At 60.1% G+C, this 45,848-nt stretch carries 41 protein-coding genes and 1 riboswitch (1 of these 42 cut by a window edge); of the genes, 21 read left to right on the top strand and 20 right to left on the bottom strand.

What is annotated here, in order from left to right; genetic code table 11:
* Positions 1-219 precede the first annotated feature (219 nt).
* The gene (locus tag AC3WMV_RS19225; RefSeq protein WP_096795744.1) at positions 220-939 is read right to left on the bottom strand and encodes a 16S rRNA (uracil(1498)-N(3))-methyltransferase; all 720 of its coding nucleotides are present in this window, start codon (positions 937-939) and stop codon (positions 220-222) included.
* Between the two features lie 142 nt (positions 940-1,081).
* Positions 1,082-2,488 carry an adenosylmethionine--8-amino-7-oxononanoate transaminase gene (locus tag AC3WMV_RS19220; protein WP_103369198.1) on the bottom strand — a complete coding sequence of 469 codons (1,407 nt, stop codon included), beginning with the start codon at positions 2,486-2,488 and terminating at the stop codon, positions 1,082-1,084.
* 224 nt (positions 2,489-2,712) lie between these two features.
* On the opposite strand from AC3WMV_RS19220, the gene AC3WMV_RS19215 reads away from it, so the two are divergent.
* The 3 genes from AC3WMV_RS19215 (at position 2,713) to AC3WMV_RS19205 (ending at position 6,019) form a co-directional block, all read left to right on the top strand.
* Positions 2,713-4,503 carry a flavin monoamine oxidase family protein gene (locus AC3WMV_RS19215; protein ID WP_103369197.1) on the top strand — a complete coding sequence of 597 codons (1,791 nt, stop codon included), beginning with the start codon at positions 2,713-2,715 and terminating at the stop codon, positions 4,501-4,503.
* Positions 4,504-4,842: 339 nt separating this feature from the next.
* Complete coding sequence (locus AC3WMV_RS19210; protein ID WP_047596555.1) at positions 4,843-5,394, top strand: cytochrome b; 552 nt, start codon at positions 4,843-4,845, stop codon at positions 5,392-5,394.
* A gap of 31 nt (positions 5,395-5,425) precedes the next feature.
* Positions 5,426-6,019, top strand: coding sequence for a YceI family protein (locus AC3WMV_RS19205; protein ID WP_027610605.1), 594 nt, complete (start codon positions 5,426-5,428; stop codon positions 6,017-6,019).
* A 163-nt stretch (positions 6,020-6,182) separates the two neighbouring features.
* Here AC3WMV_RS19205 and rhlE2 read toward each other — a convergent pair whose 3' ends face one another.
* The 4 genes from rhlE2 to ahcY all read right to left on the bottom strand — a co-directional run bounded on the left by rhlE2 (position 6,183) and on the right by ahcY (position 11,642).
* A complete protein-coding gene (gene rhlE2, locus AC3WMV_RS19200; RefSeq protein WP_103369196.1) occupies positions 6,183-8,045 on the bottom strand; it encodes an RNA helicase RhlE2 in 1,863 nt (620 codons plus the stop codon).
* 221 nt (positions 8,046-8,266) lie between these two features.
* Positions 8,267-9,079, bottom strand: a complete 813-nt coding sequence (locus tag AC3WMV_RS19195) for a substrate-binding periplasmic protein (protein ID WP_103369195.1) — start codon at positions 9,077-9,079, stop codon at positions 8,267-8,269.
* A gap of 147 nt (positions 9,080-9,226) precedes the next feature.
* Positions 9,227-10,072: a methylenetetrahydrofolate reductase [NAD(P)H] gene (metF, locus tag AC3WMV_RS19190; protein WP_003229047.1), complete on the bottom strand. Its 846-nt coding sequence runs from the start codon at positions 10,070-10,072 to the stop codon at positions 9,227-9,229.
* Between the two features lie 160 nt (positions 10,073-10,232).
* Positions 10,233-11,642, bottom strand: a complete 1,410-nt coding sequence (ahcY, locus tag AC3WMV_RS19185) for an adenosylhomocysteinase (protein WP_103369194.1) — start codon at positions 11,640-11,642, stop codon at positions 10,233-10,235.
* 23 nt (positions 11,643-11,665) lie between these two features.
* Positions 11,666-11,764, bottom strand: a riboswitch (S-adenosyl-L-homocysteine riboswitch).
* A gap of 196 nt (positions 11,765-11,960) precedes the next feature.
* On the opposite strand from ahcY, the gene AC3WMV_RS19180 reads away from it, so the two are divergent.
* Both AC3WMV_RS19180 and AC3WMV_RS19175 read left to right on the top strand, forming a co-directional pair.
* Complete coding sequence (locus AC3WMV_RS19180; protein ID WP_095137509.1) at positions 11,961-12,368, top strand: acyl-CoA thioesterase; 408 nt, start codon at positions 11,961-11,963, stop codon at positions 12,366-12,368.
* 175 nt (positions 12,369-12,543) lie between these two features.
* The gene (locus tag AC3WMV_RS19175) at positions 12,544-13,440 is read left to right on the top strand and encodes a formate/nitrite transporter family protein (protein WP_103369193.1); all 897 of its coding nucleotides are present in this window, start codon (positions 12,544-12,546) and stop codon (positions 13,438-13,440) included.
* Positions 13,441-13,442: 2 nt separating this feature from the next.
* Here AC3WMV_RS19175 and AC3WMV_RS19170 read toward each other — a convergent pair whose 3' ends face one another.
* Positions 13,443-14,732: a cation:dicarboxylate symporter family transporter gene (locus AC3WMV_RS19170; protein WP_256584962.1), complete on the bottom strand. Its 1,290-nt coding sequence runs from the start codon at positions 14,730-14,732 to the stop codon at positions 13,443-13,445.
* A gap of 39 nt (positions 14,733-14,771) precedes the next feature.
* Complete coding sequence (locus tag AC3WMV_RS19165; RefSeq protein WP_027610613.1) at positions 14,772-15,185, bottom strand: VOC family protein; 414 nt, start codon at positions 15,183-15,185, stop codon at positions 14,772-14,774.
* Between the two features lie 91 nt (positions 15,186-15,276).
* Between AC3WMV_RS19165 and AC3WMV_RS19160 the strand changes: the two genes are divergently transcribed.
* Positions 15,277-16,140: a LysR family transcriptional regulator gene (locus AC3WMV_RS19160; protein WP_103369191.1), complete on the top strand. Its 864-nt coding sequence runs from the start codon at positions 15,277-15,279 to the stop codon at positions 16,138-16,140.
* 30 nt (positions 16,141-16,170) lie between these two features.
* Here the strand turns inward: AC3WMV_RS19160 and AC3WMV_RS19155 are convergent, their stop codons facing one another.
* Positions 16,171-17,433: a cation:proton antiporter gene (locus tag AC3WMV_RS19155; protein ID WP_103369190.1), complete on the bottom strand. Its 1,263-nt coding sequence runs from the start codon at positions 17,431-17,433 to the stop codon at positions 16,171-16,173.
* Positions 17,434-17,588: 155 nt separating this feature from the next.
* Here AC3WMV_RS19155 and AC3WMV_RS19150 point away from each other — a divergent pair, with 155 nt between their 5' ends.
* On the top strand, positions 17,589-18,422 hold the full coding sequence (locus tag AC3WMV_RS19150; RefSeq protein ID WP_103369189.1) for an EamA family transporter: 834 nt from the start codon (positions 17,589-17,591) through the stop codon (positions 18,420-18,422).
* 39 nt (positions 18,423-18,461) lie between these two features.
* Positions 18,462-18,845: an MAPEG family protein gene (locus tag AC3WMV_RS19145; protein WP_027610617.1), complete on the top strand. Its 384-nt coding sequence runs from the start codon at positions 18,462-18,464 to the stop codon at positions 18,843-18,845.
* 140 nt (positions 18,846-18,985) lie between these two features.
* Here AC3WMV_RS19145 and mltA read toward each other — a convergent pair whose 3' ends face one another.
* Complete coding sequence (gene mltA / locus AC3WMV_RS19140) at positions 18,986-20,170, bottom strand: murein transglycosylase A (protein WP_027610618.1); 1,185 nt, start codon at positions 20,168-20,170, stop codon at positions 18,986-18,988.
* A 128-nt stretch (positions 20,171-20,298) separates the two neighbouring features.
* On the opposite strand from mltA, the gene AC3WMV_RS19135 reads away from it, so the two are divergent.
* The gene (locus AC3WMV_RS19135; protein WP_103369188.1) at positions 20,299-20,748 is read left to right on the top strand and encodes a c-type cytochrome; all 450 of its coding nucleotides are present in this window, start codon (positions 20,299-20,301) and stop codon (positions 20,746-20,748) included.
* Between the two features lie 126 nt (positions 20,749-20,874).
* On the opposite strand, the gene AC3WMV_RS19130 is transcribed toward AC3WMV_RS19135, so the two are convergent.
* The 4 genes from AC3WMV_RS19130 to AC3WMV_RS19115 all read right to left on the bottom strand — a co-directional run bounded on the left by AC3WMV_RS19130 (position 20,875) and on the right by AC3WMV_RS19115 (position 25,481).
* Positions 20,875-21,270, bottom strand: coding sequence for a DUF1090 domain-containing protein (locus tag AC3WMV_RS19130; RefSeq protein WP_007961884.1), 396 nt, complete (start codon positions 21,268-21,270; stop codon positions 20,875-20,877).
* A gap of 94 nt (positions 21,271-21,364) precedes the next feature.
* A complete protein-coding gene (ligB, locus tag AC3WMV_RS19125) occupies positions 21,365-23,041 on the bottom strand; it encodes an NAD-dependent DNA ligase LigB (RefSeq protein ID WP_103369187.1) in 1,677 nt (558 codons plus the stop codon).
* Positions 23,042-23,276: 235 nt separating this feature from the next.
* On the bottom strand, positions 23,277-24,467 hold the full coding sequence (gene metK / locus AC3WMV_RS19120; RefSeq protein ID WP_027610621.1) for a methionine adenosyltransferase: 1,191 nt from the start codon (positions 24,465-24,467) through the stop codon (positions 23,277-23,279).
* Between the two features lie 18 nt (positions 24,468-24,485).
* Positions 24,486-25,481 (bottom strand): ArsR/SmtB family transcription factor, encoded by a 996-nt coding sequence (locus AC3WMV_RS19115; RefSeq protein WP_027610622.1) that lies wholly within the window; start codon positions 25,479-25,481, stop codon positions 24,486-24,488.
* A 259-nt stretch (positions 25,482-25,740) separates the two neighbouring features.
* Between AC3WMV_RS19115 and tkt the strand changes: the two genes are divergently transcribed.
* From tkt to AC3WMV_RS19075, 8 genes are all read left to right on the top strand, one after another.
* Positions 25,741-27,738 (top strand): transketolase, encoded by a 1,998-nt coding sequence (gene tkt, locus AC3WMV_RS19110; RefSeq protein WP_103369186.1) that lies wholly within the window; start codon positions 25,741-25,743, stop codon positions 27,736-27,738.
* A 150-nt stretch (positions 27,739-27,888) separates the two neighbouring features.
* Positions 27,889-28,947, top strand: a complete 1,059-nt coding sequence (epd, locus tag AC3WMV_RS19105; RefSeq protein WP_103369185.1) for an erythrose-4-phosphate dehydrogenase — start codon at positions 27,889-27,891, stop codon at positions 28,945-28,947.
* 26 nt (positions 28,948-28,973) lie between these two features.
* Positions 28,974-30,137 carry a phosphoglycerate kinase gene (locus tag AC3WMV_RS19100; RefSeq protein WP_027610625.1) on the top strand — a complete coding sequence of 388 codons (1,164 nt, stop codon included), beginning with the start codon at positions 28,974-28,976 and terminating at the stop codon, positions 30,135-30,137.
* A 33-nt stretch (positions 30,138-30,170) separates the two neighbouring features.
* Complete coding sequence (locus AC3WMV_RS19095; RefSeq protein ID WP_007961876.1) at positions 30,171-30,392, top strand: hypothetical protein; 222 nt, start codon at positions 30,171-30,173, stop codon at positions 30,390-30,392.
* Between the two features lie 57 nt (positions 30,393-30,449).
* Positions 30,450-30,782, top strand: coding sequence for an MliC family protein (locus AC3WMV_RS19090; RefSeq protein WP_103369184.1), 333 nt, complete (start codon positions 30,450-30,452; stop codon positions 30,780-30,782).
* Positions 30,783-31,061: 279 nt separating this feature from the next.
* Complete coding sequence (gene fba / locus AC3WMV_RS19085; RefSeq protein WP_003229012.1) at positions 31,062-32,126, top strand: class II fructose-bisphosphate aldolase; 1,065 nt, start codon at positions 31,062-31,064, stop codon at positions 32,124-32,126.
* A gap of 574 nt (positions 32,127-32,700) precedes the next feature.
* Entirely contained in the window at positions 32,701-33,174 is a 474-nt protein-coding gene (locus AC3WMV_RS19080; protein ID WP_103369183.1) for a hypothetical protein, read from the top strand.
* Positions 33,175-33,493: 319 nt separating this feature from the next.
* Complete coding sequence (locus tag AC3WMV_RS19075) at positions 33,494-33,883, top strand: hypothetical protein (protein WP_103369182.1); 390 nt, start codon at positions 33,494-33,496, stop codon at positions 33,881-33,883.
* Between the two features lie 92 nt (positions 33,884-33,975).
* Here AC3WMV_RS19075 and AC3WMV_RS19070 read toward each other — a convergent pair whose 3' ends face one another.
* On the bottom strand, positions 33,976-34,644 hold the full coding sequence (locus tag AC3WMV_RS19070; protein ID WP_097089026.1) for a polysaccharide lyase family 7 protein: 669 nt from the start codon (positions 34,642-34,644) through the stop codon (positions 33,976-33,978).
* Between the two features lie 333 nt (positions 34,645-34,977).
* Between AC3WMV_RS19070 and AC3WMV_RS19065 the strand changes: the two genes are divergently transcribed.
* The 3 genes from AC3WMV_RS19065 to AC3WMV_RS19055 are packed head-to-tail and all read left to right on the top strand — an operon-like array spanning position 34,978 to position 37,953.
* Positions 34,978-37,101 (top strand): putative bifunctional diguanylate cyclase/phosphodiesterase, encoded by a 2,124-nt coding sequence (locus tag AC3WMV_RS19065; RefSeq protein ID WP_103369181.1) that lies wholly within the window; start codon positions 34,978-34,980, stop codon positions 37,099-37,101.
* A 43-nt stretch (positions 37,102-37,144) separates the two neighbouring features.
* On the top strand, positions 37,145-37,636 hold the full coding sequence (locus AC3WMV_RS19060; RefSeq protein WP_103369180.1) for a M48 metallopeptidase family protein: 492 nt from the start codon (positions 37,145-37,147) through the stop codon (positions 37,634-37,636).
* Positions 37,637-37,656: 20 nt separating this feature from the next.
* Positions 37,657-37,953, top strand: coding sequence for a winged helix-turn-helix domain-containing protein (locus AC3WMV_RS19055; protein WP_003229005.1), 297 nt, complete (start codon positions 37,657-37,659; stop codon positions 37,951-37,953).
* Between the two features lie 123 nt (positions 37,954-38,076).
* On the opposite strand, the gene AC3WMV_RS19050 is transcribed toward AC3WMV_RS19055, so the two are convergent.
* Positions 38,077-38,529: a GNAT family N-acetyltransferase gene (locus tag AC3WMV_RS19050; protein WP_103369179.1), complete on the bottom strand. Its 453-nt coding sequence runs from the start codon at positions 38,527-38,529 to the stop codon at positions 38,077-38,079.
* A gap of 256 nt (positions 38,530-38,785) precedes the next feature.
* Between AC3WMV_RS19050 and AC3WMV_RS19045 the strand changes: the two genes are divergently transcribed.
* Positions 38,786-39,523 carry a substrate-binding periplasmic protein gene (locus AC3WMV_RS19045; RefSeq protein WP_027610632.1) on the top strand — a complete coding sequence of 246 codons (738 nt, stop codon included), beginning with the start codon at positions 38,786-38,788 and terminating at the stop codon, positions 39,521-39,523.
* Between the two features lie 121 nt (positions 39,524-39,644).
* On the opposite strand, the gene yccS is transcribed toward AC3WMV_RS19045, so the two are convergent.
* The 4 genes from yccS to mdtD form a co-directional block, all read right to left on the bottom strand.
* The gene (gene yccS / locus AC3WMV_RS19040) at positions 39,645-41,837 is read right to left on the bottom strand and encodes a YccS family putative transporter (protein ID WP_103369178.1); all 2,193 of its coding nucleotides are present in this window, start codon (positions 41,835-41,837) and stop codon (positions 39,645-39,647) included.
* A gap of 228 nt (positions 41,838-42,065) precedes the next feature.
* Positions 42,066-43,244 carry a BaiN/RdsA family NAD(P)/FAD-dependent oxidoreductase gene (locus tag AC3WMV_RS19035; protein ID WP_027610634.1) on the bottom strand — a complete coding sequence of 393 codons (1,179 nt, stop codon included), beginning with the start codon at positions 43,242-43,244 and terminating at the stop codon, positions 42,066-42,068.
* Between the two features lie 154 nt (positions 43,245-43,398).
* Entirely contained in the window at positions 43,399-44,784 is a 1,386-nt protein-coding gene (dbpA, locus tag AC3WMV_RS19030) for an ATP-dependent RNA helicase DbpA (protein ID WP_007962660.1), read from the bottom strand.
* Positions 44,785-45,066: 282 nt separating this feature from the next.
* On the bottom strand, positions 45,067-45,848 hold the 3' portion of the coding sequence (mdtD, locus tag AC3WMV_RS19025; RefSeq protein WP_409077700.1) for a multidrug transporter subunit MdtD. It continues 688 nt past the right edge of the window; the window shows 782 of its 1,470 coding nt (coding positions 689-1,470); its start codon lies off the right edge, out of view; its stop codon occupies positions 45,067-45,069.

Below are 45,848 nucleotides of genomic sequence, written 5' to 3'. Positions count from 1 at the left end.
TACACTCAGAAGTGAGAGTGCTCTGGCTTTGCCCACGCTTGTGATTCGAGTGGCGCTCGTCCAACTGTTCGGGCTTATGGGCCAGAGTAGAAAGGTGGATGGCAGCTTTGCTCCCACTCGTGCTTCAAGCACCGCGGACTCACAGCTTGCCATCCACCCCTCTCACCTCAGAGTTTATTCCCTTACTCAGACACAAGCGGGCTTGCTCGCGAAGAGGCCCTAGAAGTCACCCCAAAGCTGCTGAGCCACCGCCAGTGCAACCACTGGCGCGGTCTCGGTGCGCAATACTCGCGGCCCAAGCCGAGCTGCATGGAAGCCGTTGCCCTTGGCCTGCTCGACCTCGGCATCCGACAAACCACCCTCCGGCCCGATCAGAAACGCCAGCGTCGCCGGTTTGGCATGGCTGACCAACGGCTCGGCCACCGGGTGCAGCACCAGTTTCAACTCGGCCTGGGTTTGCTTCAGCCAGTCGGCCAACAACACCGGCGGATGAATCACCGGCACCCGCGAGCGCCCGCACTGCTCGCAAGCGCTGATCGCCACCTGACGCCAGTGCAGCAGGCGTTTGTCGGCGCGTTCGTCCTTCAGGCGCACTTCGCAGCGGTCGCTGAAGATCGGGGTGATTTCCGTCACGCCCAGCTCGGTGGCTTTCTGGATCGCCCAATCCATCCGTTCGCCCCGGGACAGGCCCTGGCCGAGGTGGATCTGCAGCGGCGATTCAATCTGCCCGGCTAACTGCTCGTCGATCTGCACGACGACGCGTTTCTTGCCGACTTCCACCAGCGAGCCGCGAAACTCATGGCCGGAACCGTCGAACAACTGCACCGCATCGCCCTCGGCCATGCGCAGCACGCGGCTGATGTAATGCGCCTGGGCTTCCGGCAGTTCGTGTTCGCCGGTGCTCAGGGGGGCGTCGATAAAGAAGCGGGACAGTCTCATTTCGGGTCTCTGGAAAGATGTGGATCAGTTGGATCGGTGTCGACTTCATTCGCGAGCAGGCTCGCTCCCACAGGGAAATGCATTCCAGGGTGGGAGCGAGCCTGCTCGCGAAAGCGGCAGTTCAGGCGCCACAAATTCTCAATCAGCCCGGATCACGGAAACCCGGGTGGAAATCCTTCGGCACCGCCACGCTGACGCTGTCCCGGGTGGCGATGTCGATGCCTTCGCTGGCGACTTCGGCGAGGAAGTCGATCTGCTCCGGGGTAATCACGTACGGCGGCAGGAAATACACTACGCTGCCCAGCGGACGCAGCAGCGCGCCACGCTCCAGCGCATGCTGGAACACCTTCAGGCCTCGTCGCTCCTGCCAAGGGTAGGCCTCTTTGGTGGCTTTATCCTTGACCATTTCGATCGCCAGCACCATGCCGGTCTGCCGCACTTCCGAGACATTCGGGTGATCGACCAGATGCGCAGTGGCCGAGGCCATGCGCCGGGCCAGTGCCTGGTTGTTCTCGATGACGTTGTCCTGCTCGAAGATATCCAGGGTCGCCAGCGCCGCCGCACAGGCCAGCGGGTTGCCGGTGTAGCTGTGCGAGTGGAGGAAGGCTCGCAGGGTCGGGTAGTCGTCGTAGAACGCGCTGTAGACCTCGTCGGTGGTCAGGCACGCTGCCAGCGGCAGATAGCCGCCGGTCAGGGCCTTGGACAGGCAGAGGAAGTCCGGGCGGATGCCGGCCTGCTCACACGCAAACATTGTCCCGGTGCGGCCGAAACCGACGGCGATTTCGTCGTGGATCAGGTGCACGCCGTAGCGGTCGCAGGCCTCGCGCAGCAGCTTGAGGTACACCGGGTGATACATGCGCATGCCGCCGGCGCCCTGAATCAACGGCTCGACGATGACTGCCGCAACGCTGTCATGATGTTCTGCCAAGGTTTGTTCCATGGCGGCGAACAGGTTGCGCGAATGTTCCTCCCAGCTCATGCCTTCGGGGCGCAGGTAGCAATCCGGGCTTGGCACCTTGATGGTGTCCATCAGCAGCGCTTTGTAGGTTTCGGTGAACAGCGGCACGTCGCCGACTGCCATCGCTGCCATGGTTTCGCCGTGGTAGCTGTTGGTCAGGGTGACGAAGCGTTTCTTGTTCGGCTGGCCGCGATTGAGCCAGTAGTGAAAGCTCATTTTCAGCGCGACTTCGATGCAGGACGAACCGTTATCGGCGTAGAACACCCGATTCAGGCCTACCGGTGTCATTTTCACCAGACGCTCGGACAGTTCGATCACCGGTTGATGGCTGAAACCGGCGAGGATCACGTGCTCCAGCTGATCGACCTGATCCTTGATGCGCTGGTTGATGCGCGGGTTGGCGTGGCCGAACACGTTGACCCACCAGGAGCTGACGGCGTCGAGGTAGCGCTTGCCTTCGAAGTCTTCGAGCCAGACGCCTTCGCCGCGTTTGATCGGGATCAGCGGCAGCTGTTCGTGGTCTTTCATCTGGGTGCAGGGATGCCACAGCACCGCGAGGTCGCGTTGCATCCACTGGTTATTCAGGCCCATTTACAGTCTCCTCGAGGCGGCTCGCGTCAGGCGCGGGCAAACAATCGCGCAAGCCTATGCAATGCATCGCGCCGGGACAACCCATTGCGTCGATTGAGCTACTTTGTATGGGCCGATAGACGTCGCTGGCGGCGTTTTGATGGCTGACGTATTCTTCGCGGTTCTTTGGGTCGTCTGACCCGCAAAACTGCTTTTTTCCTACGTGTATTTCCGGAGTTCGCTGAATGTCTGTCGGTTGGCTGCGCGCCTGTGCGCTGGTGATGTTGGGGCTGTTCAGCGTTACGGCGCTGGCCAAGGATAAAACCGCAATCGTGATCGGCGGCGGCCTGTCGGGCCTGACCGCAGCTTACGAGCTGCAAAACAAGGGCTGGCAGGTCACGCTGCTCGAAGCCAAGCCGAGCCTCGGCGGTCGCTCGGGCATGGCCACCAGCGAGTGGATCGGCAACGACAAGACCCAGCCGGTGCTGAACAAGTACGTCTCGACCTTCAAGCTGGGCACCACGCCAGCCCCTGAATTTGTGCGTACACCGGGTTATCTGATCGACGGTGAATATTTCTCCGCTGCCGATCTGGCGACCAAGCAGCCGGCCACCGCCGATGCCCTGAAGCGCTACCAGAAAACCCTCGACGATCTGGCACGCTCGATCGACGACCCGCAGAACCCGGCCGCGACCAATACCCTGCATGCACTGGACCAGATCAACGTCTCGAGCTGGCTCGACAAGCAGAACCTGCCGGCCACCGCGCGTCAGCTGATCAACCAGGACATCCGCACCCACTACGACGAGCCTTCGCGGCTGTCGCTGCTGTATTTTGCCCAGCAGAACCGCGTTTATCGCGGCGTCTCCGACCGTGACCTGCGCGCCTCGCGTCTGGTCGGCGGCAGCCAGGTACTGGCCCAGGCCTTCGTCAAACAGATCAAGACCATCAAGACCAACTCGCCGGTTTCCGCGATCACTCAGGACAAGGACGGCGTGACCGTCAAGGTCGGCAGTGTTGGCTATCAGGCTGACTACGTGGTGCTGGCCGTGCCGCTGCGTGCACTGAACAAGATTGCGCTGACCCCGGCGCTGGACGCTCAGCACCTGGCCGCGATCAAGGGTACCAACTACGGCTGGCGCGACCAGATCATGCTCAAGTTCAAGACGCCGGTGTGGGAAAGCAAGGCGCGCATGTCCGGCGAGATCTACAGCAACGCAGGTCTGGGCATGCTCTGGATCGAACCGGCGCTGAAGGGTGGCGCCAACGTGGTGATCAACCTGTCCGGCGACAATGCCCGCGTGATGCAAGCGTTCGGCGACAAGCAGATGGTCGATCAGGTGCTGATCCGTCTGCACGCGTTTTATCCACAGGCCCGTGGCTCGTTCACCGGTTATGAAATCCGTCGCTACAGCACTGACCCGTCGATGGGCGGCGCCTACCTGGCTTACGGCCCGGGCCAGATCAGCAAGTTCTGGCGCATGTGGGAGCGCCCACTGCAACGCGTAGCGTTTGCCGGCGAGCACACCGACACTCTGTATCCGGGCACTCTGGAAGGCGCGCTGCGCACCGGTCAGCGTGCGGCCAGTCAGGTTGAAGACCTGGCTGCCGGCAAGTCGTTTGAACCGGTCAAAGTGGTTCCGGCCGCAGCAGCGGCAGGCGCGGCAGGCGCGGCGGGTGCCGTGGCGGCGAAGAAGGGCAACTTCTTCAGCAACCTGTTTGGCGGTTCGGATGACGAGAAGAAGCCAGAACCTGTGAAGGCGCCTGAACCGGCTCCAGCGCCAGTGACTCCAGCGCCTGCACCGGCTCCAGCCCCTGCGCCAGCTCCGGTAGAAGCGCCGAAACCCGCCGCTCCGGTGAAAGCCGAGCCGGCGAAGAAAGCGGCGGCCAAGCCTGCAGCGAAGAAGCCTGCAGCGAAAACCGACGCGAAGAAACCTGCAGCGAAGAAGGCTGAGCCGGCGAAGAAGCCAGCGGCGAAACCTGCGGCCAAGCCCGCAGCAGCTCCGGCGGCAACGACCGATACCAAGGCGCAGTAAGCCTTGCGGTGAATGAAAAAAGCGCGGCGTTTATGCCGCGCTTTTTTTTGCCTGTCAGATCGCTTTCGCGAGCAGGCTCGCTCCCACATTTGACCGAGCGCTTTCAGAGAGAATGCGATCACCTGTGGGAGCGAGCCTGCTCGCGAAGGGCTCGCTCAGACAACGCAATTCCATTGTCTGGCAACAACATCCCGCCACACTTTTCCCGCTTAATCTTTCCTTAACAAGCCACTTACAGACTCTTGATCGTATTTCTCGATATTTCAAAGCAAAATTTTCCGCTTTAATTCGATAGATAACTCGATAGTCTTGGTTCGCAGTTCTCACAGGATTTGGGCAATGCAGCTACGTAACTCTGCTTCACGCTATGGTTGGGTCAGCATCTTCATGCACTGGGGCGTGGCGCTGGCGGTCTTCGGACTGTTCGCGCTGGGTCTGTGGATGGTGGGGCTGGATTACTACAGCAGCTGGCGCAAAGACGCGCCGGATCTGCACAAGAGCATCGGTCTGGTGCTGCTGGGTGTGATGGTGTTGCGGGTGTTGTGGCGCTTTATCAGCCCACCGCCACCGACGCTGCAAAGCTACAGCCGCATGACCCGCATCGGCGCCAAATTCGGCCACGGGTTTCTGTACGTCGGGCTGTTCGCTGTGATGCTTGCCGGTTACCTGATTTCCACCGCAGACGGTGTCGGGATCCCGGTGTTTGGCCTGTTTGAAGTTCCTGCACTGGTTTCCGGGCTACCGGATCAGGCAGATACCGCTGGGGTGATTCATCTCTGGCTGGCATGGGCGCTGGTAATTTTTTCCGGTCTCCATGCGTTGGCAGCATTGAAGCACCACTTTATCGATCGTGATGCGACCCTCACTCGAATGCTCGGTCGCAAAGCCTGAAATTCAACCTCGACTCAAAGGAAAAGAAAGTATGTTGAAAAAGACTCTGGCCGCTCTGGCAATCGGTTCGGCCGTACTGTCCGCGAACGTGATGGCTGCTGATTACACCGTCGACAAGGAAGGCCAGCACGCTTTCGTCGACTTCAAGATCAGCCACCTGGGCTACAGCTACATCACCGGTACCTTCAAGGACATCGACGGCAAGTTCAGCTTTGACGCCGCCAAGCCTGAAGACAGCAAAATCGAATTCAACGTGAAAACCGCCAGCGTGTTCACCAACCACGCCGAGCGCGACAAGCACATCTCCAGCAAAGACTTCCTGGACGTGGGCAAATACGCTGACGCCAAGTTCGTCTCCACCAGCGTCAAATCCACCGGCAAGAACGCCGAGGGCAAAGACACTGCCGACGTGACCGGCGACCTGACCCTGCACGGCGTGACCAAGCCAATCGTGGTCAAGGCTGTGTTCCTGGGCGAAGGCAAGGATCCATGGGGCGGCTACCGTGCCGGCTTTGAAGGCACCACCAGCATCAAGCGCTCTGATTTCGGCAAGATGATGGATCTGGGTCCACAGTCCGACAAGGTCGACCTGTACATCTCGTTCGAAGGTGTGAAAGCGAAGTAATTTTCGCCGCCATACAAAAACGCCCCCGGTCGTAAGGCCGGGGGCGTTTTTTATTGCCTGCCACATCCCACAGGGGATATGCAGTGATTCAGGGATATTCGTGACGGCATAAAAAAATGCCCCGGCTCTTTCGAACCGGGGCATTTTTCATTGCCGCGATAACTCAGCGATTGCGGGTCAGCAAGGCTGGTTTTTCACCGCGCGGACGGGTCGGCAGTTGATCGAGCTGCTCAGGCGTCGGGAAGCGGTCTGCCTTGGACTCCTTGTGCATGATCTTCGGCCCGGTGCTGCGCGGGTTCTGCACGGCCGGTTCGGCGCGTTGCTGATCGTCGCGAGCCGGGCGGCGGTTGCGCGAGGACTCGTCACGACGGCCCTGGCCATCACGCGGAGCACCGTTGCGCGGGCCGTTGCGTTTGCCCGGCGGGGTGCCGGTGCTCGAACCGTTGCTGTTACGCGGGCCGTTCTGGCGACCTTGCGACTGACCACCGCGTGGAGCGCCTGCGCCTGCACCTTGTGCCGGAGCACCCGGACGACGGCCACGGCCACCGGCTGGAGCAGCTTTCGGCACGTAGTCGACGCGGTTACCGAAGTTATCGATATCGTCGTCGAGGAACTCGTCCGGTGCACGATCAGCCGCCGCGCGTGGTGGCTGGCTCGGACGCTGTTCGCGGGCCGGGGTGCCTTCACGTGGTTTCTGCTGACGGGCAGGGCGCTCGCCGCGTTCGCCGGCGGGTTTTTCCTTGCCCTTGTCTTTGCCTTTGTCCTTGCGACCGCCGCCACCACCGCCATTCGGACCATCACCACGTGGGCCACGGGAGTTGCGCGGGTTGCGCATGTCCGGACGCTCACGGGCTTCCGGCTTCTCGGCTTCAATAGTGCTCGAATCGAAGCCCATCAGGTCGCCGTCGGCGATTTTCTGCTTGGTCATGCGTTCGATGCTTTTCAGCAGTTTTTCTTCGTCCGGGGCCACCAGCGAGATCGCCTCGCCCGAACGACCGGCACGGCCAGTACGGCCGATACGGTGCACATAGTCTTCATCGACGTTCGGCAGTTCGAAGTTGACCACGTGTGGCAACTGGTCGATGTCCAGACCGCGCGCGGCGATGTCGGTCGCGACCAGGATGCGCACTTCACCGGCCTTGAAATCGGCCAGGGCTTTGGTGCGGGCGTTCTGGCTCTTGTTACCGTGGATCGCCACAGCCGGCAGGCCGTGCTTGTCCAGGTACTCGGCCAGACGGTTGGCGCCGTGTTTGGTGCGGGTGAACACCAGTACCTGTTCCCAGGCGCCGGCGGTGATCAGGTGCGCCAGCAGGGCACGCTTGTGGCTGGCCGGCAGACGGAACACGCGTTGCTCGATGCGCTCGACCGTGGTGTTCGGCGGCGTGACTTCGATGCGTTCCGGGTTGTGCAGCAGCTTGCCGGCAAGATCGGTGATGTCTTTGGAGAACGTTGCCGAGAACAGCAGGTTCTGACGCTTGGCCGGCAGACGCGCGAGGACTTTCTTCACGTCGTGAACGAAGCCCATGTCGAGCATGCGGTCGGCTTCGTCGAGGACGAGGATTTCGACGTGGGACAGATCGACGCTGCCCTGGCCTGCGAGGTCGAGCAGACGACCCGGGCACGCGACGAGCACGTCAACGCCACGGGACATGGCCTGGACCTGCGGATTCATGCCGACGCCGCCGAAGATGCAGGCGCTGACGAATTTCAGGTCACGGGCGTAGATCTTGAAGCTCTCGTGTACCTGGGCCGCGAGTTCGCGGGTCGGGGTCAGGACCAGAACGCGCGGTTGGCGCGGGCCATGACGCTGGGATTTGTCCGGGTGACCGTTGGGGAACAACCGCTCCAGGATCGGAAGGGCGAAACCGCCGGTTTTACCGGTACCTGTCTGTGCCGCAACCATCAGGTCGCGACCTTGCAACACGGCGGGAATGGCCCGCTGTTGCACCGGAGTAGGCTCGGTATAGCCCGCATCTTCGATGGCACGGACTAAAGCCTCGGAGAGACCGAGGGAAGCAAAGGACATGAGTAATCCTGTTTTAGTTAGGGCTTGGCCCAATGGGAGTCTTGCCTGGCGCGAATCGCGTTTAAGAGGACGCGATCCCGTCCGGTCCTGCTGCGGTTCCGAAGGCACGTCAGGAGCGCTCGCGCGGGCTGAAAGCTGCGCTGTAGCGGGTCGAGAGGCCTGTTACGGTTCCGGGCGTCCGGGCGTGAGCCTGGCGGGAACGCCGGAGTATAACAGAGCAATCACTGCGCGCTGCTTTCCTGCTGCTCAACGGTTTTGCGGCTGGCCGAAGCATTGCCCAGCGGCACGGCATCGACCGGGGCGGCGCCATAGCGTGCGCTGAGCTCGGCGTAGGCCGGTTCGCGCTTGAAACGCTTGAGTTCGGCACCGAAACGCGCCACCAGCAAGTCCATCCCGGCATTGCGTCGAACCGCCAGATATTGGCTCTGACGGCTAATGACCACAGGGTTTTCGGTGATTTGATCGCGAATATTCAGCTGATCGAGCAAGTGCTGGCCCACGCGGCGATCGGTGATCAGCAAGTCGATGCGTCCGCGCAGCAGTTTGCCGAAGTTGGCCTCGTGGGTCGGTGCCGGCTCGCGGGTGAACAGTGTCGATTCGCTGAAGTCCGGGCTGTACAGATAGCCCGGCGAAGTGCCGATGGTCAGGCCTTTGAGGTCTTCGAACTGACGGAACGGATGTGGTCGGTCGTTGGCGTAGAACATCACAAACTCGACGTCCGACAGCGGTTCAATGGGATAGAGCAGGGTGGCGTCACGCTCGTCGCTGTGAAAGATGTCCAGCGCGCCGTCAGCCTGGCCGGTTTCGAGCATCGACAAGCAGCGTTTCCACGGCAGGAACTGCCACTCGACTTCGATTCCCAGACGCTTGAATACGATGGCGGTGGTTTCGTAGTCCAGTCCGAGGTTCTTGCCATCCTCTTCGTAGACGTAAGGCGCCCACGGCTCGGTGACAATACGCAGCTTCTCGCCCCGAGCGGCAAAGCTCAGGCAAGCAAAAACCAGCACGGTGAGAAACTGCGCGAAAAAAGGCATGGCTTGAGATTACGACGAGAAACGCGAAAGAGCCAGAAAGTGCCTGCACAAGCTCTAATTCGGGGATTCAAAAGCAAAAAATCGCAGCAACGACACCCCTGTAGGAGCTGCCGAAGGCTGCGATCTTTTTGATCTTTCTTTTAGTGCTTAGCGCGGCAACTTCAAGTTATTCCAGATCGCCAGACTAGGTTCAGCCTGGTTCATGGAATAGAAGTGCAGCCCCGGTGCGCCACCCTGCAGCAGGCGTTCGCACATTTCGCTGACAACTTGCTCGCCGAAGCGCTGAATGCTCTGGCTGTCATCGCCGTAGGCTTCCAGTTGCTTGCGGATCCAGCGCGGGATTTCCGCACCGCAGGCATCGGAGAACCGCGCCAGCTTGCTGTAGTTGGTGATCGGCATGATCCCCGGCACCACTGGAATATCCACGCCCAGCGCCTGCAAACGGTCGACGAAGTAGAAGTAGCTGTCGGCGTTGAAGAAGTACTGGGTGATGGCGCTGTCGGCGCCGGCGCGGGCCTTGCGCACGAAGTTGGCGAGATCGTCTTCGTAATTGCGCGCTTGCGGATGCATCTCCGGGTAAGCGGCAACTTCGATGTGGAAATGATCACCGGTTTCTTCACGAATGAATTCAACCAGTTCGTTGGCGTGACGCAGCTCGCCGCTGGTCATGCCCATGCCGGACGGCAGGTCACCGCGCAGCGCAACGATGCGCTTGATGCCGGCAGCCTTGTACTCGTTCAGCAGGCCGCGCAGGTCGTCCTTGCTGTCGCCGACGCACGACAGGTGCGGTGCGGCCGGTACTTTGACTTCGCTTTCCAGTTGCAGAACGGTGTTGAGGGTGCGATCACGGGTCGAACCACCAGCGCCGTAGGTGCAGGAAAAGAAGTCGGGGTTGTACGTTGCCAGCTGACGGGCAACGTTGAGCAGTTTTTCATGCCCAGCATCGGTCTTGGTCGGGAAGAACTCGAAGCTGTAGCGACGGTCTTGGGACATGGGAAATACCCTTGGAAACACGAAGCCTGTGAGGCTTGCACCGCCCATGTGGGAGCGGGCTTGCTCGCGAAAGCGGCGGGTCAGGCAACATCAATGCTGAATGACAGACCGCTTTCGCGAGCAAGCCCGCTCCCACAGGGAGAGCAGGCCGCCGCGTCAATCAGTAGCGGTAAGCGTGCGGCTTGAACGGGCCTTCGACGGTCACGCCGATGTAGTCAGCCTGTTGCTTGGTCAGTTGCGTGACCACGCCGCCGAAGCCGCGCACCATTTCCAGGGCAACTTCTTCGTCGAGTTTCTTCGGCAGTACTTCAACGGTCAGACGCTCGGCTTTCTCGGCTGGCGACAGGTCGGCGTACTTCTGGCCGAACAGGAAGATCTGCGCCAGTACCTGGTTGGCGAACGAACCGTCCATGATGCGGCTCGGGTGACCAGTGGCGTTGCCCAGGTTCACCAGACGGCCTTCGGCCAGCAGGATCAGGTAGTCGTCGTTCTGTGCGTCGAAAGCGCCCGGGCCGGTACGGTGGATCTTGTGTACCTGTGGCTTCACTTCTTCCCATGCCCAGTTCTTGCGCATGAAAGCGGTGTCGATTTCGTTGTCGAAGTGACCGATGTTGCAGACAACAGCGCGCTTCTTCAGGGCTTTGAGCATGTTCGCGTCGCAAACATTGACGTTACCGGTGGTGGTCACGATCAGGTCGATCTTGCCCAGCAGCGCTTTGTCGATGCTTGCTTCGGTGCCGTCGTTGATCCCGTCGATGAACGGCGAAACCAGTTCGAAACCGTCCATGCAGGCCTGCATGGCGCAGATCGGGTCAACTTCGGAAACCTTGACGATCATGCCTTCCTGACGCAGGGACTGGGCCGAACCCTTACCCACGTCACCGTAACCGATGACCAGCGCTTGCTTGCCGGACAGCAGGTGGTCGGTGCCGCGCTTGATCGCATCGTTCAGGCTGTGACGGCAGCCGTACTTGTTGTCGTTCTTGGACTTGGTCACCGAGTCGTTGACGTTGATCGCCGGGACCTTCAGCTCGCCCTTGGCCAGCATGTCCAGCAGGCGGTGAACGCCGGTGGTGGTTTCTTCGGTCACGCCGTGAACGCGATCCAGTACTTGTGGGTACTTGTCGTGCAGCAGCTGAGTCAGGTCGCCGCCGTCGTCGAGGATCATGTTGGCGTCCCATGGCTGGCCATCTTTCAGGATGGTCTGCTCCAGGCACCACTCGTACTCTTCTTCAGTCTCGCCTTTCCAGGCGAAAACCGGGATGCCGGCGGCAGCGATGGACGCAGCGGCCTGATCCTGAGTCGAGAAAATATTGCAGGACGACCAGCGTACTTCGGCACCCAGGGCAACCAGGGTTTCGATCAGCACGGCAGTCTGAATGGTCATGTGGATGCAGCCGAGGATTTTCGCGCCCTTGAGCGGCTGCTCGGAGGCGTACTTGCGGCGCAGACCCATCAGGGCCGGCATTTCCGACTCGGCGATGATGGTTTCGCGACGGCCCCAGGCAGCCAGGGACATGTCGGCAACTTTGTAATCGTTAAAATCTGCAGGCGTGATAACAGCGCTCATGAAGAGCCTCCATTCGTAATGTATGCGAATGGGCGCCGTTGTGCGTTTAGTGTCCGGCCGTGGCCAGTCAACGCCCCATCCGAGCCTGACAGGTTGATCCTGCTGCAGCGCCCCTCGGACAGGTGGCGGGAAAACGGTAGCAAGTGAAGGTTACCGTTTTAAAACGGGGGCGATTATAGCCGTCTAGACTGATCTTCCAAAGGGTTTCTGTCGGCCAGATGAAGATCGTTAATAGCGACCATAGTAGAAGGCTCATGGAGCCTGACCGCCCGGTCTGCCAAGATGGCGCCATCTTTCGGCAAACGCTCAGGAGTGAACATGAATTTCCACACCCGCAAATGGGTAAAACCCGAAGACCTGAACCCCAACGGCACCCTGTTCGGCGGCAGCCTGCTGCGCTGGATCGACGAAGAAGCGGCGATTTACGCGATCGTCCAGTTGGGCAATCAGCGCGTGGTGACCAAGTACATTTCCGAGATCAATTTCGTCAGCGCCTCGCGCCAGGGCGACATCATCGAATTGGGTATCACCGCCACCGAGTTCGGCCGTACCTCGATCACCCTGACCTGTGAAGTGCGCAACAAGATCACCCGCAAGAGCATCCTCACGGTCGAGAAGATGGTCTTCGTCAACCTCGGCGAAGACGGCCTGCCGGCGCCGCACGGTCGCACCGAGATCAAGTACGTCAAAGACCAGTTCAAGGAAGATGAGCTGGTCAGCAACTAACATCGGCGGCGCGCCCTTCGCGAGCAAGCCCGCTCCCACATGGATTGCGTTGTACCTGTGGGAGCGGGCTTGCTCGCGAATGCGGTTGTTCAGCCAGCGAAGAATCACCTGGCCACTGAACAGCCATGAACCGCCGGGGTCGTAGGTAAACACCACCCCCCACGGTTCCCACGCCATGACCACCCCGACAGACGGCAAGACCCCCAACCTCTCGACCGATGAACAGCACGAAGTCGAGAAAAACCAGCCGCCCCGCGCGGCGGTTCTGCATGAAATCATCCGCACTCAAGGCGATCAGGAACTGGAGCGCAGCATTGCCGCGCTGTGGTGGTCGGCGCTCGCCGCCGGGTTGACCATGGGCCTGTCGCTGATGGGCATGGGCCTGCTCAATTCGCGCCTGCCCGAGGGCGACGAATTCAAGGTCATCGCCAGTTTCGGCTACTGCGCCGGTTTCCTCGCGGTGATTCTCGCCCGCCAGCAGCTGTTCACCGAAAACACCCTGACCGCGGTTCTGCCGGTGATGACCAAACCGACCCTGGCCAATTTCGGTCGGCTGATACGCTTGTGGGGCGTGGTCCTGTTCGGCAATTTGTGCGGGACGATTCTGGTGGCGTACGTGATGCTCGAGCTGCCGATCTTCGACAGCAAGACTGATCACGCCTTCCTTGAAATCGGCCGCAAGGTCATGGAAAACCACGCCAGTCAGATGTTCGCCAAGGGCATCGTTTCCGGCTGGATGATCGCCACCATGGTCTGGATGATCCCGTCCATGGAGAGCGCGAAGATGTGGATCATCATCCTCATCACCTACCTGATGGCGTTGGGCGACTTCACCCACATCGTGGTCGGTTCGGCGGAAGTGTCGTATCTGGTGTTTGCCGGCGAGCTGCCGTGGAGTGATTTCTGGATGGTGTTTGCCGGGCCCACGCTGGCGGGGAATATCATCGGCGGCAGTTTCATCTTCGCCCTGATCAGCCATGCGCAGATCCGCAGCGAAAGCGGGGCGCCCAAGACGGATAAACCAGACTCCGGCAAACCCCGCGAAGATGAATCCGACAGCAAGCCCCGATAGTTTCAGGCCTTGAACGGCGGGCTGACCGGGTCTGTCGTCGGTGCGCTTTCAGGTGCCTTGAGCTGTCCCTCCCACCGCGCTATGACCAGCGGTGCCAGTGCATTGCCCAACACATTGAGCGCGGTGACCGGCATGTCCATCAAGCGGTAGACGCCGGCGATGATTGCTACGCCTTCCACTGGCAAACCGGCGGTGGTCAGGGTCGCTGTGAGGATGATGAACATGAAACCCGGCACTCCCGCCGCGCCCTTTGACGTCAACACCATGATCAGCACCAGCATGGCCTGATCCGCCAGACCCAGATCAATCCCGTACGCCTGGGCGATAAACAGCGTGCCCAGTCCCGCGAACAGCGAGGCGCCATCAAGGTTGAACGAGTACCCCAGTGGAATGACCATGCTGGTGATCGGGCGCGGAGCGCCATACTTCTCCATTTTCTCGATCAGTTGTGGCATCACCGTGGCCGACGCAGCACTGCTGTAAGCCAGTATCAATTCACTGCGTATTTCCCGAATCAGGTGGAAAAAGCGAATGCCGGCCATCCGCGCCACCAGCCCCAGCACGCCCAACGCGAAGAGCAACACCGCGACGTAAGTGATGCCGATCAGCTTCGCCAGCGGCAGTAATGCACTAAGGCCGAAGCTGGCCACGGTGACCCCGATCAGGCCGAAGATGCCGATGGGTGAATAGTGCATGACCAGGTGCGTGACCTTGAACATGGTGTCCGATACCGCCTGAATCACGGCGATCAATGGCGCCTTCTGCGGCTCGGGCAGCATCGACAGGGCACAGCCGAACAGGATCGCGAAAAACAGCACGGAGAGCAGCTTGCCCTGAGACATTGCCAGGACGATGTTGTCCGGCACGATGTTCACCAGGGTTCGGCCCAGGTTCTGTGTGTCCCCCGTATTCGCCAGACCAATGGCCGGTGATTGCAGGGTGCTGCTGAAGTCCGCGCCGGCGCCGGGCTGAAAAACATTGCCGACGATCAGTCCGAAGACGATGGCAATGCTGGTGATGGTAAAGAAATAAACCAGCGTCTTTATCCCGACCCGGCCCAATGCCCTGGTGCTGCCTGCCCCGGCGATGCCGACGACCATGCACGCAAAGACCAACGGTACGACGATCATTTTCATCAGCCTGATGAACAGGTCACCGGCCGGTTGCAGCAGATTGTCGATGAACCAGATCTTGTGTTCGGGAAACTGGTTGAGAAGGATGCCGACGATTATTCCGGCTGCCAGCCCGAGCATGATGCGGGTGACCAGACTGGTGGGTTTCCTGGTAGTCATGATGTGCCCCTTTTGTTGTTGTGTTTGTTGGGGTGAAGCTCAGTGTGCGAAGAGACCGTCGAAGTCCTTGAAACCCTTGACCTCGATCGGATTGCCGCTGGGATCGAGAAAGAACATCGTGCGCTGCTCGCCGGGTTCGCCGGCGAAGCGGATCACCGGAGGGATTTCAAACGTTGTGCCGAGGCGGCTCAAACGATCGGCCAGCTCCAGCCACTCCTCCAGCGGCAGGACGACGCCAATGTGCGGCATCAATACTTTGTGATCGCCAACCTGGCCGGTACGGGTCGTGGTGAAGGGCGTGCCCACATGAAGCGAGAGCTGATTGCCGAAAAAGTCGAAGTCGACCCATGTCTCGGTACTGCGGCCTTCGGTGCAGCCCAACACATCTCGATAAAAAGTCCGCGCCTGTTCCAGGTCGCAAACATGGTATGCAGCGTGAAAAGGTCTGTTCATGCGATGTCCCCAAGTGAAGGAGCGCTCAGGGTAAACAGACCGTGCGGCGGGGCATAACGACTTCGCCTTGTTCTGAGCGAAAGGAAAACTTATGGATGTACGGTTTCTGAAAAGTCTGGTGGCGGTGGTCGAGACCGGTTCGATTGCGGCAGCGGCACGGCGCGAGAGTCGCACTGCGGCGGCTATCAGTCAGCGCGTCCAGGCGCTCGAGAGGTTGCTGGGTTGCACGTTACTGCTGCGTACCGCGCACGCTGCCCGGCCCTCGGACCAGTGCCTGCTGATTCTGCCGAAGATCAGGGCGATCATCGAATTGGCCCAGGATCTACAGAGCGATCTGCATCCCGATGGGGTGGCCGGTGAACTGACAATCGGTGCAATTTCTACAGCGCTGACCGGCGTGTTACCCACCTTGATCGAACGATTGGCGCTTACAGCACCTGATTTGAAGCTGAAGATCACCCCGGGTGACTCGAAAAGTCTTTACGAGAAGGTGCTTGCAGGGGAGTTGGACGCAGCGATTCTGGTCAGGCCTCCATTCCAGCCGCCCAAGGCATTGGCACTGGTCGTACTCAAGGTAGAGCCGCTGATTCTGGTGGCTCCAGCCGCGTACGCCGGGCAGTCGCTGGAAACGCTGTTGCGCGTTCATCCGTTCATTCGTTATGACGCACGCTCGTGGGGTGGGCAGATTGCTCAGCGCTACCTCGATGAACACGCCATCGAGCCCAACGTGCTGTGCGAACTGGATGCGCTGGAAACGATCGTCATGCTGGTCGCGCAGGGGATGGGGGTATCGCTGGTGCCGCAGTGGGCCGGGATGAGGCTGGAAGGGATGTACGTGTTACCGGTCGAGGACGGGCAGCGTCATGCGCGCGAGTTGGTGGTGATGCATGGCTCGACGCCGCATCGCCCATTGGCGATGCGGCATCTGCTTGATTTGCTGTGCGGTCCGTCGTGAGGGGGGGCACGACGGCGCTGCGGTGATACATCAGTGTGCGGGTTCAGCCACGGTCGTCGGCTCGTCACGGGTGGCGTGCTTGACCAGTTTGCCGATGGTCAGGCCCTGCAACAGGATCGACGACAGCACCACGATGTAGGTGATGCTCAGCAGCAGATCGCGCTCCGGGCCCAGCGGCAGGGCAAGCGCCAGTGCCACCGAGACGCCGCCGCGCAAACCGCCCCAGGTCAGGATGCGAATGGTGCCGCGCGGCACTGTGCGCCAGCGCCGCAGCAGGACAATGGCCGGGGCCACGGTGAGCAGGCGCGACAGCAGGATCGCCAGCGCCAGCAAACTGGCCGCCGCCACGTGCGCCCAGTTGAACGGCAGCAGCAACAGCTCCATGCCGATCAGTGCGAACAGCAGGGCGTTGAGCATGTCATCGAGCAACTCCCAGAAGCCGTCGAGGTACTTGCGGGTCATGTCGTTCATCGCCAGGTTGCGCCCCAGGTTGCCGATGATCAGACCGGCGACCACCATCGCAATCGGTGCCGAGACGTGCAGCTCGGTGGCCATCGCCGAACCGCCGATCACCAGCGCCAGGGTCAGCATCACCGTGATCTGATGCTGCTGGACGCTCTTGATCATCCGGTACACCCCATAACCGATCAGTCCGCCAAACAACACGCCGCCAAGGGCTTCGTGCACGAACAGCATGGCCGTGGCGCTGAGGGTCGGCGTCTCACCCAATTGGGCGATGCCCAGCAGCACGGTGAACACCACAACGGCAGTGCCGTCGTTGAACAATGACTCGCCGACGATGGTGGTTTTCAGCGGCTTCGAGGCATTGGCGGTACGCAGTACGCCGAGCACCGCGATCGGGTCGGTCGGCGAAATCAGCGCGCCGAACAGCAGGCAGTAGAGGAAGCTCACGTGCCAGCCGAACAGGGCAAAGATGTAAAAAGCGAGGCTGCCGATCACGACGGTGGCAATCAGCACGCCGAAAGTGGCCAACAGGCCGATGGGCCAGCGATAGCTGCGCAGGTCGTTCAGGTTGACGTGCAGGGCGCCGGCGAACAGCAGGAACGACAGCATCCAGTTCATCAGCAGATCGCCGAAGTCGATCTGGCCGATCAGTTGCTGCACGCGTTCTTCGAGGCCGGGATAGCCGAGCACGCTCAGGCCTTGCAGCAACAGGGAGAACATCAGCGCGGTGACCATCACGCCGATGGTCGGCGGCAGGCCGATGAAGCGGTAATTGACGAAGGTGAGAAGGGTGGTGAGGCAGATAAAAGCGGCGACAAGTTCTAGCATCCGGGCTCCATTGGATGGGGGTGGAAAGACAGCGCCCCGATTCTTCGGTGCAAAGGTTGGATGGGCTGTTTCGGGGTGGGGACACAATCATGCCCCCTCGGTTGGTCAGCCGCAGACATTGGTGTAGGGTCAACAAAAAAATCAAGGAGTGGGACGTGGCGGCGACAGTTCTGGTGTTAATGGCGGCGCTGTTGCATGCGACGTGGAATACCCTGATCAAGTTCAGTGCCGAACGGCTGCTGGTGGTGGCGTGCATGGACACGGTGGCGCTGTTGTTCGTGGCGCTGGCATTTCCATTCATCAGCCTGCCGCCGGTGGAAATCTGGCCGTGGATTCTGGCTTCGGCGGCGTTCGAGCTGCTGTATCGCTATCTGCTGATTCAAGCTTATCGGGTCGGCGACCTAGGACTGGTCTACCCGCTGATGCGCGGGTTGTCGCCGCTGGTGGTGCTGGCGCTGACCCTGATCTTCGCCGGCGAAGTGCTCACTGCGCAGCAGATCTTCGGGATCATGCTGATTCCGCTGGGTATGGCCTGCCTGCTCTGGCAGGGCGGTGGTGGCAAACATCTCCCTTGGTCGATGCTACCGGTGGTGGCGCTGATCGGCTTGTGCATCGGTTGCTACACCTACATCGATGGTCAGGCCTTGCGGCGCTGGTCGCATCCACTGGATTACCTGGTCTGGGTCACGCTGTTCAGCGCCTGGCCGTTTCCGTTGCTGGCGTGGGTGGCGAAACGCCCGGCATTTCTGGTGTTCTGGCGCGAGCAGTGGAAGCTTGGGCTGGCGGTCGGGTTCTGCGTGTTGTTCAGCTACGCTCTGGTGCTGTGGGCGATGCAGTTGGGCTCGATTGCCGAGGCGGCGGCGTTGCGTGAGATCAGCGTGATCCTGGTGGTGCTGTTCGGCATGCGCTACCTGAAAGAACCTTTCGGCAGGCCGCGGCTCTTAGCCTGTGGGCTGGTATTGATCGGCATGCTGGTGATGAAGTTCTGACCGCCCGCCATTTCCAACACTCGAAAAAAGGACGGCGTTATGACGGTGGCTCTGTGGTGTGTATTGATCGCGATTTTCCTGCCGTATGTGTGCACGATTGTGGCCAAGGTCTCGGGCGGTTTCAGGCTCAGTGACAATCATGATCCTCGGGATTTTCTCGATAGCGTGGGCGGCGTCGCCCGACGGGCGCATGCGGCGCAGTTGAACAGCTTCGAGGTGATGCCGGCATTTGCTGCCGCAGTGATTGTTGCGCATCTGGTGGGCACGGCGCAGCTGGTGACAGTGAATGTGCTGGCGGTGCTGTTTATCACCAGTCGCCTGCTGTACATCATCTGCTACCTGGCGGATTGGGCGATCTTGCGGTCGCTGGTGTGGTTTGTCGGGATGGGGCTGATTGCTGCGTTCTTCTTTGTGTCGGTCTGAATCTCGGGTGTTGCTGCCGGCCTCTTCGCGAGCAAGCCAGCTCCCACAGGTATCAATGGCGAGCACAAATCCTGTGTACACCAAAGAACCCTGTGGGAGCGGGCTTGCCCGCGAAGGCGGTAGCTCTGGCGCCGAGGCGCTTAAGGCTTGTCCTTAACCGTATCGGCCACCTGCGGTACTTGCGGCAACGCCGCACCTTTAGGCCAGAGCATCCAGATCTGCCCCTGCTGCTTCATGTCGCCGGCCAGTTGCCCGGCAGCATCGCCGGTGCCCCAGAACAGATCCGCACGCACCTCACCGGCAATCGCGCCACCGGTGTCCTGCGCCGCGACCGGGCGAACCAAAGCGCTGCCGTCCGGACGGGTGGTCGACAGCCACAGCAGGCTGCCCAACGGAATCACCTTGCGATCCACCGCTGCGCTGTAGCCGGCGGTCAGCGGCACATTGAGCGAGCCGCGTGGGCCTTCGTTGCTGTCCGGGTTGCGGGTGAAGAACACGTAGCTCGGGTTGCTGCCCAGTAGTTCCGGGATGCGCGACGGATTGGCCTTGGCCCAGTTGCTGATCGCGCTCATGGTCACGTCTTCTTTCTTCAGCTCGCCTTGCTCGACCAGCCAGCGACCAATCGGTCGATACGGGTGGCCGTTCTGGTCGGCGTAGGCGATGCGCAGTTGTTTGCCATCCGGCGTCTGAATCCGCCCGGAACCCTGGATCTGCAAAAACTGCAGGTTCATTGGATCGGTCAGGTACGCCACTACCGGCGCTTTGACGCCTTTGGACTCGATGGTCGCCGCGTCGTCATACGGCTTGAGCACTCGACCTTCGAGACGGCCACGCAGGCGCTTGCCCTTCAGTTCCGGGTAAATGCTGTCCAGCGAGACGATGATCATGTCTTCCGGCACGCCGTACACCGGCACGTTCGCCACCTCGGTGGGCGTCAGGCTGCCGGGGTAGACCGGTTCGTAGTAACCGGTGATCAGACCGTTGGGGTTGTCATGCTCGGCGCGCAGTCCGAACACGTCGAGGTTCTGCTTGAGGAACGCGCGAATCTCGTTGGCGCTTTGCGGCACGTTGGCGGCTGCCGCGCAGGTGCCGCCCCAGACCGGATCAGCCTTGAGTCGGGTGCAGGCGCTGCGCCATGAACCGAAACCGGCGACCAGATCGCTGTCGGACACCGCCGGCAAGGCTTCCCAAGTGGCGCTGGAATAAGTGGCCAAGGCATGGGTTTTCGGTTTGGCAGTGTCGCCACCGGTGCAGCCGGCAAGGATTGCCAGCAGTGGCAGGGTTGCGATCAGTGGGTGACGCCAGGCCTTGAAACGGCTGTTCATGGAGTGATTCCTGTGCCGGTTGCCCAAGTGCTCCATGCGCTCCGGCAACCCGTATTTTTAATAGGGCTATTGGTGTTTGTCGGCGACGCGAGGATACTGGCCGCCGAATTCCGTGACCTGAAGCCACCATGACTCTTAAAAGAATTTCTGTTGTATTGCTGGCCTGTCTGACCTTGTCCGCCTGTGGCGGCGTCGATCCGAATTCTCCGCTGGGGCAACGCAAGGCGATCTTCAAACAAATGCTCAAGACCGGCGAAGACCTGGGTGGCATGTTGCGCGGACGCATTCCTTTCGACGGGCCGAAATTCGCCGAAGGCGCGGTGAAGCTCGATGCGTTGTCGCATGAACCGTGGAAGCATTTCCCGCAGGTTCGTGAAGAAGATCACACCAGCGCCAAGGATGATGTCTGGCTGCGTCAGGCCCGCTTTCAGGAATTGGTCCGTAACCTTGAGGCGGCCACCGGTGAACTGGTGATCGCCAGCAAGGTTCAGCCGTACAAGGCCAGTAACCTCGGGCCTGCGGTGCAGAAAGTTGAAGATGCCTGCAGCGCTTGCCATAAAGAGTTTCGCGATCATTGATTTCTGTTGTTTGAGCTGACGCCTTCGCGAGCAAGCCCGCTCCCACACTGGATCTGTGTCGTTCACAAATCAAATGTGGGAGCGGGCTTGCTCGCGAAGAGGGCATCAAATTCCCCGCATTAACGGTTACTTGTCGATCTGGTCCAGCGCATCCTGCAGTTCCTTGCGCGACTCGGCGAGCTTGTCCTTGCGCTTGTTGATCTTCTCCGGATCGCCTTTCTTCATCGCCTTGTCGAGATCCGCCTGACGCTTGCTCACTTCGTGCTTGGCTTCCAGCACCTTGTTTTCGCGTTCTTTCTTCAGGCCAGCATCGGTGCAGTTCTTCGTCACTTCATCCAGAGCGGTTTGCAGACCGGCCTGCTGATCGGTGTTGCCCCGGGATTTCGCCTGCTCGAGCTGATTGATGATGCCCTGCTTCTTCGCGGCGCAACCGGTCAGGCCCGGTGCATCTTCGTCAGCCATCACAGGCGCGGCCAGAACGCCACAGAGAGTCAGCAAGGCGAGCGGTGCAAGAAATTTCATAAAAGCTCCATGTGCAAAGGCAGTCGGGTCGGGGGCACTGCGCTGTTTGAGCGTCTGATGGCCCTTGGGTTCCCGGCTGCCGGGGATTGCGTGATCAGAAACCGTCGATTCCGGCGGCGCGTAATGTGTCACTCAAGGCCAGCACCTGCGGGTCGCGGAAGAATGCGCTCAATTGCGCCGCGCGGCCCGGGCCGATTCCGGCTTCTGCCTGCCATTGTTCGGTGTCGCGTTGTGCCAGCGCCTGCCACGAGTCGGCCAGTTGTGCCTGCCCCGTCGGCGGTAAACCCAATGCTTTGAGCCACTGGGTGAACGGCCGTTGGCGGGCGCTGTGAAAACTGTTGATCAGACGTGTGCTGCTGCGTTCGCCGAAGCCGGCAATGTTAGCAAGCTCTGGCTCGTCGAGGGTCAACCAATCCAGCAGGTTGTTCAGGCGGCCTGTTTCCAGAAGTTTCTCCCAGGTGCCGCGCCCGACATTCTGCAGCGCCAGCCCCTGCTTGCCACTGAGCCAGGTCAGGCGCGCGAGAAACTGGCTTTCGCAACCGGGTGTCGGTTGCCAGCAGCTCAAGGCGTGGAAGTCGCGCGTGTCGGGAATGTCGAGGGCGGCCCGTTCGGTGGTGCGCAACACCACACTGTCGAGTCGTGGAATCGTCAACCCGGCCAGGCTGATTGCCACTTGATCGCCGGGGCGGATATCCAGCGCCTGCCAGCGCTTGAGTGAACCGGCACTGACGCGTCTGATCTCGCGGTCATCGAGCATCACCGGCGACAACTCCAATACTGGCGTGATGCGTCCGCTGCGGCCGACTTTGAAATTCACTTTGCGCACTTCGGCCAGCGCTCGGGCAAACGGGTATTTCCAGGCGATAGCCCAGTAGGGCGCGCTCGCCTGCCAGCGCTCAGCCGGTGGGCGCTGGCTCTGGCGCAAGACAATGCCGTCGGTGGCGAAGGGCAGGGGCGATCGATACCAGTGCTCGCGCCATTTTTGCGCGTCGGCAAGGTTGGCGATGACCTGACTGAATGGTGCTGTCGTGGCGAAGCCCAGCGTCGCTAGCGTCGATATTCTTTCAGGCAGATTCGCCGGGCCCTGCGGCCAGTCCCAGACGAACAGACCGATCCCGGACGCCTGTTCTGCGCTCAAGGTTTTACGGCTCATCAGCCCGGCAACGGTGGCGCGGGCGTTGACGCTGCCGGCGCTGGCTTGCACATGCTGATTCAGGCGCCAATAGAGCTCGCCCTGCACCAGCAGGTCCAGCGGTTGGGTCAGTTGTTGCGGAATGGCAGCGATCTTTTGCGCCGACGCTGTCCAGTCCTGACCGCTGATCCCGTCGCCGCGACTGATCGCCTGCTGCAACAGGCCGCGACGGTAAATCAGCGTGACCGCTACACCATCGACCTTGGGTTGTACCCAGACATCCTGCCGATCCTTTAACCATGCTTGAACGGCGGCGGCTTGGTGAAGCTTGTCCAGACCGGTGTGGGCGATTGGATGCGCGACGGAGCCAGACGCGCTGCGCAACGGTTCGGGCGCTGCGGGCTGCTGGAAGCACTGGCGCCATTCGATGAGCCGCACGCGCGATTGATCGTAGAGTTCGTCGGCAATCAGCGAGCGGCCTTCGCGGTGGTAGGCGTCGTCCCATTGGTCGATCTGCTGTTGCAGAGCCGAAATTTCAACTTGCGCTTTGCCGAATGGCCAGTCGGGGCAGGCTGCATGGGCGATCAGAGGGGTGAAACTCAGCAAAAGAACTGAAAACAGGCGCAGCGTGGCAAGCATTTTGAGCGTCCTTGCTCAGGGGGAATGCTTTAAGGCTAGGCGAGGATTCAGAGAGGCACCGGGTGGGTGTTTTGCATCGTGTTTCCGTGCCCATACAGGGGGCGCATGGGCCGGCCTCTTCGCGGGCAAGCCCGCTCCCACAGGGCTCTTTATTGATATTGGAAGGGTATTTCAGGCATGAAAAAGCCCCGCACGGCGTGAACCGTGCGGGGCTTTTTTTGCAGCCGGGGAGGGCTTACAGACCAGCAGCGGAACGCAGAGCGTCGGCGCGGTCGGTTTTTTCCCAGGTGAAGGTGGAGAAGGTGTCTTCGCCAACCGTCTTGGTCTGCGGAGCACGACCGAAGTGGCCGTAGGCTGCAGTTTCCTGGTACATCGGGTGCAGCAGATCCAGCATGGTGGTGATTGCGTATGGACGCAGGTCGAACACTTCACGCACCAGTTTGATGATCTTGTCATCGCTGATCTTGCCGGTACCGAAGGTGTTCAGCGAGATCGAAGTCGGCTGAGCGACACCGATGGCGTAGGACACCTGAATCTCGCAACGCTCAGCCAGGCCGGCAGCGACGATGTTCTTGGCAACATAACGGCCAGCGTAGGCAGCCGAACGGTCAACCTTCGATGGATCTTTACCGGAGAACGCGCCACCGCCGTGACGGGCCATGCCGCCGTAGCTGTCGACGATGATCTTGCGACCGGTCAGACCGCAGTCACCTACCGGGCCGCCAATGATGAACTGGCCGGTCGGGTTGATGTGGAACTGGGTGTCTTTGCTCAGCAGTTCTGCAGGCAGCACGTGCTTGACGATCAGCTCCATCACGCCTTCGCGCAGGTCTTTGTACGACACTTCAGGGTTGTGCTGGGTCGACAGAACAACGGCGTCGATACCAACAACCTTGCCGCCTTCGTAACGGCAAGTCACTTGCGATTTGGCGTCCGGACGCAGCCACGGCAGCAGACCCGATTTGCGGGCTTCGGCCTGGCGCTGTACCAACTGGTGCGAGAAGGTGATCGGTGCTGGCATCAGCACGTCGGTTTCGTTGCTGGCGTAGCCGAACATCAGGCCCTGGTCGCCGGCGCCCTGATCTTCAGGCTTGGCACGGTCAACACCCTGGTTGATGTCAGGGGACTGCTTGCCGATGATGTTCATCACGCCGCAGGTCGCGCCGTCGAAGCCGACTTCGGAGCTGGTGTAGCCGATGTCGCAGATCACGTCACGAACGATCTGCTCCAGGTCGACCCAGGCGCTGGTGGTCACTTCACCGGCAACGATAGCCACGCCGGTCTTGACCAGGGTTTCCACGGCAACGCGTGCGTGTTTGTCCTGGGCGATAATGGCGTCCAGCACCGCATCGGAAATCTGGTCGGCGATTTTGTCCGGATGTCCTTCAGACACGGACTCGGAGGTGAAGAGGGAGTATTCGCTCATCTCGATGTTTTCCTGAATTTACCGATGGTGAGTGTCGCCAGCCGGTCGCTGAAAGTGGCGAACCTGGATCTGGAAACCATTACGTAAGCCTACATAGAGGCTGTCCCCGGGAACGAGTCCCGCAGCGGTGGCCCAACGGGCCAAATCGTCCTGTTCAAACCCCAACCACAGATCACCGCAGGCCTCCCTGGCCCAACTCTGGTTGTGGCTACATAACTCTGTCACGAGCAGGCTACCGCCCGGTTGCAGCAGGCCGGCCATGTGCTTGAGCGCTTCGGCCGGCGCGGCGAAATGGTGCAACACCATGTTCAGTACCACGCAATCGGCCTGAAGGCTGGTGCCATTCAATGCATCGGCCAATTGCAGGCTGACGTTAGCCAGCCGTTCACGTTCACATACCTGACGCGCCAGTTCGAGCATCGCCGGGCTGTTGTCCAGCGCGGTTACGGTGCCGAAGCGGCGGGCCAGTTCCGGCAGGAAAGCACCATCGCCGGGGCCGACTTCAATGGCCGTGGCAGCACCATTGAAGTTCAGTTTGTCGAGCAGGGCCAGCACACTGTCACGGTACTGCGGCAGGCCTGCGATCAAGTCTTGCTGGGCGCGGAATTTCTCCGCAACCCGGGTGAAAAAGTCCTGACTGGCGGCTTCGCGTTGTCCGTGGACCTGGGCGATGCGTGCCTGCACGTCGTCCGGCAGCGCCAGATTGTCGACTTCTTCTAACAATGCGGCGTGCAACTTGCCGCCCAGCAATTCGGTGTGGGGCAGGGCGCGGCGATAGAAAATCGCGTTGCCTTCGCGGCGTGTCGCCACCAGGTCGGCCTGGGCCAGCACCTTGAGGTGGTGGCTCATGCCGGACTGACCGATGCCGAAAATCTGCGCCAGCTCCAGTACGCCGAACGAGTCGTTGGCCAGCGCGCGCAATACATTCAGGCGCAGCGGATCGCCACCGGCCTTGCACAGGGCCGCCAGCTCGTCGCAATCGTCATGGCGAATGGAAGGCACGCGTAAGTTCATAGGGCCAGCAGTCTAGTGACGGTGGGAAATCGCCGCAAGGGCAATATCAAAAAGTTTTGATATTGCTCGATAGATGGCACTTCTCACTGGCTGGTTAACTCTACAAACGAACAGCGGAAAGGTTTCACCAGACGAAACCGCCGTCCAGCACGGGAAAAACGCCCTCGGATGACTATCTGTCATTGCCCCGAGGCGCTCCGGTGAGGGAAAATGCCCTCCTTTTTTCCGTTTCAATCTATTCACACCCAGGAGATCAGCGATGCCTAGCCGTCGTGAGCGTGCCAACGCCATTCGTGCCCTCAGCATGGATGCCGTGCAAAAAGCCAACAGCGGCCATCCCGGTGCCCCTATGGGTATGGCAGATATCGCCGAAGTACTTTGGCGCGACTACCTCAAGCACAACCCGAGCAACCCGTCGTTCGCCGACCGTGACCGCTTCGTGCTGTCCAACGGCCACGGCTCGATGTTGATCTACTCGCTGCTGCACCTGACCGGTTACGACCTGTCGATCGACGACCTCAAGCAGTTCCGTCAACTGCACAGCCGCACCCCGGGTCACCCGGAATTCGGTTACACCCCGGGCGTCGAGACCACCACCGGCCCGCTGGGTCAGGGTCTGGCCAACGCCGTCGGCTTCGCCCTGGCGGAAAAAGTCCTGGGTGCGCAGTTCAACCGTCCTGGCCACAACATCGTTGATCACCACACCTACGTGTTCCTCGGTGATGGCTGCATGATGGAAGGCATTTCCCACGAAGTCGCTTCCCTGGCCGGTACGCTGGGCCTGGGCAAGCTGATCGCCTTCTACGATGACAACGGCATCTCCATCGACGGTGAAGTCGAAGGCTGGTTCACCGATGACACCCCGAAGCGTTTCGAATCCTACAACTGGCAGGTGATCCGTAACGTCGACGGTCACGATCCGGAAGAGATCAAGACCGCCATCGAAACCGCGCGCAAGAGCCCGCTGCCGACCCTGATCTGCTGCAAGACCACCATCGGTTTCGGTTCGCCGAACAAGCAGGGCAAGGAAGACTGCCACGGCGCCCCACTGGGTGACGCGGAAATCGCTCTGACCCGTCAGGCGCTGAACTGGAACTACGGCCCGTTCGAAATCCCTGCAGACATTTATGCCGAGTGGGATGCCAAGGAAAAAGGTCGCGCTGCCGAAGCCGAGTGGGATCAGCGTTTCGCTGCCTACTCCGCGGCGTTCCCGACCGAAGCCAACGAGCTGATCCGTCGTCTGAGCGGCGAACTGCCGGCTGACTTCGCGGAAAAAGCCTCGGCCTACATTGCTGAAGTGGCGGCCAAAGGCGAAACCATCGCCAGCCGTAAGGCCAGCCAGAACACCCTGAACGCGTTCGGCCCGCTGCTGCCGGAACTGCTCGGCGGTTCGGCTGACCTGGCCGGTTCCAACCTGACCCTGTGGAAAGGTTGCAAAGGCGTCAGCGCTGAAGACGCCAGCGGCAACTACATGTACTACGGCGTGCGCGAATTCGGCATGACCGCGATCATGAACGGCGTGTCCCTGCACGGTGGCCTGGTGCCTTACGGCGCGACCTTCCTGATGTTCATGGAATATGCGCGCAACGCGGTGCGCATGTCGGCGCTGATGAAGAAGCGTGTGATCCACGTCTACACCCACGACTCCATCGGTCTGGGCGAAGACGGCCCGACGCACCAGCCGATCGAGCAACTGACCAGCCTGCGGACCACGCCGAACCTCGACACCTGGCGTCCAGCCGATGCCGTTGAATCGGCAGTGGCCTGGAAAAACGCGCTGGAGCGTAAGGACGGCCCTTCGGCGCTGATCTTCTCGCGTCAGAACCTGCAGCACCAGGAACGCGATGCCGGTCAGATCGCCGACATCAGCCGCGGTGGTTACGTGTTGAAGGACTGCGCAGGCGAGCCTGAGCTGATCCTGATCGCCACCGGTTCGGAAGTCGGTCTGGCCGTTCAGGCCTACGACAAGCTGACCGAGCAAGGCCGCAAGGTGCGCGTGGTTTCCATGCCTTGCACCAGCGTGTTCGATGCGCAGGACGCCGGCTACAAGCAATCGGTTCTGCCGCTGCAGGTCAGCGCACGTATTGCGATCGAAGCGGCTCACGCCGACTTCTGGTTCAAGTACGTGGGTCTGGAAGGTCGCGTGATCGGCATGACCACTTACGGCGAATCGGCTCCGGCTTCGGCACTGTTCGAAGAGTTCGGCTTCACCCTGGAAAACATCCTGGGTCAGGCTGAAGAGCTGCTGGAAGACTGATCTGGAAAAGATGTCGTCTGAGCTGACGCCTTCGCGAGCAGGCTCGCTCCCACATTGGAATGTATTTCCCTGTGGGAGCGAGCCTGCTCGCGAAGGCGTTGGTTCAGGCAACATCGCACTACCCGATTCACCACGGTAATCGAGAACCCCATGCCTCAACCGCGTCCCTACAAAGTTGCACTCAACGGCTACGGCCGGATTGGTCGTTGCGTCTTGCGTGCGTTGTTCGAGCGTGGCGAGAAGGCCGGGTTTGAAATTGTCGCGATCAACGATCTGGCGGACATGGCCAGCATCGAATACCTGACACGCTTCGACTCCACCCACGGCCGCTTTCCCGGCGAAGTGCGAGTAGACGGCGATTGTCTGCATATTAATGGCGACTGCGTGAAGGTCCTGCGCAGTGCCACCCCCGAAGGCATTGACTGGGCGGCGCTGGGCGTCGACCTGGTGCTGGAGTGCTCCGGCGCTTACCACACCCGTGAAGACGGCCAGCGTTTCCTCGACGCCGGCGCGCCACGCGTGCTGTTCTCGCAACCGATGGCCAGCGAGGCGGATGTCGACGCCACCATCGTCTTCGGCGTCAATCAGGATTGCCTGACCGGCGATGAACTGCTGGTGTCCAACGCCTCCTGCACCACCAACTGCGGCGTGCCGCTGTTGCGTCTGCTGGACAAGGCGATTGGCCTGGATTACGTGTCGATCACCACGATTCACTCGGCGATGAACGATCAGCCGGTGATCGACGCCTATCACCACGAAGACCTGCGCCGCACCCGTTCGGCGTTTCAGTCGGTGATCCCGGTGTCCACTGGTCTGGCACGTGGCATCGAGCGCCTGCTGCCGGAACTTGCCGGGCGAATTCAGGCCAAAGCCGTACGCGTGCCGACGGTCAACGTGTCCTGCCTCGACATCACGATGCAGACCGCCACCGCGACCGATGCCAACGAGGTCAACCGGATCCTGCGCGAAGCCGCCACCAGCGGCCCACTCAAAGGCCTGTTGGCCTACACCGAGTTGCCGCACGCCAGCTGTGATTTCAACCATGACCCACATTCGGCCATCGTCGATGCCAGTCAGACCCGTGTTTCCGGCCCCAAACTGGTGAACATCCTGGCCTGGTTCGACAACGAATGGGGTTTTGCCAACCGAATGCTGGACGTTGCAGACCACTATCTGCAAACAGCGATTTCAAAAAAACCTGCTCTCTAAGAACAGCTACTCAGGAAGTGCGACCCATGACCGTGTTGAAGATGTCCGACCTCGATCTGCAAGGTAAGCGCGTATTGATTCGCGAAGACCTCAACGTCCCAGTCAAGGACGGTGTTGTCACCAGCGATGCGCGTATCCTGGCTTCGCTGCCGACCATCAAGCTGGCCCTGGAAAAAGGTGCGGCGGTGATGGTGTGCTCACACCTGGGCCGTCCGACCGAAGGCGAGTTCTCCGCCGAGAACAGCCTCAAGCCAGTCGCTGACTACCTGAGCAAGGCCCTGGGCCGCGACGTGCCGCTGGTGGCCGATTACCTGGGCGGCGTTGACGTCAAGGCCGGCGACATCGTGCTGTTCGAAAACGTGCGCTTCAACAAGGGCGAGAAAAAGAACGCTGACGAGCTGGCCCAGCAATACGCCGCCCTGTGCGACGTGTTCGTGATGGACGCCTTCGGCACCGCGCACCGCGCAGAGGGTTCGACCCACGGCGTGGCCAAGTTCGCCAAAGTCGCCGCTGCCGGCCCGTTGCTGGCCGCTGAGCTGGACGCACTGGGCAAGGCGCTGGGCGCACCGGCCAAGCCAATGGCTGCGATCGTTGCCGGCTCCAAGGTGTCGACCAAACTCGACGTACTCAACAGCCTGAGCCAGATCTGCGATCAACTGATCGTCGGTGGCGGCATCGCCAACACTTTCCTGGCTGCCGCCGGTCACCCGGTCGGCAAGTCGCTGTACGAGCCGGACCTGCTGGACACCGCGCGCGCCATCGCCGCCAAGGTCAGCGTACCGCTGCCGGTGGACGTGGTGGTTGCCAAGGAGTTCGCTGAAAGCGCCGAGGCCACCGTTAAACTGATCGCTGACGTTGCCGCTGACGACATGATCCTGGATATCGGCCCGCAAACCGCAGCCAACTTCGCCGAACTGCTGAAATCGTCGAAAACCATTCTGTGGAACGGCCCGGTCGGCGTGTTCGAATTCGACCAGTTCGGCAACGGCACCAAGGTGCTGGCCCAGGCCATCGCTGACAGCGCCGCGTTCTCCATTGCCGGCGGTGGCGACACCCTGGCGGCCATCGATAAATATGGCGTGGCCGAGCAAATCTCCTACATTTCCACCGGTGGCGGCGCATTCCTCGAATTCGTCGAAGGCAAGGTGCTGCCGGCCGTTGAAGTCCTGGAAAGCCGGGCCAAGGCCTGAGGCCGCCCGTTGGCCAGGCAAAGGAGTGTTCAGATGGTCAAGTCGTTAGCGCTGTTGTTGCTGACCGGTACGCTGGCGGCCTGCGGGAGTAACCCGAAGGCCGAGGCGACACCTGCGCCGGATGCGGCACAGAAAGGCTGCTATCAGGCCGACTGGCAGGCCGAAACCAACCCGGTGCTGAACAAGCGCTCGGGACCGGACGGTCTGGACAAATACGAGACGCAAACCCCGGCCAAGGAACATGGTTGTCCTTGACCGGTCTGACTCTTTAACTCAGGGCTGGCGGCGTTGGCTGTCAGTCGAGGAACACGGATGAAAGGCTTGATCGCCATTGCGGCGTTGGCATTGTTGGGCGGTTGCGCGCAGTTGAACCTGTTTCAGTCGTCCGCGCCTGCGGACAACTGGACCACCTGGACCTGCGACAGCCAGGCCAAAGTGCTGTGGCGCTACGCCAATGCCGGCCAGAAGGAAGTCGATGTTCGGCTGGGCGGCGGTGATCAGGTCTATCGCCTGAAAGAAGAGCCGGGCGCCTCGGGCGTGCTGTACAGCGACGGCATGCTGGCGTTTCACGTCAAGGGTGACGAAGGCCTGGTGTATTGGGTCGCCACCAATGACCTGATTGGCCGCGGCTGCAAGGCCGAGTAAGACGATTGAATTGATTCACATAGATCCAAAATGTGGGAGCGGGCTTGCTCGCGAAGGCGGTGGATCAGCTTGCATCAATGTTGAATGTAAATCCGCATTCGCGAGCAAGTCGAATTGTCGCACCGCCGCTCCCACAGGGTTCTCTGTTGTTCACAAGATTTTGGTAACACCGAATCACCAGACCGGGCTTCGACCCCCGATCTGCAATCACTTGAATAGCCGCCGCCGCTCCGGCAGGCTGGCACGATTAACGACCCTCAACCGGGAGAGACACACACAATGGCACTTATCAGCATGCGCCAGATGCTGGACCACGCAGCCGAGTTCGGCTACGGCGTTCCAGCCTTCAACGTCAACAACCTTGAGCAGATGCGCGCCATCATGGAAGCCGCTGACAAGACTGACTCCCCGGTGATCGTCCAGGCTTCGGCCGGCGCTCGCAAATACGCCGGCGCGCCGTTCCTGCGTCACCTGATCCTGGCCGCGATCGAAGAATTCCCGCACATCCCGGTGTGCATGCACCAGGACCACGGCACCAGCCCTGACGTCTGCCAGCGCTCGATCCAACTGGGCTTCAGCTCGGTAATGATGGACGGCTCCTTGGGCGAAGACGGCAAGACCCCGACCGACTACGAATACAACGTCCGCGTTACCCAACAAACTGTTGCCATGGCTCACGCCTGCGGCGTTTCGGTTGAAGGCGAGCTGGGCTGCCTGGGTTCGCTGGAAACCGGCATGGCCGGCGAAGAAGACGGCATCGGCGCTGAGGGCGTTCTGGATCACAGCCAGATGCTGACCGACCCGGAAGAAGCCGCTGACTTCGTCAAGAAGACCCAGGTCGATGCCTTGGCCATCGCCATCGGTACCAGCCACGGCGCCTACAAGTTCACCAAGCCACCTACCGGCGACGTGTTGGCGATCGACCGCATCAAGGAAATCCACAAGCGCATCCCGAACACCCACTTGGTGATGCACGGTTCCTCGTCCGTGCCACAAGAGTGGCTGGCGATCATTAACCAGTACGGCGGCGACATCAAAGAAACCTACGGCGTACCGGTTGAAGAAATCGTCGAAGGCATCAAGTACGGCGTGCGCAAGGTCAACATCGACACCGACCTGCGCCTGGCATCCACCGGCGCAATGCGTCGCCTGATGGCAACCAATCCGAGCGAATTCGACCCACGTAAATTCTTCGGCGCGACCGTAACGGCGATGCGCGATGTGTGTATCGCTCGTTATGAAGCGTTCGGTACTGCCGGTAATGCTTCGAAGATCAAGCCGATCTCGTTGGAAGCGATGTTCCAGCGTTATCTGAAGGGTGAGTTGAACGCCAAGGTGAACTAAGCCTGAACGTTAAGCTGCGCTGATAAAAAACCCGCCGAGAGGCGGGTTTTTTGTGGGTGGTAATTTTTTCGCGTAGCGACACTGTTCATGAGGAGTGCCTGATAAGTTGATCTAACTGAGTTCTGCTTATTTCCAATAGATCTCAATGACTGTCAGATCTGACAGTAGGCAATCTCAAGCGATACTCACAAGATAAGACTCCACCTCGTAATGGAGTACACAGCAATGACTACAAAGGACGTTAAACCCAAAGGCCCGGCCCCGGCTACCCAGCCAGTTGAGCCAAAAACGGAAGACCTCAAAAACTCCAAGGGGCCAGCTCCTTTCACACGCCCTAAGCAACCAGAGTAAGCCCCCTGGCTTTAAAATCCACAGACATGTGACTTCTTTTTTACTTCGTGATGGATTGAGGCAATAGCTGTCCATATAAGAAACCCGCCGAGAGGCGGGTTTTTTATGGGTGAGTGATTGGTAAGTCGCACGTCCGGGTTGTCCAGTGATTTCTTTGTTAAAGGCAGATTTGTTATTTCAAAGGGATATAGGTACCTGTCAGATATTACAGGTGTGCGGAAATATGAAGCCGCCTACTATCGGGTTTCACTTGTCCCTCGGAAAGATAGAAATGAAAAGCGAAAAAGAAATAAAAGGTGACGCTGGCGTTGACGACTCCTTATTTGGTTCTATGAAAATCACCTACAAGCATCAAGAATATGGTGAGCATTCGATGGAGTTTATAGATTATGGTTTTTTATATAAGGGGGAAAAGTCTTTTCAACTTCTTCCAAAGTACCGAGAGTTTGAAGGTCACAAGTATTATTTGTCATTGTCCTTTAAGGCAGGCCTTGAAGTTGACGAGAATTATGAGCTGGGTGGAAAAGATACACCCGTTAGCGCGCATTTGGAGATTGATGATATAAATGGTGATCGGCAGGCTAGCGGCAAGTTTAATTTGTCAAGAAGTGGAGATTACCCAAAAGGCACCTTTGATATCTATGAAGAAGGCGTCTTCTCAGCAGCAGGTGAATTTGAGTACATGAAGTGGTCTTAGTCGATACTGGTTAAAGCTGTGCCGGCGGTCTGCTGGTTTATTAAGCTTTGCATTGTCCGATAGTTGAGGGCTATAAGTTCTATTTATCGTGATAAATATCCAGCTTGGTAAACGCAGGAAGCGGGGGCGGATCTGTTTGAGTCGCCAGCACTCGTATAGTTGATGTCGGTAGTATGGAAAGTTAGGGCTTTGCTTGTTTTTTGTAGTTCAAGGCCAGCTACCAAATGCGAACGGATATAAGCGCCTGTCAGATATTACAGGTGTACTGTCGCTGGTAGGTGGTTATTCTTCTGTTTTACTTACTTTTCGGATGAAAAATATGAGCACTAATAAAAGCATCAAAATAGAAATTCCTGAATTCATGGAAGTTACATTCAAGCATGAAGGTTATGATGAGCAAAAATTTGAGGGCGGAGGCCACCTAACCCATAGGGATGGGTTTTTTTATATTAATACGAAGCAAAGGGAGCTAGGTGGACATAGTTATTATATGAACCTTAAATTCAGAGATAATCTTGCGGTTGACGTGTACACGCTGGACGGAAAAGATGAGCCCGTGAGAGCGCATTTAGAATTTGATGGCATTGAAAATGATAAGTATGCAAGCGGTATGTTGAGATTGACACAGGTAAGCCCGTATCCTGTAGGCGAGTTCGACCTCGTTGAAGGAAAGTTGTCAGCTAAGGGGACGTTTACGTTCAGGCGTTAGTTTTTGATACTGGCCTTAAGTAATACGGCAGACTCTTGGAGTCTGCCAGTTTATTGATCTTTACATTGTCCGATGGTTGAGCGATGTTAGTACTATTTATCGTGATCAATATCCAGCTTGGTAAACGTCACCTGCCCACCTTCACTGGTATACCCGGTGTTGTCCTGCACATACACCCCGGCCTTGAAGTACAGCGGCTTGTTGCGCCACGTCGCGCTGACTTGTGAATCCCACTGATAACCCGCTGCGCTCACGCCCAGTGCACCGCCGGGGCTGAGGTGGATCAGGTAGTTGAATTCGCGGTCGAGTTTGATCCCGGTGGCGAGGGTGATAACGCGGCTTTCGTCGTCATCGGGGTGCATGCGTACTTTGATGACGAGGTTGCCGGTTTCGGTCTTGGTCTTGTACTGGTATTCGAGCTTGACCATCGGCTTCTGGCTTTCATACGCGTGGATCTGGCCGATGACGATCTTGCCCGAGCTGGGCACCTTGTTCACCGCGAGGGTTGCGCGCAGGGTGTTGTCGGCGTCCGGGTAATACCAGTTGCGCAGGGTGCCGTTGCTGAAGGTTTCGCGCAGTTCGGTGCGCGGGTAGATGGCGTTTTCGGTTTTTGACCCGGTCACCGGTGACCAGAAAAACAGGGTGCCGGTGTCGGAATGGAAGTACTGATCCTTGAAGCCATTCACCAGTTTGGAGGTTTCGACGGTGTACGGCGGACTGCCGACGGGAACGCTGAGGTTCCAGGTTGCGAGATCGATCATGTCGGTTTTCCACTCAATTCATCCTGAACGCGAGTGCCAGAAGCTCTAGCCCGCGCCTTTTCGGGCGGCAGTTATAAGCGTAGAGGAGTTTTTTGTTAACGCCCGTTTGGCAGATGATTGGCGTCAACATCCTGTCGAAATGCCATCTGTGCCGGTTTTCGGGGGCTGCAGGGGTGACCGTTAGTCGGTAAGTCGCCGCTTTGGCTAAATGATGGCGGCGTGACAGCTTCTGCTTTCACAGATCCGCGACTAGAGTGATGGCTCAGTAACTGTACGGTTTTCCCAAGAACCGGCCGATAGTCCGACAAGAGATGTCCCGACAAGAGAAGCAGCATGGAATGCGCGCAACCCCAGCCAGGTGAAGGCAGCTCTGTCCTTTTGATCGTTGATGATTACCCTGAAAACCTGATCAGCATGCGCGCGTTGCTGCAGCGTCAGGATTGGCACGTCATGACCGCCGCCTCCGGCTTCGAGGCACTCAATCTGCTGCTCGAACACGACGTCGACCTGGTGCTGCTGGATGTGCAGATGCCGGGCATGGACGGCTTTGAAGTCGCGCGATTGATGCGCGGCAGCCAGCGCACACGCCTCACGCCGATCATTTTCCTTACCGCCAACGAACAGTCCCAGGACGCCGTGATCAAGGGCTACGCCAGTGGCGCGGTGGATTACCTGTTCAAACCGTTCGATCCGCAGATCCTCAAGCCCAAAGTCCAGGCATTGCTCGAACACCAGCGCAACCGCCGCGCCTTGCAGCGCCTGAGTCATGATCTGGAGGTCGCGCGGGCCTTCAATGCCTCGGTGCTGGATAACGCGGCGGAAGGAATATTGGTGCTCGGCGAGGACGGTTTGATCCGCTTCGCCAACCCGGCGATTTCGCGGCTGCTGAATGCACCGGTGAAGGAGCTGGAGGGCAAGGAATTTCTCGATTATCTGCAGAAACCGCACATCCCGTTGTGGGCTGATTCCGAGCTGTTGGCCGGCTATAAACGCGGTGAGACCTTGCGTCTGCACGATGCGTTGTTACGCACGGCGCCGGGGCAGCAGGTGCCGGTGGCGTTGTCATGCGCGCCGTTGCCGCCCGAGCAGCGGGCGATGGTGGTGACGGTGCTGGACATGTCAGTGGTGCGTCACCTGCATCAGCAGCTGGAATTTCAAGCGGTCACCGATCCGTTGACCGGTCTGCTCAATCGCCGGGGCTTTTATCAGACGGTGGAAAACCTGCTGCTGCGCGGTGAACGCAGCGACAGCAGTTGGGTGCTGCTGTATCTGGATCTAGATGGCTTTAAACGGGTCAACGATTCCCTTGGCCACGATGCCGGCGACCGGGTGCTGCGCTGGGTCTCCGAGCAGTTGAAGGCGTGCTTAAGGCCGTTCGATATTCTCGCGCGCATGGGCGGTGACGAGTTCACGGCGTTGCTCGATCTGGAGTTCCCCGAGCAGGCGGCGAAGATTGCCGAGAAGCTCATCGAGCGGGTGTCGATCTGTCAGCAGATCGAGGGATTGGACATTGCCCTCGGCGCGAGTATCGGCATCGCCACTTACCCGGACTGCGGCTCGAACCTCGACGGCCTGCTGCGCGCCTCCGACATTGCCATGTACGAAGCCAAGCGCGCCGGGCGTCAGCAGTATCGTTTTTACGATCACGAAATGAACGGCCGCGCCCGCTCTCGGCTGATGCTTGAAGAGAGCGTGCGCAACGCCATCGAGAACCGTGATTTCAATCTGGTGTATCAGCCGCAAGTGGCGATCGACAGCGGGCAGATCCGCGGTTTCGAGGCGCTGCTGCGCTGGCAGCATCCGAGCGTCGGCGATGTGCCGCCGGGGTTGTTCCTGCCATTACTGGAAGAGGCGCGGCTGATCAGCCGGCTGGGCAGCTGGATCTATCATCGCGGCGCCGGCCAGCGCAAAGCTTGGGAAACCCTGTTCGCCGAGGATCTGGTACTTGGCGTGAGTTTGAGCAATACCCAGTTCGGGCTGCCGAACCTGGTCACCGAGTTGCGCCAGGTGCTGGAGCGGCATTCGTTGCAGCCACGGCAACTGGAGGTGGAAATCACCGAAGACGCGCTGATGCACAACCCCGACGAGACCCGCAAACAGCTGCGCCTGCTACGCAATCTCGGGGTGCGGGTGGCGCTGGATGATTTCGGTTCAGGGCCGTGCTCGCTGGCGCATCTGCGTGATTTGGAGCTGGACACGCTCAAGCTTGATCGACACCTGATTGCGCGGCTGCCGGATTCGACGCGCGACGCGGCGCTGGTCAGCAACGTGATCAATCTGTGTAAACAGTACGGCTTGCTGGTGATCGCCGAAGGTGTGGAAACCATCGAACAGTATCAATGGCTGCAAGCGCATGGCTGCGAATACGTGCAGGGTTTCCTGGTGGCGCGTCCGCTGACCTCCGAAGACGCCGCCAGCTTCGCCGAGCCCTTCGACTGGAGCGCGCTGCCGGTTTGAATTCGTTACACTGGCGCTCTTTTCGAACCGTATTGCCGTGCCCATGACTGCGTTGAAATACCTCCAGGCCTATCCCGCGCAATTGCAGGATCAGGTGCGCCAACTGATCGCCGAACAGCGTCTGGGTGAGTACCTGAGTCAACGCTATCCGGGGCGTCACGATGTGCAGAGCGACAAGGCGCTGTACAGCTACGCGCTGGACCTGAAGCAGGAATATCTGCGCAACGCACCGGCCATCGACAAAGTGCTGTTCGACAACCGCCTCGACCTGACGCACCGCGCGCTGGGCCTGCACACCACGGTCTCAAGGGTGCAGGGCGGCAAGCTCAAGGCCAAGAAAGAGATTCGCATCGCCTCGTTGTTCAAGGAGGCGGCCCCCGAGTTCCTGAAGATGATCGTCGTGCACGAACTGGCGCACTTCAAGGAATCGGATCACAACAAGGCCTTCTACAAATTGTGCGAACACATGCTGCCGGGGTATCACCAGGTCGAGTTCGATCTGCGGGTATACCTGACGTGGCGGGATCTGCAATAGCCGCAACAAGGAGCGGGTAGATGGACGTCAGCAAGACCAAAAGCAGCTTTTACCGGCGCCTGTACGTGGCCTACCTGATCGACAGCGGCCTGGCCCCAAGCGTCCCGGCGCTGACCGAAGTGACCGGCATGCCCCGGCGCACGGCGCAGGACACGATCGCCGCGCTGGCGGATCTGGACATCGTCTGTGAATTCGAGCAGGAAGAGGGCGCGCGCAACCATGCCGGGCGCTATCGGATTCGCGAGTGGGGAGCGATCGATCGCGGGTGGATCGAGCGTAATCTGCGGCAGATTAAGGCTGTGCTGGAGTATCCCTGAGTCTTGCGTTGTTTGAGCTGACACAATCGCTGGCAAGCCAGCTCCCACAAGGATCTCCAGCGAATACAGTTATTGTGAACATCCGCTGAACCTGTGGGAGCTGGCTTGCCAGCGATGAGGGCCTCAAAGACGACGCATGCCTATGTGCGGAATGTCATCCTCCAGATACTCCTCACCCGCCACCACAAACCCGTACCTGCCGTAATACCCCTGCAAATGCGCCTGCGCCGACAGATAGATCGGCACATGCGGCCAATGCTTCCCGGCCTGTTTCAGCGCGTGTTCCATCATCACATGCCCCAGCCCTTTGCCGCGGCCCTGCGGCGCGATGATCACGCGGCCAATCACCACGTCACCGCTCTGGGACTCGGGATCAAGCAGGCGCAGATAGGCCATCAACTGATCATCTTCCCAGCCCATGAGGTGATGGGTGTCGCCGCCCAGATCCTGGCCGTCGAGGTCCGGGTAGGCGCATTTCTGTTCGACCACGAACACTTCCGAGCGTAGCTTCAGCAGTGCGTACAACTCTTCTTTGCCCAGATCACTGTGATGCTTGCAGACCCACTCGATTGTCATCTTCCGACTCCTTGAACTCCGTCGCCCGATACTAAGCGCACAGGCCCTGGATGTCTGTATGGCGGAACAGTCTGTGACAAAGGTCAAAATGCCATCATTCCTTTCTCGCGATAGCGGCTGCTTTGTGTAATCTGCTGGAAAGCGCTGTGCACTGGCTTCAATGAGCTACTGTTAGGGCCTGGGTTTCGCCGGTAAGGGGCCTTGGGGTTTTGACTGAAAACACGCTGGGCAGCCCGCCCGCTAAGGATTTTCAAGCATGCCGCGACTGCATCGAGCCTTTGCTTTGATCGGATTGCTCTTGCTGGCCCAAACCGCCTCAGCGGAGAAGTTGCGACTGGTGTTTGATATCTGGCCGCCCTTTACCGACGACACGCTGGTCAACGGTGGTCTGGCCACCGACATCGTCAGCACCGCGCTGGCGCGGGCCGGTTATGCCAGCGACTATGAACAGGTACCTTGGGCGCGGGCACTGCTGGGGGTGGGCGAAGGACGATACGACGTGCTGGTCAACGCCTGGTACAACGACGAACGGACCAAAATCGGCCAGTTCTCTGGCGAATACCTGCTCAACCGCATCCGCTTTCTCAAGCGCAAGGACACGCCGCTGGAGTACGGCAGCCTGGAACAACTGCACACCTACCCGGTGGCGGTGGTGCGCGGTTATGCCTACTCGCAGGCCTTCGATGCCGATACCGCACTGGAGAAAGTCCCTGTGCATAACTTCGCCATGGCCGTGCGCATGCTGGCGGCGGACCGGGTCAAGCTGACCCTGGAAGATGAATACGTCGCGCGCTATTACCTGGCCCGCGAATCAGCCAAAGTGCGCAACGCCGTGGAGTTTCTGCCCAAGCCGTTGAGCGAGAACAGCCTGCATATTCTGGTGAGTCTGAAGAATCCGCAGCATGAGCAGATTGTGGCCGGGTTCGATAAGGCGATTGCGGCGATGAAGGCGGATGGGAGTTATGACAAGTTGCTGCGCCAGCATGGGATGTGAAGGCTGATCAAGAATCTTCTGAGTGGTTGATGGCCTCTTCGCGAGCAGGCTCGCTCCCACATGGGTTCTGCTTCGTACACACATTCACTGTGGGAGCGAGCCTGCTCGCGAAGGCGTCCTTTCAGCCAGCGCTAATCTCATTAGTGTCTTTGATCAAATGCGCCGCCAACGTGCGCAATGGCCCCAACTGCCGGCAGATCAGCGCCAGTTGCGTCTGCACCAGTCGCTGTCCTTCATCGATCTCGTCCGGCATCTGCTCCAGCTCATTGGCCAGCGCTTCTTCTTCGTCACTCTGAATCGCCACCGGTTGCTTGTTCGCCAGGCCCTGGGCAATGTCGTCGATGCTCGCGGCCAGTTTCACTCCGGCGCCGTCGATCAGTTGTTCACGCACGTCTGCCGGTAGCTGCGTTTCGCGATGCGCGCCCAACCCGGAGAGGTAGCTGAGCAGGGTGTGCGACAGCACCAGAAAACGGAAACCGACATCCGCTTCCTTACGGAAATGCCCCGGCTCCATGAGCATGTTCGCCAGCGTTGTCGACAGCGCCGCATCGGCGTTGTGTGCGTTGCGGCGGGCCAGGCGATAGGCGAGGTCGTCGCTCTTGCCGGCGGCGTATTGCTGCATGATCTGGCGCAGGTAGATGCTGTTGCAGGTCAGGGTGTTGGCCAGCACCTTGTTCAGGCGTCGACCCTGCCAGTCCGGCAGGAACAGGAACACCGTCAGGCCGGCGATCAGACTGCCGAGCAGGGTATCGAACAGGCGCGGCAGGAACAGCCCGTAGCCATCACCGATCTGGTTGAAGCAGAACAGCACCATGATGGTGATGGCGGCGGTCGCCAGGGTGTAGCGCGTGGTGCGGTTGGTAAAGAACACCACCCCGGCGGCGATCGCGAAGCACGACTGCACCAGCGGGCTGGGGAACAGATCGAACAGCGCCCACGCCACGGTCAGGCCGATGGCGGTGCCGAGAATCCGCTGACCGAGCTTGCGCCGGGTCGCGCCGTAGTTCGGCTGGCAGACGAACAGCGTGGTGAGGATGATCCAGTAACCCTGCGACGGGTGAATCAGGTGCACCATGCCATAGCCGATACTCAGCGCCAGCGGCAGACGCAGGGCATGACGGAACAGCAAGGACGTCGGTGTCAGTTGCGTACGCAGGCGAACCCACACGTCCTTGAGGTTGCGCGGCGAGCGGTCGAGCAGGCTGCTGTCGGTGGCGTCCGCCAGTGCGTCGGGGTTGCTCGCATCGCTGAGCAAACGGTCGAGGGTGCCGAGGTTGGCGGCCAGGGCACGCAGCGATCGCAGGAGGCCGCGCCACGCCGGATTGCTCTGGATGCGCAGGTGTTCAAGGGAGGCATCGAGGTCAGTCAGTGCTTCGGCAAAACTGGCGTCGTAGACGAACGGCTGGCGCATCTGGATCGATTCGGCCAATGCGCGGCAGGCCTTGCCCTGCTGGCGCAACAAACGCTGGCAGCGGAACAGCACGTCGCTGTGGAAGAACGCATCGGCCAGCGCGTTGTACGGATAGTGCGAGGAGCTGGCGCGTTCGTGAATGTCCTGGGCGAGGAAATACAGCTTCAGATAACGGCTGACTTTCGACCCCGGGCGACCGTTGCCGACCCGGTGCAGAATGATTTCCTTGGCACTGTTCAGCGCGGCGACCACGCGACCGTTTTGCTGCGCCAGTTCCAGCCGCCGGCCTTCGACGTCCAGCTGGCGGATCGGCTCGAACAGCGAGGCTTTCAGCTTCAGATAGAAACCCAGTTCACGGAACAGCCGCGCCAGACTCTGCTGCACCGGCTGGTTGGAAAACATCGCCTGCCACAGCACCGACAGCAGGCCGTACCACGCGGCACCCGCCACCAGCAGCATCGGTTCGTGCCAGAAATCGGTGACCGCGCCGCCGCGCTGATCCACGCCGATCATGGTGTAGACCGACAGAATCAAGGTCGCCGAGGCAATCGCCCCGTAACGCTCGCCGAGCGCGCCGAGCATGGTCAGGCCGAAGCTGGCCAAGGCCAGGGCGATGGCGAACACGATGGGGTAGGGGAAGAGCAGTTCCACCGACAGCGCGGCGATACTGAAACATACCAGCGTCACGGCGAGGGCGTTGAGGCGCCCCTGCCAACTGTCGTCGGTCTCGGCCAGGGCGCTGGCGATGATCCCGAGGAACAATGGGATCAGCAGGCCCATTTCATCCTGATACCAACACAGCGCCATGCTGCCGGTCAGGGCGATGAACACCCGCACGCTGTAGCTGAATTTATCCAGCGCCCACAGGCGCCGCAAAGACTGACGAAACGAGGTCGAGGACATGAAGTGCGAAGGCCTTCCGAGGCGATGCCGCTAAATTGAGCCAGTAATGACGCCGACGCAATGGCGCCGATCACATCTGACAGCAAAAAGTGTTCCTTTTACTTACACCACAAACCACTGTGGGAGCGAGCCTGCTCGCGAAAGCGGAGTGTCATTCAACTTGATGTCGACGGATACACCGCATTCGCGAGCAGGCTCGCTCCCACAGGTTTTGCGTTTGATTTTGGATCAGACGTACTGCGCAGCCGCGTAGCCCGAGGCCCAGGCCCACTGGAAGTTGAAACCGCCCAGATGCCCGGTGACGTCGAGCACTTCGCCGACAAAATACAGCCCCGGGCTTTTCAGCGATTCCATGGTCTTGGACGACACTTCGCGGGTATCGACGCCACCCAGCGTGACCTCGGCGGTGCGATAGCCTTCGGTGCCGGCCGGGACGACTTTCCAGCTGCCGAGCTTGTCAGCGATCTGCGCCAGTTCGGCGTGGGTGTACTGCTTCATCGGTTTGGACACGAACCAGTTGTCCGCCAGCAGATTGGCCATCTTCTTGGTGAAGATCTCACCAAGCAAAGTTTTCAGCTCGCTGTTCGGGCGTTCGGCTACTTGCTGCTGCAGCCATGCCGCGGTGTCGTGATCCGGCAACAGGTTGATCTCCACGGTGTCGCCCGGCTCCCAGAACGACGAGATCTGCAGAATCGCCGGGCCGCTGAGGCCACGGTGAGTGAACAGAATGTTCTCGCGAAAGCTCTGGTCGTTGCAGCTGACCAGACAATCCACCGAGGTCCCGGACAGCTCGGTGCAGAGTTCCTTGAGCTGATCGGTGATGGTGAACGGCACGAGTCCGGCGCGAGTCGGCAGCAGTTCATGGCCGAACTGTTTGGCGACCTGATAACCGAAACCGGTAGCGCCCAGCGTCGGGATCGACAGCCCGCCGGTGGCGATCACCAGCGACTGGCACTGAACCTGGCCGAGGGTGGTGTCGAGCAGGTAACCGCTTTCGACCTTCTCGATGGTCTGGATCGAGGTGTCCAGGTGCAGCTCGACGCCGACCTGATCGCACTCGTCGAGCAGCATGCCGAGGATGTCGCTGGATTTGTTATCGCAGAACAACTGGCCGAGTTTCTTCTCGTGGTAGGGCACGCCGTGCTTGGCGACCATGCCGATGAAGTCCCACTGGGTGTAGCGCGCCAGTGCCGATTTGCAGAAATGCGGATTGTGCGAGAGGAAATTGCTCGGCTCGGTGTACATGTTGGTGAAATTGCAGCGGCCACCACCGGACATCAGGATTTTCTTGCCGGCCTTGTTCGCATGATCGAGCAGCAACACCTGACGCCCACGCCCGGCGGCGGTCAGTGCACACATCAACCCTGCGGCGCCAGCGCCAATGATCACGACTTCGGTAGAGCGCAAAACGGTGTCCTCTTGGTAGGTCGCTACAAAACAAACTGTGGGAGCGGGCTTGCTCGCGAAAGCGGTGTGTCAGTTGACACATAAGTCGCCTGATACACCGCATTCGCGAGCAAGCCCGCTCCCACAGGGGGATCTCCTTTGCTTGGAAGATCGCTTACAAAACGCGAACGCGCAGCGAACGGCCCTTGATCTTGCCGTTGTTCAAGCGCTGCAGTGCCTGCATGACCACGGTGCGTTCAACGGCCACATACGACTGGAAGTCGAAGATCGCGATCTTGCCGACCTGAGCGCCGGGGATGCCGGCGTCACCAGTCAGTGCGCCGAGGATGTCGCCCGGACGCACTTTGTCTTTACGCCCGCCGGCGATGCACAGGGTGCTCATCGGTGGCTGCAGCGGGGCGCCGCCCTGGGACTTGAGGTTATCGACCTGATCCCAGTTCAGCGGAGCTTTCTGCAGCTGTTCGATGGCTTGCGCGCGATGCGCTTCGGACGGCGCAACGAGGCTGACCGCAATGCCTTTCTCGCCGGCACGACCCGTACGGCCAACGCGGTGAATGTGGATTTCCGAATCGCGGGCCAGCTCGACGTTGATCACCATGTCCAGCGCATCGATGTCCAGACCACGGGCGGCGACGTCGGTGGCGACCAGGACCGACGTACTGCGGTTGGCGAACATCGCCAGTACCTGATCGCGGTCACGCTGTTCCAGATCGCCGTGCAGGCCGACGGCGGAAATGCCTTTGGAGGTCAGGTGGTCAACGGTTTCCTGCACTTGCTGCTTGGTGAAGCAGAACGCCACGCAGGAAGCCGGGCGGAAGTGGTGCAGGACTTTGGTCACTGCGCTCATGCGCTCTTCCGGGGAAATCTCGTAGAAACGCTGCTCGATCTGCGTGTCGTCGTGGAACGCCTCGGCTTTCACCGTTTGCGGATCGCGCATGAATTTCGACGCCAGTTGCTTGATGCCCACCGGGTACGTGGCGGAGAACAGCAGGGTCTGACGGCGTGCCGGAGTCTTTTCGATGATGTCTTCGATGGCGTCGTAGAAGCCCATGTCGAGCATGCGGTCGGCTTCGTCGAGGATCAGCGTGTTCAGGCCGTCGAGCACCAGCGAACCCTTGCGCAGGTGTTGCTGGATACGCCCCGGGGTGCCGACGATGATGTGCGCGCCGTGCTCCAGCGAAGCGATCTGCGGGCCGAACGACACGCCGCCGCACAAGGTCAGGACCTTGATGTTGTCTTCGGCACGAGCCAGACGGCGGACTTCCTTGGCGACCTGGTCGGCCAGCTCACGGGTCGGGCAGATCACCAGCGCCTGGCAACCGAAGTAACGCGGGTTGATCGGGTTGAGCAGGCCGATGCCGAACGCGGCGGTCTTGCCGCTGCCGGTCTTGGCCTGGGCGATCAGGTCCATCCCCTTGAGGATCACCGGCAAGCTCTGCGCCTGGATCGGCGTCATCTGGGCATAACCGAGGGATTCGAGGTTAGCCAGCATGGCGGCGGACAGCGGCAGAGTATTAAAAGCGGTGGCGATGGTGGTCACGGGACTGGCCTGCAAAACAAAATGTCGCGCAGTGTAGCAGCCCCGTGCCACTTTCCTCGAAAGTTCTGGACGAACAGTGCCTGGTTTCATTCCCCCAAGCTTTCCTTGAATGAAGATAAACCTGTGGCGAGGGGATTTATCCCCGATGGGGTGCGCAGCACCCCCTGAAAAGGTTGAATGCGATCAGCCTGATGTACTGAGGTGGCAGATTTTGGGGCTGCTGCGCAACCCGTCGGGGATAAATCCCCTCACCACAAAAGCCTCCACCAGACATGACACTGTTCAGTGTTCGATGTGTTCATCCGGATGTTCATCCGGGCGTTTGACCCGGCGACCGTCCTCTTTCGACAGTTGCGAGAAGATCGTCGCCGCCAGCATCGCCATGATCCCGACCGTGACAAACGTCAGCTGGAACGCGCCCAGCACGGTCTCGACGCCATCGTTGCCGATCTCCGCCGTAAACCCGCCGAGCAATGCACCGGCGCAGGCTACGCCCAGACTCAGCGACAATTGCGCCACCACCGACAGCAAGCTGTTGCCGCTGCTGGCGCTGGCGTCGTCGAGGTCGATCAGCGTTACGGTGTTCATCGCGGTGAATTGCAGCGAGTTGATCGCGCCAAGAACCGCCAGCAGGCACAGCAGCAGCCAGTATGGCGTCTGCTCGCTGACCAGGCCCATGCTCGCCAGCATGATCCCCAGCGCCAGAGTGTTGCCGGTGAGCACGATGCGATAGCCAAGGCGTTCGATCAGCGGCCGCGCCATCCACTTGGCAAACATCGCCGCAGCAGCCAGCGGCAACATGCTCATCCCCGCCTGCGACGGCGAGTAACCCAGCGCCACCTGCAGCAGCAACGGCACCAGAAACGGCAGGGCGCCGCTGCCCAGGCGGGCGAACAGGTTGCCGATAATTCCGACCGCGAAAGTCCTGGTCTTGAACAGCGAAGGGGCGAAAAGCGGATTTTCGACGCGCCCGGCGCGCAGCCAGTACGCCGCCAGACAGGCCAGACCGCCGAACAGCAGCAACATCACCCGCAGGTGCGGCAAGTGCAATTCGCCCAGACCTT

This window comes from Pseudomonas sp. FW305-3-2-15-E-TSA4, assembly GCF_058787295.1.
Note: the sequence above shows the minus strand (reverse complement) of the source record. Positions and strands in the feature narration are given on the sequence as shown.

What these genes read in the sequence shown, in the direction of transcription:
- AC3WMV_RS19225 (WP_096795744.1), bottom strand. Translation starts at nt 939, where the DNA reads ATGAGACTGTCCCGCTTCTTTATCGACGCCCCCCTGAGCACCGGCGAA.
- AC3WMV_RS19220 (WP_103369198.1), bottom strand. Translation starts at nt 2,488, where the DNA reads ATGGGCCTGAATAACCAGTGGATGCAACGCGACCTCGCGGTGCTGTGG.
- AC3WMV_RS19215 (WP_103369197.1), top strand. Translation starts at nt 2,713, where the DNA reads ATGTCTGTCGGTTGGCTGCGCGCCTGTGCGCTGGTGATGTTGGGGCTG.
- AC3WMV_RS19210 (WP_047596555.1), top strand. Translation starts at nt 4,843, where the DNA reads ATGCAGCTACGTAACTCTGCTTCACGCTATGGTTGGGTCAGCATCTTC.
- AC3WMV_RS19205 (WP_027610605.1), top strand. Translation starts at nt 5,426, where the DNA reads ATGTTGAAAAAGACTCTGGCCGCTCTGGCAATCGGTTCGGCCGTACTG.
- rhlE2 (WP_103369196.1), bottom strand. Translation starts at nt 8,045, where the DNA reads ATGTCCTTTGCTTCCCTCGGTCTCTCCGAGGCTTTAGTCCGTGCCATC.
- AC3WMV_RS19195 (WP_103369195.1), bottom strand. Translation starts at nt 9,079, where the DNA reads ATGCCTTTTTTCGCGCAGTTTCTCACCGTGCTGGTTTTTGCTTGCCTG.
- metF (WP_003229047.1), bottom strand. Translation starts at nt 10,072, where the DNA reads ATGTCCCAAGACCGTCGCTACAGCTTCGAGTTCTTCCCGACCAAGACC.
- ahcY (WP_103369194.1), bottom strand. Translation starts at nt 11,642, where the DNA reads ATGAGCGCTGTTATCACGCCTGCAGATTTTAACGATTACAAAGTTGCC.
- AC3WMV_RS19180 (WP_095137509.1), top strand. Translation starts at nt 11,961, where the DNA reads ATGAATTTCCACACCCGCAAATGGGTAAAACCCGAAGACCTGAACCCC.
- AC3WMV_RS19175 (WP_103369193.1), top strand. Translation starts at nt 12,544, where the DNA reads ATGACCACCCCGACAGACGGCAAGACCCCCAACCTCTCGACCGATGAA.
- AC3WMV_RS19170 (WP_256584962.1), bottom strand. Translation starts at nt 14,732, where the DNA reads ATGACTACCAGGAAACCCACCAGTCTGGTCACCCGCATCATGCTCGGG.
- AC3WMV_RS19165 (WP_027610613.1), bottom strand. Translation starts at nt 15,185, where the DNA reads ATGAACAGACCTTTTCACGCTGCATACCATGTTTGCGACCTGGAACAG.
- AC3WMV_RS19160 (WP_103369191.1), top strand. Translation starts at nt 15,277, where the DNA reads ATGGATGTACGGTTTCTGAAAAGTCTGGTGGCGGTGGTCGAGACCGGT.
- AC3WMV_RS19155 (WP_103369190.1), bottom strand. Translation starts at nt 17,433, where the DNA reads ATGCTAGAACTTGTCGCCGCTTTTATCTGCCTCACCACCCTTCTCACC.
- AC3WMV_RS19145 (WP_027610617.1), top strand. Translation starts at nt 18,462, where the DNA reads ATGACGGTGGCTCTGTGGTGTGTATTGATCGCGATTTTCCTGCCGTAT.
- mltA (WP_027610618.1), bottom strand. Translation starts at nt 20,170, where the DNA reads ATGAACAGCCGTTTCAAGGCCTGGCGTCACCCACTGATCGCAACCCTG.
- AC3WMV_RS19135 (WP_103369188.1), top strand. Translation starts at nt 20,299, where the DNA reads ATGACTCTTAAAAGAATTTCTGTTGTATTGCTGGCCTGTCTGACCTTG.
- AC3WMV_RS19130 (WP_007961884.1), bottom strand. Translation starts at nt 21,270, where the DNA reads ATGAAATTTCTTGCACCGCTCGCCTTGCTGACTCTCTGTGGCGTTCTG.
- ligB (WP_103369187.1), bottom strand. Translation starts at nt 23,041, where the DNA reads ATGCTTGCCACGCTGCGCCTGTTTTCAGTTCTTTTGCTGAGTTTCACC.
- metK (WP_027610621.1), bottom strand. Translation starts at nt 24,467, where the DNA reads ATGAGCGAATACTCCCTCTTCACCTCCGAGTCCGTGTCTGAAGGACAT.
- AC3WMV_RS19115 (WP_027610622.1), bottom strand. Translation starts at nt 25,481, where the DNA reads ATGAACTTACGCGTGCCTTCCATTCGCCATGACGATTGCGACGAGCTG.
- tkt (WP_103369186.1), top strand. Translation starts at nt 25,741, where the DNA reads ATGCCTAGCCGTCGTGAGCGTGCCAACGCCATTCGTGCCCTCAGCATG.
- epd (WP_103369185.1), top strand. Translation starts at nt 27,889, where the DNA reads ATGCCTCAACCGCGTCCCTACAAAGTTGCACTCAACGGCTACGGCCGG.
- AC3WMV_RS19100 (WP_027610625.1), top strand. Translation starts at nt 28,974, where the DNA reads ATGACCGTGTTGAAGATGTCCGACCTCGATCTGCAAGGTAAGCGCGTA.
- AC3WMV_RS19095 (WP_007961876.1), top strand. Translation starts at nt 30,171, where the DNA reads ATGGTCAAGTCGTTAGCGCTGTTGTTGCTGACCGGTACGCTGGCGGCC.
- AC3WMV_RS19090 (WP_103369184.1), top strand. Translation starts at nt 30,450, where the DNA reads ATGAAAGGCTTGATCGCCATTGCGGCGTTGGCATTGTTGGGCGGTTGC.
- fba (WP_003229012.1), top strand. Translation starts at nt 31,062, where the DNA reads ATGGCACTTATCAGCATGCGCCAGATGCTGGACCACGCAGCCGAGTTC.
- AC3WMV_RS19080 (WP_103369183.1), top strand. Translation starts at nt 32,701, where the DNA reads ATGAAGCCGCCTACTATCGGGTTTCACTTGTCCCTCGGAAAGATAGAA.
- AC3WMV_RS19075 (WP_103369182.1), top strand. Translation starts at nt 33,494, where the DNA reads ATGAGCACTAATAAAAGCATCAAAATAGAAATTCCTGAATTCATGGAA.
- AC3WMV_RS19070 (WP_097089026.1), bottom strand. Translation starts at nt 34,644, where the DNA reads ATGATCGATCTCGCAACCTGGAACCTCAGCGTTCCCGTCGGCAGTCCG.
- AC3WMV_RS19065 (WP_103369181.1), top strand. Translation starts at nt 34,978, where the DNA reads ATGGAATGCGCGCAACCCCAGCCAGGTGAAGGCAGCTCTGTCCTTTTG.
- AC3WMV_RS19060 (WP_103369180.1), top strand. Translation starts at nt 37,145, where the DNA reads ATGACTGCGTTGAAATACCTCCAGGCCTATCCCGCGCAATTGCAGGAT.
- AC3WMV_RS19055 (WP_003229005.1), top strand. Translation starts at nt 37,657, where the DNA reads ATGGACGTCAGCAAGACCAAAAGCAGCTTTTACCGGCGCCTGTACGTG.
- AC3WMV_RS19050 (WP_103369179.1), bottom strand. Translation starts at nt 38,529, where the DNA reads ATGACAATCGAGTGGGTCTGCAAGCATCACAGTGATCTGGGCAAAGAA.
- AC3WMV_RS19045 (WP_027610632.1), top strand. Translation starts at nt 38,786, where the DNA reads ATGCCGCGACTGCATCGAGCCTTTGCTTTGATCGGATTGCTCTTGCTG.
- yccS (WP_103369178.1), bottom strand. Translation starts at nt 41,837, where the DNA reads ATGTCCTCGACCTCGTTTCGTCAGTCTTTGCGGCGCCTGTGGGCGCTG.